Genomic DNA, 57061 nt, shown 5'->3' with positions numbered 1-57061 from the left:
ATCATGCCGCACAACATCGGGCTGGGCGCGACCCGCGACGCCGGTCTGGTCGAGCGGACCGGCGCGGTGACCGCCGCCGAGACCCGCGCCACCGGTGTTCCGTGGACCTTCGCGCCCTGCCTCTGCGTGGCGCGCGACGAGCGGTGGGGGCGGACGTACGAGTCGTTCGGCGAGGACCCGGCGCTGGTGGAGTCGCTGGAGACGGTGATCCAGGGGTTGCAGGGCCGGGCCGACGGCCGGGACCTGGACCGCTCCGACAAGGTGCTGGCCACGGCGAAGCACTTCGTCGGGGACGGCGGCACCACGTACGGCTCCTCGACCAGCGGCACCTACACCATCGACCAGGGCGTCACCGAGGTCAGCCGCCAGGAACTGGAGGCCGTGCACCTCTCGCCGTACTGGGACGCCGTCGACCGGGGCGTCGGTTCGGTCATGCCGTCGTTCTCCTCGCTCGACATCGCCGGGGACGGGCAGGGCCCGGTGAAGATGCACGCCCGCGCCGACATGATCAACGGGGTGCTCAAGGGGCGGATGGGCTTCGACGGGTTCGTGATCAGCGACTGGGACGCGCTGTACCAGCTCCCCGGTGACTTCGGCGCCCAGGTCCGGACCTCGGTCAACGCGGGCGTCGACATGATGATGGTGCCCTACAGCTACAAGGAGTTCGCCGGGACACTGACCGACGAGGCCGAGGCGGGGCGGGTGAGCGGGGCACGGCTCGACGACGCCGTCACGCGCATCCTGACCCAGAAGTTCGAACTGGGCCTGTTCGAGAAGCCGTACGCCGATACGGACGGCATCGCGGACATCGGTTCGGCGGCGCACCGGGCGGTGGCCCGGAAGGCGGCGGCCGAGTCGCAGGTGCTGCTGAAGAACGCGGGCGGCCTGCTCCCGCTGCGGAAGAACCAGAAGGTGTACGTCGCCGGGTCGAACGCCGACGACATCGGCAACCAGGCCGGGGGCTGGACCATCAGCTGGCAGGGGTCGTCCGGCGAGATCACGGACGGCACGACGATCCTCGAGGGGATGCGCGGGGCCGGGGGTGACGTGACGTACTCGAAGGACGCGTCGGCGCCGGTCGGCGGCTACGACGTGGGAGTGGTCGTGGTCGGGGAGACGCCGTACGCGGAAGGCATGGGGGACGTCGGCAACGGTCACGACCTGGAGCTGTCGGCAGCCGACCAGGCGGCCGTGGACAAGGTGTGCGCGGCCATGAAGTGCGCGGTGCTGGTGGTCTCCGGACGCCCGCAGCTGGTGGGCGACCGGCTCGGGGAGATCGACGCGCTGGTCGCCTCCTGGCTGCCGGGCACGGAGGGCGACGGGGTGGCCGACGTGCTGTACGGCAAGCGGGCGTTCACCGGGCAGTTGCCGGTGACCTGGCCGAAGTCCGAGGCGCAGTTGCCGATCAACGTCGGTGACGCGGCGTACGACCCGCAGTTCCCCTACGGGTGGGGCCTGAGCACCCTGACCCGCGTCCCGGCGGGCGGTGAGCCGACGCTGAAGGCGCTGGGTGTCGCCGCGCGGGCCGCCGAACGGGCCGGGGCCGACGCGGCGGGACGTGCGGTGGTCACCAAGGCGCGGCTGCTCGTGCAGCGGGAGGTGGGGGAGCGGATCACCTCGGCGGTGGCCGGGCCGTTCGCCGACGCGGACCACCTGGCGGTGAGCGGAAAGTACGGGGCGGCGGTCGCGAAACTGGCGACGGCGTACCGGGCCGCCTGAGGCGGGAGGGACACCGGCTGAGGTCGAAGCCGGTGTCCCTTCCGTTCCGTTTGGGGTGCTTTTTAAGGTACTTTCGAAATATGAGGATCGCATCGGTGCGTGTGCTCGTTCGCCTTCTGATCGCCCCGGTCGCCGCTTTGCTGGCGGTGTTGTCGGTGGGGATGATCGGTGCCTCCGAGGCGCGTGCTGCCACGGATGTGTCCGAGGTGGCCGAGGCGTTGCGCGAGAGTCCGGTGTATGTGGACCCCGCCGCCACCGACCAGTTCTCCAAGGCGGACGCGGACGCGCTGGCCGACAAGATCGAGGACGCGGACAAGCCGGTCTTCGTGGCGGTGCTGCCGGCCGACCAGCCGACGACGGACCTCTTCCAGAATCTCCGTACGGAGACAGGCGTGACCGGGCTGTACGGCATCCGGCTCGGCGACCGCTTCGACGCGCGGGCCGACAGCAGTGTGATGAGCCGGCAGGGCGTGGCCAACCTGGTGTCGGCCGTGCAGGGCGCCGGGGACACCAAGGCCCAGTTGAACGACTTCGTGGACGACGCGCTGCGGAACACGGGCGGGTCGGCGCCGAGCGGCTGGAGCGACGGCTCGAGCGACGGCGTGCCGGTGGGCGGACTGATCGCCACGGGTGCGGTGGTGGTCGTGGGCGGGGCCGGCGTGTACGCGCTGTCCCGGCGCAACCGGCGGCGGCACGAGGAGGAGCAGCGGGCCGCGCTGGAGAAGCTGCGGGTGGTGGTGGACGAGGACATCACGGCGTTCGGGGAGGAACTGGACCGGCTGGACTTCCGGCCGGGCGAGCCGGGCGCGGACGACGCGATGCGGGCGGACTACGAGCGGGCGCTGGACGCGTACGAGCGGTCGAAGGCGCTGATGGCCGGGGCGCGCCGCCCGGAGGACGTGCGGGCGGTGACGCAGGCGGTGGAGGACGGACGGTTCGCGCTGGCGCTGCTCGCGGCGCGGCGGGCGGGCGAGCCGCTGCCGGAGCGTCGGCCGCCGTGCTTCTTCGACCCCCGGCACGGCCCTTCAGTGGCGGACGTGGCGTGGACGCCGGTGGGCGGTGCCACGCGCGAGGTACCGGTGTGCGCGGCGGACCGGACCCGGCTGGCGGACGGGCGCGATCCGATGGTGCGGGAGGTCGACACGGACGGCGGCCGGCGCCCGTACTGGGAGGCGGGGCCGGCCTACGGTCCCTGGGCGGGCGGTTACTTCGGTGGCGGCATCCTGCCGGGGCTGCTGGTCGGCACGATGCTGGGCGGCATGATGGCCGGCCCCGCGTACGCGGCCGACTACGGCGCCGGGTACGGCGACTTCGGCGGCGGCCACGCGGGCGGTGACGTCTCCGGCGCCGACTTCGACTCCGACGACTTCGGAGGCGGCTTCGGTGGCGGTGGCGGGGACTTCGGGGGTGGCGGCAACTTCGGCGGGGGCGGGGACTTCGGCGGTGGCTTCTGAGCCGGCGGTCACCCGGCGGACGGGGCGGCTGAGGAGACGGTGAGTATCGGCCCGCCGGCGTCCCGCACTGGTCAGCGCGCTCGCTGACAAGCGGGGGACGGGGGAGCGGCGGCCGGGGAAGGGCGCGTCGGCCGAGTTCGGGACGGGGCGCGGCGGACGACGACGACGGCCGCGAGGCCGATCGCCAGCCCGACGGCGGTCGTCACACCGAAGTGCTCGCCGAACATCAGGGCGCCCCAGACGGCGGTGACCGGGGCCATCAGGAACATCAGGGTGTTGACCTCGGTGACCCCGGAGCGGCGCAGGATCAGCCAGTACAGGCCGTAGCCGCCGAAGGTCGGCAGCACCACCAGCCAGGCGGTCGCCAGCCAGAAGGAGGAGGTGGCGGGCGGCGTGGCGGTCCCGGTGGCCAGCCCCAGGACGGAGAACAGCACCGCGCTGGTCGCGCAGTGGATGGTCAGCGACGTGCGGGGCGGCACCGAGGTCCGCGCCCGGCCCTCCAGGAACGTCGCCGCCACCAGCGACAGCATGCCGAGGAGCGGGACCAGGTAGGCCCACCAGGCGACGTCCCCGCCCGCCGCTCCGGCGTCCGCCAGGGTGACCACCGTGACGCCGGTCAGACCGAGACCGAGGCCGAGCCACTGGCGGCGGGAGACGTACTGCCGCAGCAGTGGACCCGCGAGCGCGCCGGCCACGAGCGGCTGGACGCCGTCGATGAGGGCGGTCGTGCCGCTGGAGACGCCGAGCTGGATGGCGTAGTAGACGCTGAGCAGGTAGCCGCTCTGGGACAGGGCGCCGATCAGGATCTGGCGGCCGAGGTCGCGGATGCCGAGGGTCCGCCGGACCGATGTCCAGGACACGGCCAGCAGGACCACGGCCAGCGGCAGGAAGCGCCACATCAGCAGGGTCGCCGCGGGTGCCGTGCCCGCGCCGAGCTTGGCGCCGATGAAGCCGGAACTCCAGCAGACGACGAACGCGACCGGGAGGAGTACGGCGGTCATGTGGATCACCCCTAGTAGACAGTTCGGTTTACTGTCGTTCCCGGGTGCCCACTATACAGATCGGTATACGCTGGAGGTATGGAAGAGAAGCTGAAGCGTGTGCGGATGACGCCCGCCGCGCGGCGCGTACTGGACGCCGCCGAGCGGCTGTTCTACACGCACGGGATCCACGCCGTGGGGGTGGATCTGATCGCGGCCGAGGCGGGGGTGACGAAGAAGACGCTCTACGACCGGTTCGGGTCGAAGGAGCAGGTCGTCGTGGAGTATCTCGCCGGGCGGGACGAGCGGTGGCGGGCGTTCGTGGCCGCGCATCTGGCGCGGGCGGAGCCCGGGGCGGGGGTGCTCGCCGTGTTCGACGCCTCGCGGGAGTGGGCCGGGGAGTACGGGGCCAAGGGGTGCGCCATGGTCAACGCGCACGCCGAGATCAGTGACCCGGGGCATCCGGCGTACGCGGTCGTCGTCGCGCAGAAGGCGTGGATGCTGGAGCTGTTCACCCGGCTCGCGGGGGCGGAGGGGGCGGGTCGGGCGCTCATGCTGCTGCACGAGGGGGCGCTCGTGGCGCACGGGATGGGGGTGTTCCCGGACCCGTTCGGGGTCGCCCGTGAACAGGCCCGGGAGCTGCTCGGCGCCGGCGTCAGGCGTTCTTGATCGCCGAGATGTCGAAGACCAGCTTGATCTTGTCGGAGACCAGCACGCCGCCGGTCTCCAGCGCGGCGTTCCAGGTCAGGCCCCACTCCGAGCGCTTGATCTCGGCCTTGCCCTCGAAGCCGACCCGGTCGTTGCCGAACGGGTCCTTGGCGGCGCCGTTGAACTCCAGGTCGATGCTGAGCTGTTTGGTGGTGCCGAGGATCGTCAGGTCGCCGGTGATCCGGTAGTCGTCGCCGCCGAGGGACTCCGCCGAGGTGGAGCGGAAGGTCATCGTCGGATACTCGTCGGTCTTGAAGAAGTCGGCGCTCTTGAGGTGGCCGTCGCGGTCGGCGTTGCCGGTGTCGATGCTCTGCATCACCACGTCCAGGGTGGCGGTGGACTTGGCCGGGTCGGAGCCGTCCAGGTGCAGCGTGCCGGTGAAGTCGCGGAACTGTCCCTTGACGTTGGTCACCATGGCGTGCCGGGCCACGAAGCCGATCGTGGTGTGCGCCGGGTCCAGGGTGTAGTCACCGGTGAGGGCGGTCAGCTCGGGAGTGGTGCTCATGGCGGATCTCCTTTGGTTGAATGTTCAATGAAGTTCAACAGGAACGACCGTAGACCTATTCCGTACAAGGTTCAACATCATCCGCAAGGGTCGGTGGCGGAGCACTGGGACCGTATTCCCGTGCCGGGGCGGCGGGGCGCCGCACGGGCCGCCGGGTACGCCGGCTGGCGCACCCGGCGGCCCCGATGGGCGGACCCGGCGCGCGGGCGCCGGCCGGCCGGGGTGATGGTGTCGGGAGCCGAGATGTCGCCCGGGAGGCTCCCGTGACCCAGCCAGGCCCGCCTTCCCTCCGCAGGTCCCTCGACCGGTCCCGGGGCAAGCGATTCGCTGACGCGTTCGAGGGGGTGTCGGTGCGTGCCGCCGGTGACGACGGCTCCGGCCGGCCCGTGCTGCTCGTCACCGGCGCCTCGTCCGGGATCGGGGCCGCCGTCGCCCGGCGGTTCGCGCTGGGCGGCTGGCGGCTGCTGCTCAGCGGCCGGGACCGGGGGCGGCTGGCCGAGACGGCGGCCGGCACGGGCGGGCTGGCGCTGCCCGTCGACCTCGCGGAGGCCGACGGGCCCCGGGCGCTCGCCGCGTCGGCACTCGCGGCGGCCGGGCGGATCGACGTCCTGGTGGCCGGGGCCGGTGTCGGCTGGGCCGGGCCGTTCACCGCCATGCCGCCCGCCGCCCTGGAGCAGGTGCTGTCCGTCAACCTCGGTGCCACCCTCCGGCTGGTCCACGAGGTGCTGCCGGCCATGGTGGCGGCGGGCCGGGGGCGGGTGGTGCTGGTCGGCTCGGTCGCCGGGAGCGTCGGCGTACGGCAGGAGGCGGTGTACTCCGCCAGCAAGGCGGGGGTGGCCGCGTTCGCGGAGGCGCTGCGGCAGGAGCTGCGGGGCACGGGCGTGGGGGTGACCCATGTGGTGCCGGGGGTGGTCGAGACCGCGTTCTTCGAGCGGCGTGGTGCGCCTTACCGGCGCTCGTGGCCCCGGCCCGTCGCACCCGGGCGGGTCGCCGGCGCGGTCTGGGGCGCGGTGCGGGAAGGCCGGGACGACGTGCATGTGCCGGGCTGGCTCAGTGTGCCGGGGCGGGTGCGGGGGCTGGCGCCCGGGCTGTACCGCCGACTGCTGCACCGCTTCGGCTGACGGGGGCGGACGCGTCCTTTCCCGGCCGGCGCATACGTGATAGACGGCATGAACATGACCTTGTCGTCCCGTCGTGCCGTCCTGTTCGCCGCCGCCCTCGCCGCCCTCCTCACCCCGGCACCGCCCGCCCGCGCCCGCGCCGCGGCGGACCCGTACGACGTCCTGCGCCGGCGCTGGCTCGACCTCTCCCTCGGCACCGGCTACGACCCCGCCGCCGAGCCGTACGCCACCCGCCTCGCCCGGACCGGCGAGACGGCCCGCGCCCACCGGGCGGCGATGGCGCCGACGGCCGGCTCCCTGTGGCCCGGCGTCCCCTTCGACCCGTCCGCCGGGGTGACCACCAGCTACGGCCGGCTGTGGACGATGACCCAGGCGTACGCCCAGCCCGGCACCGGCTGCACCGGCGACGAGACCCTCCTCGCCGACCTGCTGCGCGGCCTCGACCACCTCGCCGCCACCGTCTACCACCCCGGCACCACCCCCTACGGCAACTGGTGGGACTGGCAGATCGGCAGCCCCCGCCTCCTCACCGACATCGCCGCCGTCCTCCACGACCACCTGGGCGCCGACCGGATCGCCGCCGCCTGCGCCGCCGTCGACCACTTCATCCCGGACACGGCGCTCACGGCGTACACCGGTACCTCCACCGGGGCCAACCGCGTCGACCTGTGCCGTTCGGTCGCCCTGCGCGGCGTCCTCGGCCGGGCCCCGCGGAAGATCGCCCTGGCCCGCGACGCCCTCTCCCCGGTCTTCCCGTACGTCACCGAGGGCGACGGGCTCTACGCCGACGGGTCGTTCGTGCAGCACACCTGGGTCGCGTACTCGGGGACGTACGGGCAGGTCGTGCTCGACGGGCTCGGGCGGCTGTTCGCGCTGCTGGCCGGGTCCGAGTGGGAGGTGACCGATCCCCGGCGGGGGACCATCCTCGGCAGCGTCGAGCACGCCTACGCGCCGCTGATCCTCGACGGACTGGTCATGGACTGCGTCAGCGGGCGGGCCGTCAGCCGGGGGCGGGCCAAGGGCGACGGGGGCGTGCTGCGCGGTGATCACTACCACGGGCAGCAGCTCATCGCCGCGATCGCGGTCCTGGCGAGCGCCGCGAGCGCGGCCGAACGGGAGCGCTGGTACGCGCGGATCAAGGGATGGATCGAGCGGGACGCCGTGTCTCCCGTCCTTACGGCTCCACAGTTCGGGGTGGCTGATCTGGCGCGGCTGCGGACCATCGCCGAGGCGCCGGTCGCGGCGGCTCCCGAGCCGGTCGGGCACCGGCTGTTCGCGGCGATGGACCGGGCCGTCCACCGCCGTCCCGGCTTCACCGCCGCCCTGTCCATGGCCAGTGACCGCATCGCCCACTACGAGTGCGGCAACGGAGAGAACCCGCGCGGCTGGCACACCGGCGCCGGATGGCTGGCCTGGTGGCCGGCCGGGCGGCACGGGGACCAGTACACCGACTGGTACTGGCCGACCGTGGACAGCTACCGGCTGCCCGGTACGACCGTCTCCACCCGCCGGCTGGCCGACCGGGCGGGCGGCGAGTGGGGCGAGCCCAAGCCCGACGTGCGCTGGGTCGGCGGGACGACGGACGGCGAGTACGCGGTGGTCGGGCAGCACCTGAAGGGGCTCGGGTCGACGCTGGAGGCGCGCAAGTGCTGGGTCTTCGCCGATGACGCCGTGGTGTGTCTGGGGGCCGGGATCGGCTGCGCGGACGGCGTGCCGGTCGAGACGGTCGTCGACAACCGGAATCTGGGGGAGGGCGGGGCGGCGGCCCTCACCCGGGGCGCCGACTGGGCGCACCTGGACGGACACGGCGGCTGGGTCGTGCTGGACGGCGCCGCGCTGCACACCCTGCGCGAGGACCGCGCCGGCGCCTGGTCCGACATCAACGCCGCCGGCTCCGCCGAGCGCCGCACCCGCCGCTGGCAGACCCTCTGGCTGGACCACGGCACCGACCCGGCCGACGCGACGTACGCCTACGCGGTGCTGCCGGGGGCGTCGCGGACGGCCGTCGTGCGCCGCGCCGCCGACCGGAGCCGGCTGTCGGTTCTCGCCAACGACCGGGACCGGCAGGCGGTGCGGGTGCCCGCGCTGGGCCTGACCGCCGCCGTCTTCTGGCGGGCCGCTGCCGTGGGGCCGCTCGGCGCGAGCGGCGGGGCGAGCGTGCTGGTCCGCCGCCGGGGCCGGACCGCCACGCTGCACATCAGCGAGCCGCCCCGCACCGGCCGACCGCTGGAGATCACCTGGGACCACCCGGTGGGCGCGCCGGTCCGGGCCGACGAGACGGTCGAGATCCTGGCCACGGGCCGCCGGCTGCGGCTGCGCGTCACTCCGGGGACGGTATGCGCCACCCATGAATGTGAGGTGACTCTCAGCTGACGGCTTTGTGCGACTTCTACAACGAGCGGACCCTCTGAGCAGTCGAAACGGCTGCATACCCCGATGGTTCTGTTCAGGTGTACCAGGAAAACCCGCCGGAGACTGTACGGAGTCGACGGCGTGCTTTCCTTGGTCGGCTTCGTAAGGTCACTACATGACCGTTTTGGATGAGGCGCCGGGTGAGTCGACGGGCGAGCCTGCGGACGCGCGCGGGCGGGTCGCCGAGCTGCACGAGATCCGTGCGCGGGCGCTGGCCGGACCGAGCGAGAAGGCCACGGCGGCGCAGCACGCCAAGGGCAAGCTGACCGCGCGGGAGCGGATCGAACTCCTGCTTGACCCCGGTACGTTCCGGGAGGTCGAGCAGCTGCGCCGGCACCGGGCCACCGGATTCGGCCTGGAGGCCAAGAAGCCGCACACCGACGGTGTGATCACCGGCTGGGGGACGGTCGAGGGCCGCACGGTCTTCGTCTACGCGCACGACTTCCGGATCTTCGGCGGCGCGCTCGGTGAGGCGCACGCCACCAAGATCCACAAGATCATGGACATGGCCATCGCGGCCGGAGCGCCGCTGGTGTCGTTGAACGACGGCGCGGGCGCCCGTATCCAGGAGGGCGTCTCCGCCCTCGCCGGGTACGGCGGCATCTTCCAGCGCAACACCAAGGCGTCCGGGGTCATCCCGCAGATCAGCGTGATGCTCGGCCCCTGCGCGGGCGGCGCGGCCTACAGCCCCGCCCTGACGGACTTCGTGTTCATGGTGCGCGAGACCTCGCAGATGTTCATCACCGGCCCGGACGTGGTCAAGGCGGTCACCGGCGAGGAGATCACCCAGAACGGCCTGGGCGGCGCGGACGTGCACGCCGAGACGAGCGGTGTCTGCCACTTCGCCTACGACGACGAGGAGACCTGCCTCGCCGAAGTCCGCTACCTCCTCTCGCTCCTGCCGCAGAACAACCGGGAGAACCCGCCCCGCACCGAGTCCTCGGACCCGGTCGACCGCCGCTCCGACGTCCTGCTGGACCTGGTCCCGGCCGACGGCAACCGCCCGTACGACATGGCCAAGGTGATCGAGGAGCTCGTCGACGACGGCGACTACCTCGAGGTCCACGAGCGCTGGGCCCGCAACATCATCTGCGCGCTGGCCCGCCTCGACGGCCAGGTCGTCGGCATCGTCGCCAACCAGCCGCAGGCCCTCGCCGGTGTCCTGGACATCGAGGCCAGCGAAAAAGCTGCACGCTTTGTCCAGATGTGTGACGCTTTTAACATCCCGATCGTCACCCTCCTGGACGTGCCCGGGTTCCTTCCGGGCGTCGACCAGGAGCACGGCGGGATCATCCGGCACGGAGCGAAGCTGCTCTACGCGTACTGCAACGCGACCGTGCCGCGGATCTCCCTGATCCTGCGCAAGGCGTACGGAGGTGCGTACATCGTCATGGACAGCCAGTCCATCGGAGCGGACCTCACCTACGCCTGGCCGACCAACGAGATCGCCGTGATGGGCGCGGAGGGCGCCGCGGGCGTCATCTTCCGGCGGCAGATCGCCGCGGCCGAGGACCCCGAGGCCATGCGGCAGAAGATGGTCAAGGAGTACAAGGCCGAGCTGATGCACCCGTACTACGCGGCCGAGCGCGGCCTGGTCGACGACGTGATCGACCCGGCCGAGACCCGTGAGGTGCTCATCAGCTCCCTGGCCATGCTTCAGACCAAGCACGCCGACCTGCCCTCGCGCAAGCACGGCAACCCCCCGCAGTGACCCCGAGGAGTCTGTCGTATGTCCATGCCTGACATCCGTGTCGAGAAGGGCCACGCCGAGCCCGAGGAAGTCGCCGCCATCACGGCGATCCTGATGGCCCGCGCCGCCGCCCGCCCCGCCGAGATCGCGCCGTCCCGGGGCGGCAGCGTCCGCGCGGGCTGGCGCCGCCTGGAGCGGGAACCGGGGTTCCGGGCGCCGCACAGCTGGCGGTAGGTCTCAGGAGGAGACGGTGACCGCGACGCCCGGGAAGTCCAGGGCGTCGCGGTCGTCCGGCAGTAGGCAGTCGTACAGCTTGAGCTGCTTGACCTTCGGTGGTGCGAAGTCCGGGGACGACAGCCAGGCGGCGATGTCGACGCCGTGCAGGGACAGGGCCAGTTCGGGCAGTGACGTGACCGCGTGCAGGTTCCTGGGCAGGCAGATGTCGCGAGTAACCACTTGGAGGCGCGGCAAGTGGGAGAAGTCGGTCGGAACGGTCAGGTCCGTGGTCGCGGTGACGTCCCACAGGATGAGGGACTGGAGGCGGGGACCTAGACGTAGACCCGCGAGGGAGGGCGTGCCGCGCAGGCCGAGGTGCAGCAGCCACAGGTGCTTCAGCTCGGCGAGCACGTCGAGGTGGTGCATGGTCATGTCGCCGCTCAGCGCCAGACACTCGAGCTTGGGCAGACGCCGCAGCACCCGCAGGTCGACCTCGCCGCGCAGGAGGTAGAGTCGCAGGTCGACCACGGACGGTACTTCGCCCACCTCTGTGAACCGGGTGAAGGGGTACTCGATACCCAGCCCGGTGACCGACGGCAGCCCGGTGACAACTCGCCACTGGGCGGAATGGGTGACATTGACGAGGTGATCGGCGAGCGGCAGCCGTGACAGCACCCGGTCGGCGTACGTCGCCGCGTCGAAGTAACCCCACGCGTCGATGAGCGCATCGACCACGCGGTGCCGGCCGTCCCCCGTGTACCCCGCCAGCAAACGCAGCGCCTCCTCCCCGCCGATCAGGGCGGCCGTCCGCACGGTGTACGCCGCCGACTTCTCCGACAGCCCCGCCCCCGACCGCGGCAGCCGCCGCAGCAGGCTCGGTCCCACCGCCGCCAGCGCGGCCGGGTCGGTCGCCCGGCGGGCGGGGAGCAGGGCGGCCACCGCCGTGTCCAGGCGCGCGGCGAGCTTCTCGGAGACCTCCGGCAGCGTCTCCTGGCAGGCCGCCGCCACCAGCCGCAGCGGGCGCGCGTTGCGGGGTTCGGTCTCCGCCCGGTCCAGGATGCCGCCGAGCAGTTCCTCCCGCTGCCGGGCGTTGGCGTGGCCCGCCGCCATGATGACCGTCTCCCGCCACAGGTCCAGGTGCGCCCGCCCGACCAGATTGCCCATCCGGTCCTCCTGCGCGGCCTCCTCGGCGGCGAGGTACTCCTGGAAGGTGCGGTGTACGAAGTCCAGCCGGCCCTGCGCGGGGGAGCGCAGCACCCCGGAGCGGTCCCGCAGCCGGCCCAGGACCTGCGCACCGTCGAGCGGTTCCAGGTGCCGCATCGCCCGGAGCTTGGCCGCGACGTGCACGGCGGCCTGCTCCAGGTCGATCTCGCTGCGGTTGTTGTCCGACAGCCGCCAGGCCAGGTCGCGCAGCAGGATCAGCTTGTCGCCGAGGCTCAGCGCGCTGTCCATCGCGCTCGGCACGTTGCGGTCGGCGTCCCGGTCGTGGACCAGGGTGTGCAGCGCGCTGCGGTACAGCTCCATCCGGTCCCGGGGCAGGTGCCGCCCCCGGTTCAGGTGCATCGCGCACAGCATCGCCGCCAGCAGCGGGGTGCCCGCCAGGGACTGGAGATGCGCCCGGTCCTTCAGGCTCGCCAGCAGCGACTGCTCGTACTGCGGGAGGTCCGCCACCGGGCACGGCAGTTCCTCGCCCAGTTCCCGCACCGCCTGGTGCCACTGCCGGACGAACGCCGTCAGGTCCGGCGGGGTCATCCGGTCCAGGTGCAGCGCGGTGAAGTCCTCGCGCCGCAGCCAGTCCGCGCCGGCCGCGGCGGGGCGGGAGGTGACGACGGCCCGCACCCCGGGGTACGCCGACAGCAGCCGGCGCAGCCAGTCCCGTACCGCCCGGCGCTCCCGGTCGAGCAGTTCGTCCACCCCGTCGATCAGCAGCAGCGCCCGGCCGCTGTCGAGCTGCCGCTCCACCCAGCCCCTGGGCATGACGCCGGTGAGGGGCGCCGCCACCCCGTCCAGCATCGCCTCCGGCGCGGGCAGCGGGCGGCCGCTGTACTCGCGCAGCTTGACGACGACCGGGGTGAGCCCGTTCCAGTCGGCCAGTTCGCCGGTGAAGGCGCCGCGGGCCGCCGTGACGGCCAGCCAGCGCAGCAGCGTCGTCTTGCCGGAACCGGCCTCGCCGCGCAGCAGGACCCGGGCGGAGCCCCGGAGCGCGGCCTCCACCCGCATCCCGGAGCCCTCGCCGCCCGGCGCCTCCTCCCAGTCGCTCATGTCGGCCCGCAGCCGGGGCAGCGAAGGGGCGGTGCGCCGCCACGCGGTGTCGTCGCCGGTGGCCCGCAGACTGACGTACGCCACTGACAGCCGGACCTGCGCCGCCGCGCGGTCGGAGGCGCGGCGGAACAGCTCGACCTCGTCGAGGCTCTCGCTGACCAGCTCCAGGTACCGGCGCCGGAACGCGGTGTCCTGGTCCGTGCCGTCGGGGGCGAACAGGGTGCGGTCGGGGAGCCGTTCCAGGATGCGGGCCACCTCGCCGCCCAGCGTGGAGGTGCGGACCAGCAGTTCGGCCGCCGCGCGTTCCTCGAAGACCGGCAGACCGCGCACGATCCGCACGTAGTACTCGACGCACTCGGTGAACAGCCGCTCGTACAGGCTGCTCTCCGCCTCGCCCAGACCGATCGGGGCGCGTACCGTGCCGGTGATCCGCCGGATCAGCTCGGCGGGCTGGGCGTCGGCGGCCAGCAGCGCCCGGTCCGAGAGGTCGGCCGCCGCGAACGTGTCGCAGACCGCGTCGATCACCGCCTGCCGCCCGGCCTCCGTGAGCGCCCTGAACTCGTGCTCCAGGAACGGCTCCAGCCGGTCGAACACCGCGTCGGCGATCTGCTCGAACTGCCGCTTCACGCTCCGCGAGAACTTCACCCCGGGCACCCGCACCCGGGCCAGCTCCTCGATCGGCAGTTCGCGTTCCTGCGCCCGCCGCTTCCCGCCCAGCCAGATCTGTGCCGCCGTGCTCGCCACGGTCGTCCCCAGCCGCAGCGCGGCCGCCTCTGCGCTCATCCCTGTCCCCCCACCACGACGTACGGCCCCCGTTCCTCCCACAGGAGGAACGGGGGCCGCAAGCGGTTCCGGCCGATCGCTAGCGCAGCCGCGCCATCAGCGCGTGCTCGACCAGCGTGATCAGCGCGCTCTTGGCGTCCGCCCGGTGCCGGGCGTCGGTGGTGATGATCGGGGTGTCCGGGCCGATCTGGAGCGCCTCGCGGACCTCGTCCGGGTTGTACGGCTGCTGCCCGTCGAACCCGTTCAGCGCGATCACGAACGGCAGTCCGCTGTTCTCGAAGTAGTCGACCGCCGGGAAGCAGTCGGCCAGCCGGCGGGTGTCGACCAGCACGATCGCGCCGATCGCGCCGCGCACCAGGTCGTCCCACATGAACCAGAAGCGGTCCTGGCCGGGCGTACCGAAGAGATACAGGATCAGGTCCTGGTCGAGGGTGATGCGGCCGAAGTCCATGGCGACCGTGGTGGTCGTCTTGTCCCCGGTGTGGGTGAGGTCGTCGATGCCCGCTGACGCGGATGTCATCACGGCCTCGGTGCGCAGCGGATTGATCTCCGAGACGGCGCCGACGAACGTGGTCTTACCCACGCCGAAACCGCCGGCCACCACGATCTTCGCGGACGTGGTGGAGCGGGAAGGCCCTCCGCTAGAGCTTGCGAAGTCCACTGAGCACCCTTTCGAGCAGTGTCACGTCTGGCTGGCCGCCGGCGCTTTCGTCGCCGCCGGGCTGATGGATGGCGACCAGTCCCGCCTCCGCCAAGTCGGCGACGAGAATCCTGGCCACACCGAGAGGGATGGTCAGCAGGGCCGAGATCTCGGCCACCGACTTGATCTCCCGGCAGAGCTGGCAGATCCGCTGATGCTCGGGCAACTGGCCCTGCATCTGGTGCGGCTGCGCGGTGGTGTGCACCAGTGCCTCGATGGCGAGCTGGTAGCGCGGGCGGGTCCGGCCGCCGGTCATGGCGTACGGACGCACCAGGGGGTTGTTCGACGCCCCGGCGGGCGCGGGCTCGGGGGTGCGGCGCTGCGGCTGGACGGGCTGGATGCGCGGGGCCGGCGGCTGGTCGTACGGCGACGGGCCGGGGCCCTGCGGCGCGTACGGCTGCCGGTGGCTGGGCGTGGAGGGGAAGCCGTACGGGTTCGCACCGTCGCCGTGGCCCTGTGCGGGGCCGTACGACCAGTTGCCCGATGACGGACCGCCTGGGGGTGTTGCCACTTTCTCCTCCTCCGACTGTGCCTGGCACCCATCACTGTGGAGCCGCGTCCCGAAACCTTACGGTGCCGGGAGGCCAAAACGCACCGTCTGCCCGTTAGTTGAGAAGGCTCCCTTGAAGCTCGGCGCGCAGGTCCGGCGTCAGGACCGTACCGGCCCGGTCGACCAGCAGGGCCATCTCGTACCCAATGAGACCGATGTCCGCTTCGGGGTGTGCGAGAACCGCGAGCGACGAACCGTCGGAGATGGACATGATGAAGAGGAATCCCCGCTCCATCTCCACAACCGTCTGGTTCACATGGCCGCCCTCGAAGATGCGCGAGGCACCGGCGGTCAGCGAGGTCAGACCGGAGGCGACGGCGGCGAGCTGGTCGGCCCGATCGCGCGGGAAACCTTCGGACATCGCCAGAAGCAGTCCGTCGGCGGAGACCACCACCGTGTGGGACACCCCCGGGGTGTTGTCCACGAAGTTGGTGATCAACCAGTTCAGGTTCTGTGCCGCCTGGCTCATCGGGCTCACACTAACGCTCCTGGTCGTAGGTGCTGTCAGGACCACTGTGGTGAGACCCAGTGGCCTGGCCGTTGTTCGTTTCACTGCCCGCGTTGCGGCCTCGTTCGACACCGCGACGCAGGTTGCTCAGCCTGCCCCGGACGTCCTCCGGAGCGCGGGAGACCTGGGGGCCGCCCTGGGGGGTGGACTCGGCGGTGCCCTCGACCAGGTTGGCCTTGGGCACCCGCCGGGGCAGACCGGAGGGGGTCACTCCGCCCGCCTTCGGCTTCTTCAGCTGGGACGCCTGCTGCCAGCGCTCGTCGTTGGCCGACCGCCAGTCGCTCTCGCCCTGGCGCTCGCCGCCGAAGCTGTCGTCGCCGCCGAACACGGAAGCGGAACCCGGAGCCGACGGCTCCGGTGCCGCGCGGTGCGCGCCGCCCCCGGCGGAACCGCGGCGCGGCAGTCCGGCCTCGGTCAGGTCGTGGACGGCGGACGGCGCCGGTCCCGGCCGGTCGAAGCCTACGCGGTCGGTCTCGCTCGGGTCGGCGGCCGGTGCGGACTGGGGCGGGGCCGCCTCCTGCGCAGGGTACTGGGCGGGGTAGCCGTTCTGGTAGCCGTCCGGCTGCGGCCAGTCGTCCTGCTGACCCGCCCCCGGGTACCCGGCCGCCTGGTCCTGCGCCGCCTGCGGGTAGCCGGTGTCCGTCGCGTAGTACTGCTCGTCGTACGCCGGCTGCTGGGGGGCGTCGTACGTGCTCCGGCCCTGGTCGGCGTACGGCTGCTGCTGGTCGTAGCCCTGCGGGTAGCCCTGGTCGTAGCCCTGCTCGTAGGCGGGCTGACCGGTGAACGGGTCCTGCTGCTGCGGCTCGGCGCCGGGCTGGGCCTGGGACTCCAGCGCGGCGCGCCGCTCCTCGCGCATCAGGGAGCGGCCGACCGGGTCCAGCTCGCGGATGTCGTCGGGGACGTCCGCGTACCTGGTGTCGTCGAAGCCCAGTTCGGCGGCGGTGCGCAGGGGCTGCTGCTGCGGGGCGAAGTTCTCGCCCTGGAACTGCTGCTCGGGGATGATCCCCGAGACGGTGAAGTCGTCGCGCCGCTGCGGACTGTCGCCGCCGCCACCGTGCGTGATGGCGTCCGGGAGCATGACCAGTGAGGTGGTGCCGGCCTGCTCGCCGGAGGGGCGCAGCTGGACCCGGATGCCGTGCCGGTCGGACAGCCGGCCGACCACGAACAGGCCCATCCGCTGGGAGATCGCGGCGTCCACGGTGGGCGGGTTGGCCAGCTTGTGGTTGATGTCCGCGAAGTCCTCGGCGGTCAGGCCGATGCCCTTGTCGTGGATCTCGACCATCACCCGGCCGTCCGGCAGCCGGGTCGCGGTGACCCGGACCTTGGTCTGCGGCGAGGAGAACGTGGTGGCGTTCTCCAGCAGCTCGGCGAGCAGGTGCACCAGGTCGGTGACCGCGCGGCCGTGGATCTCGGCCTCCGGGACGCCGGACAGCTCGATGCGCTCGTACTGCTCCACCTCGGAGGAGGCGGCCCGCAGCACGTCGACCAGCGGGACCGGCTGGTCCCAGCGGCGGCCGGGCTCCTCGCCGGCCAGCACCAGCAGGTTCTCGCCGTTGCGGCGCATCCGGGTGGCCAGGTGGTCCAGCCGGAACAGGCTCTCCAGCTGGTCGGGGTCGGCCTCGTTGTTCTCCAGGTCGGTGATCAGGCTCAGCTGGCCCTCGATCAGCGACTGGTTGCGGCGCGAGAGGTTGGTGAAGATCGCGTTGATGTTGCCGCGCAGCAGGGCCTGCTCGGAGGCGAGCCGGACCGCCTCGCGGTGCACCTGGTCGAAGGCGCGGGCCACCTCGCCGATCTCGTCGGTGGTGGTGATCGGGATCGGGGAGACCCGGGTGTCGACCCGGCCGGGGTCGGTGCGGGAGAGCTGGTCGACCAGCATCGGCAGCCGCTGCTCGGCGATGCCGAAGGCGGCGTTGCGCAGGCTGCGCATGTTGCGGCTCATCTGGCGGGCCACCATGCCGGCCAGGATGAACGCGGCGAGCAGCGCGATCACCACGATGGCGCCGGTGATGTAGGCGTCCTGCTCGGCGTCGTCGGCGATGCCGGACGCCTCGGTCACGGCCTTGTCGGCCATGTCCGACTCGATGGTGCGGTACGCGTCGAACTTGAGGGTGGTCACCGCCCACCAGTTGGCCGGCGTGATGCCCTGCTGGGCCAGCGACGCCCGGTCACTGGCGTCGGTGGAGTCCAGCTGGGCCAGCTCGGAGACCATCGTGGTCGGGTTGGACGGCGGCGGCACGTAGTCCGGGTCCTTGGCCGCGGCCTCCTTGGCCAGCGCCGCGCCGTCCGCCTTGACCTGGGCCTCCAGGTCGTCCAGCTTCTTGGCGTCCGCCTCGGTGCCGCCGCCGATGTACTCCTCTACGGCGATGCCCTCCAGGTAGGCGTAGGAGGACAGGGCGACGCGCTGGCTGGCCAGATGGCTGGGCTCCGGACCCGGCTTGGTCAGCATGTGCATGCCGATGGAGCGCTCCAGCGACAGCGACGCCTTGGTCAGCGAGATGGCGTAGACGGTCCGGCCGTAGGAGGTGATGTTGCCGGTGCCCAGACCGAGTTCGTTGGCGAACTCCATCAGCGGATGGGCGACGCCGACGTACCCCTCCTCGGTCTCCACGCCCTTGAGCTTGGTGGTGTAGGCGGTGGTGCGCAGCGTCTGGAGCTTGGGCTCGACGTCCCGGAACTGCGTCAGCCGGCGCTCCAGGCCGACCTTGGCGGGCATGCTCTGCGCCGCCGCGTCGAAGTCGTCGGCGGCCGCGTCGGTGGCGGCCCGGGCCTTGGCGACGCTCGCGTCGTCGTCCTTGCCCTGGAGCAGCGGGGCGGCGGAGACGTCCCGCTCGTTGTAGAGGGCGTTGGCGTAGGTCAGGGACGCCTGGACCAGCTTCGCGGTGTTCTCGGCGTCCTCGGCGTCCTGCCAGGTGTCGATCGAGCCCTTCACCTGGAAGCCGCCCATGACCAGGCCGACCAGCACGGGTATGAGAAGGATGGCGTTGAGGCGGGTCGCCACCCGCCAGTTGCGCGGCGACATGCGCCCGCCGCTGGGGGCGGGGGCGGCCTTGGGTTCCGGACCGGGCACGGGGGCGGGCGCCGCTGTACGCGGCGGCGGGGTGAAGTTGCCCCGGGCCGACGACGGCTCGGGACTGTTCTTGCTTCGCCTCACTCGACCAACAACCTCTCGGCGGTCGGCACCTGTGTCGTGCCGCAGTGTCTCAGAGCCCGGTACGTCACCTACTCATCACGTACGCATTACTGATGAGTATGTCTTTGACCATCGAGCAGTTCTGGCATTCCAGCACGACGACCAGCGCTCTTCCAAACAGTGTGACGAGCGGATTACATGTGATGTAAGCCCCAGATAAAACGGTCATAAAGAGCGAGGGGCGCCAAATGCCGGGACCTTCGTGCGCACAGCGAGACCAGATGTGCGCTGCGCGTGGCGGTACCACCCGATTCCTCTGCCGAAACGTTATGAACACCGGAGCCGGCGGTGTCAAAGGACACAGCCGGCTCCGCAGGGCCTACGACAACTGTCGTACACCGTTGTCGACTTGATCGTTACCGCAGCCGGGCCATCAGCGCGTGCTCGACCAGCGTGATCAGCGCGCTCTTGGCGTCCGCCCGGTGCCGGGCGTCGGTGGTGATGATCGGGGTGTCCGGGCCGATCTGGAGCGCCTCGCGGACCTCGTCCGGGTTGTACGGCTGCTGCCCGTCGAAGCCGTTGAGCGCCACGACGAAGGGCAGACCGCTGTTCTCGAAGTAGTCGACGGCGGGGAAGCAGTCGGCGAGCCTCCTCGTGTCGACCAGCACGACCGCGCCGATCGCGCCGCGCACCAGGTCGTCCCACATGAACCAGAAGCGGTCCTGGCCCGGGGTGCCGAACAGGTACAGGATCAGGTCCTGGTCGAGGGTGATGCGGCCGAAGTCCATGGCGACCGTGGTGGTCGTCTTGTCCCCGGTGTGGGTGAGGTCGTCGATGCCCGCGCTGGCGGACGTCATGACGGCCTCGGTGCGCAGCGGGTTGATCTCCGAGACGGCGCCGACGAACGTGGTCTTGCCCACGCCGAAGCCGCCGGCCACCACGATCTTGGCGGAAGTCGTCGCGCGACCCCCGTCAGAGCTTGCGAAGTCCACTGAGCACCCTTTCGAGCAGTGTCACGTCCGGCGCGCCGCCGTTGTTCTCGTCGCCGCCCGGCTGATGGATGGCGACCAGGCCGGCTTCCGCGAGGTCCGCGACCAGGATCCTGGCCACGCCCAGCGGCATCGCCAGCAGGGCCGACACCTCGGCCACCGACTTCACCTCGCGGCACAGGTGGCAGATGCGCTGGTGCTCCGGGAGCAGCCCCATCAGCGCTGCCGGGTCGGCCGTCGTGCTGATCAGCGCCTCGATGGCGAGCTGATAGCGGGGCCGGGTCCGGCCGCCGGTCATCGCGTACGGACGTACCAACGGCTGGTCGCCCTCGTCCTCGTACGGCTCCGCGTACGGATCATGAGAGGCGGTGGGCGGGGTCATGGGTCCTCCGGGCGGGGCGGCATGTCGGTAAGTCAAGCCGTCTGATGTGGCCGGTGGGGGGATTGTGGCGGCCGGACGGTGATTTGGTGAGACGGGTGGTGCCGGGGCCGATCAGTGGAGCAGACTTCCTTGTAGTTCGGCGCGCAGGTCGGGTGTGAGCACCGCACCCGCGCGGTCGACGAGCAGCGCCATCTCGTAGCCGACCAGGCCGATGTCGCACTCCGGGTGGGCGAGCACCGCCAGGGACGAGCCGTCCGAGACGGACATGAGGAAGAGGAACCCGCGTTCCATCTCCACCACCGTCTGCGCCACGTTGCCGCCCTCGAAGATCCGGGACGCCCCGGCCGTGAGTGAGGTCAGCCCCGAGGCGACGGCCGCGAGCTGGTCGGCGCGGTCGCGCGGGAAGCCTTCGGACATCGCCAGAAGGAGTCCGTCGGCGGAGACGACGACGGTGTGGGACACCCCGGGGGTGTTGTCCACGAAATTCGTGATCAACCAGTTGAGGTTCTGTGCCGCCTGGCTCATCGGGCTCAACTAACGCTCCTGCTGGTGAGTGGGCCTCGGGAAGTTGCCGGTCTGGCCGCTTCCCGCCTGACGGCCCTGTGCGATACCCCGACGGAGATTGGTCAGCCGGCCGCGTACCTCGTCGGGTGCGCGCGAGACCTGCGGACCGCTCTGGTGGGACTGCTGCTGAGCTGTGCCCGGCACGAGGTTCGCGCGGGGCACCCGGCGCGGCAGGCCGGAGGTGGTGATGCCGCCCGCGGCCGGCTGCCGGACGCGCTCGGCCTGCCGGACGAGTTCGTCGTTCGGCGAGCTGCGCCAGGAAGAGGTCGCGGGACGCTGGGGTGCGGCGGGCTGCGGTGCCGCGGGAGTCTGCTGCTCGGGGACCTGCTGTTCGGGAACCTGCTGCTCAGCGGCCTGCGCCTGCCGTTCGCCGCGGAACCAGTTGGTCTCCAGCGTGTCGAACAGCGGCGTACGGCCGTCCCCGGGACCGGCCGGGGGCAGCGCCTCGGGCTCCTGCCGCACCGGCCGCTGCGGCCGCTGGAGGTGGGTCCCGCCGAAGCCGTTCCCACGCCCCGCCGGCCGCTCGAACTGACCGGTGGCCGCCGGGTCCTGGCGGTCGTACTGGTCCTGGCGGTCGTACGGGGCGGCGGGCGCCGCTTCAGGCCGGTCGTACTGGCCGGTGCCGTTCAGGTCCGGGCGGTCGAACCGGCCGGTGGCGGCCGGGTCGCGGGGCTCGAAACCCTGCGCCCCGAACGGGTCCTCGGACGGCTGGCCCGGCCGCTCGTACCGGCCGGTGGCCGCCGGGTCCTGGCGGTCGTACTGGTCCTGGCGGTCGTACTGACCGCTCTGGGCCGGGGCCGGCCGCTCGTACTGGCCGGTGGCGGCGGGGTCGGGGCGGTCGTACTGGCCGGTGTCCGGGCGGTCGTACTGGCTGGTGCCGTTCAGGCCGGGCCGCTCGAACTGGCCGGTGGCGGCCGGGTCCTGGTGGCCCGGGAGGCTGTGCCGCCCGGTGCTGGAGCCGTCCTCGTACGCCTGCGGGGCGAACCGGCTCTGGTCGGCCCGGTCGGCGGCGCCGGCCGGGGCGCCGAAGACGTCGGAGCGGACGAACGGGCCGTTGTCCCGCGCCCCGTCCTGGCCGCCGCCCTGCGGCGGGTAACCGCCGGGACGGGCGAACTGGTCGGCGGGCGCCGGACCGTTCTGCTCCGGCGCGGCGTACCGGCCGGAGTGCCGGGTCTCGCCGGTGCCCGGCGCGGGCGCGTCGAAGTCCGGGCGCGGGAACTCGGCCGTGGCGGGCCCCGGCTGCTCGTCGAACCGGCCGATCACCGGCATCTCGGCGGTCGTCGCCGGACCCTGCCGGTCGTCGACGCGCGGGACCAGGGAGGTACGGGCGACGTCCGGCTCCTCGTGGCCGCGCGGGGCGTCCAGCGCGGCGCGGTCCACCGACGGCTGCGCGTTCTCGTCGCTCCAGCTGGGCACCCGGGGCTGCGGGTTGCCGCCGGGCAGCTCGGCCCGGGGACCGCCGCGCGGCGGGAGCTGCGGACGCCGGCCACGCTCGTCGCCGCCGGAGCCGCCCTTGCGGCGCCCGCGCTGCGGCGCGGCCGCCGCGGTGTTGCCGAAGGCGTCCTGGCCGCCCTGCGGCGGCTGCGGCGCGTTCAGGCCCGCGGCCTGCAGACCCTGCGGGGCGCCCGGCGCCTGGCCGGCCCCCGCGCCCGCCGGCACCGGCCGGCCCTGCGGGGACTGGGGAGACTGCGGCAGCGGTGCCACCGGGGACTGCGGTCCGCGCGCACCGCCCGGTGCGCCCGGCTGTCCGCCGTCCCGGCCGGGCAGCGCGGCGCGCGGCCCCTGACCGGGCGCGAGCCGGGGACCGCCGGGGGCACCCGCGCCGAGCGCGCCGCCGCCCTGGCCGCCGCCCGCCCGCCGGGCCGCCGCGGCACCGGCCGCGGCCTGCGCGGCGGCGGGACCGCCGGTACCGGGCTGACCGGGCTTGCCCTGCGGCTTGCGGCCGCCCTGGGCGACATCGACCGGCAGCATGACCAGCGCGGTCGTGCCACCGGAGTCGGACGGCCGCAGCTGGATGCGGATGCCGTGCCGCTGCGAAAGGCGGCCGACCACGAACAGGCCCATGCGGCGGGAGACGGAGACGTCCACGGTGGGCGGCGAGGCGAGCCGCTCGTTGATCGCGGCGAGGTCCTCGGGCGAGAGGCCGATACCGGTGTCGTGGATCTCGATCAGCACCCGGCCGTCGGGCAGCGCGTGACCGGTGACCTTGACCTTGGTCTGCGGGGAGGAGAACGAGGTGGCGTTCTCCAGCAGCTCGGCGAGCAGGTGCACGAGGTCGTTGACGACCCGGCCGGCCACTTCGGTGGTCGGCACCGAGGCCAGCTCGATCCGCTCGTACTGCTCCACCTCGGAGGCGGCGGCGCGAAGCACGTCGACCAGCGGCACCGGCCGGGTCCACCGGCGGCCCGGCTCCTCACCGGCGAGGACCAGCAGGTTCTCACCGTTGCGGCGCATACGGGTGGCGAGGTGGTCCAGCTTGAACAGCGAGGAGAGCTGGTCCGGGTCGGCCTCGCGGGACTCCAGCTCGGAGATGAGCGAGAGCTGGCGCTGGATGAGGCCCTGGGAGCGGCGCGAGAGGTTGGTGAACATCGCGTTGACGTTGCCCCGCAGCAGGGCCTGCTCGGCGGCCAGCCGGACCGCCTCGCGGTGCACGTCGTCGAAGGCCGCGGCCACCTTGCCGATCTCGTCCCGGGAGTGCACACCGACCGACTCCACGGAGGTGTCCACGTCCTGCGGGTCGGACTCGGAGAGCTGCTTGACCAGCTCGGGCAGCCGGTCCGAGGCGACCTTGGTGGCGGTCTCCTCGAGTCGGCGCAGCGAACGGATCATGGAGCGGGCCACCACGAACGCGCCGACCAGCGAGACACCGAGCACGATCAGGATCAGCGCACCGGACAGGATCGCCTCGCGCTCCGACTCGCTGCGCAGCTCACGCGCCTGCTGCTCCATGTCTTCCAGCAGCGTGTGCTCGATCTTGGTCATCTGCTGGATCTTGGTGGAGCTGCTGTCCAGCCAGTCCTGGTAGGACTGCTTCTCCATCTCCTCGATGGCGCCGTCGTTGGCGAGCACCCGGCCGGCGTACTTGTCGGCCGCCTCGATCGTCGCGTTGCCCTCTTCGATGGGCTGGAGCAGCTCGGTGGAACCGCTGCCGTAGATGCTGGCGAAGCTGCGCAGGTCGTAGTCCTGGCTGTCCAGCGCCGCCTGCGCGTACAGCCGGTCGTTCTCGGAGAGGTCACCGGCCGTGGTGTTGCTGGTGGGCAGCGCCGCCGCGATGACGGCCCGCTGCACCGACGCGTACTCCTTGGCGGACGAGAACGCCGACAGCGCGCGGGTGCGCTGGATCATCTCGGGGTTGCTGGTCGCCTCCGCCATGTCCTGGGAGAGGTCCAGGAGGTGGTTGATCAGACGGTGGTAGGCGTCGACGGTCTGGGTCGAGTTGCCCGCGTCCTGGTAGGCGGAGTTGCGGATCTTGCTGAGGCCGTTGAGCTCGCTGGCCAGACCGACCACGGTGTCGCGGACGCCCTGGAGGTTGCCGTCCTTGCTGGCGGCGTCGATCTCCTCCGAGCCGTCGATGAAGTTCGCCAGCGCCCGGTCGGTCTTCTCCCGGTCGCCCTTCACCGCGGTCGCGCTGGAGGAGGAGTTGTGCGCCAGCGGACCCGCCGACTTGTCCCGCTCCTCCTGGAGGGCCGCGGCCAGCTCGGTGGCCCGCGCGGTCATCTCCGTCAGCAGCTTCATGTTGTCGAGCTGCTGGATGTTGTCCATGGAGTCGCTGATGCGCAGGGCGCCCAGCGAGGTGGCCGCGACCACGGGAAGCGCCAGCAGGGACACCAGACGGGTGGAGATCCGCCAGTTGCGCAGGGCTATTCGCGAACCCGGACCGCTCGGGCCCTTCGGCGGCTTCACGGCCGGCGCCTGGGTCTCCGGGCCGGGACCTCCCGGGGCACCCGGAGCCGCCGGGCCGCCGCGCCCGGAGCGCTCGCCGCCGGCGCCCGACGCGGCCGGGCCCGAGGCTGCCTTCTGGGCGTGCTGGGCGTGCTGGGGCGAGGAACTGCCTGTCATGGGGCCAGTCCCACCCTGCGCCTCGGGCTCCGCCGAAGCGCTGCCATCCCTCTTGAAACGTCCCTGCACTAGCGTCGCAACCTCTGGACCAGGCACCCCGCCGGGTGAACGGCGAGGCACGGTGTCGGCGTCTTGGGAGCGCCCTGAATACGCCCCCTGATGGTCGTGAGTAACCGGCGCCGGCTCCCCCTCGTGCCGCCACGCGGCGCTTCGCTGCGCCCCCTGTGTGCCGGCTCGATCCTGCGGCGGTCCGTGGAATTCCAGCACAGTGCAGGATCTCCAACAAGGGCAATGAGACAGCCCGCGACCGGCGTGACAGCTTGTGAGGGCCGGGTCACCGGACGTAGAGAGTGGCCGACGGCAAAACGGGCGTATGGCCACGAGTCATCGGTCCCCGGTAGGTGTCCCAGTCGCCATGATCAGGAGCGGAATGGTCGCTTCAAGGGGGAAATATCCGTTTAGTGGAGGCGGGGGGCAGGTCTGCTTTGACCGCTTTGCCCCTTGCTCAGTGAGCAAACTCACACCGTCCTCATGAGTCCTCCACGTCTTCGGCGGGGAATGGCGTGCATAGCCTGGCGCTTTACAGAGAACGCAAATCCGACAACCCGCGCCCCCGCCGAGGCCCTTCGGGGCCCGTCCGGCGCCCGTACCCGACGAGGCTCGTACCACCGTGAAGACGACGATGATGTTCCACAAGATCGCCAATCCGCGCCGCACGACGCTGGTCCACCTGAAGGACGCCGGCGAACTGACGGCCCCGGAGCTTCCGGAGCACCCCGTCGAGCTCCCCGCCCAGACCGCCAACCCCCGGCGCACCATCCTCATGGAGATCCCCGTCTCGGCCACTCCCGCCGAGTAGGGCACCGCCGCCGGTCGCGGGCAAGCCGGTCACGTTCGAGCCGGTCGCGGGCAAGCCGGTCACGGGTAATGGGCGAAGCCCCCCGCCCCTGCCGCGTTAGCCTGGAGCGTCAGACTCCAGCCGCATCAGTCAAGGGGCCAAGCAACCCGTGCGCATCGCCAGGTTCTCCATCGACGGCAACGTCGCCTTCGGCGCGGTCGAGGGCGACCAGCCGGACCAGCTCGTCCTCGACATCATCAAGGGCATCCCGTTCGCGGACTTCGAGCTGTCCGGCACCAAGGTCCCGCTGAGCAAGGTCCGGCTGCTGCCGCCGGTGCTCCCCAACAAGGTCGTCGCCTTCGGCCGCAACTACGCCGAGCACGCCCGGGAGCTGGGCAACGAGGTGCCCGACGCGCCGTTCGCCTTCTTCAAGCCGTCCACCTCGGTCATCGGCTCCGGCGACCAGATCCAGTACCCCTCCTTCTCGCAGGAGCTGCACCACGAGGCCGAGCTGGCCGTGGTCATCGGCCGGATGTGCCGCGAAGTCCCGCGCGAACGGGTCGCGGACGTGATCCTCGGCTACACCTGCGCCAACGACGTCACCGCCCGCGACGTCCAGCGCCGCGAGAAGCAGTGGGCCCGGGCCAAGGGCTTCGACACCTCCTGCCCGCTGGGCCCCTGGGTGGAGACGGACATCGACCTGGCCCGCGCCGCCGACCTGACGATCCAGCTCACCGTCAACGGACAGCAGCGCCAGCTCGGCCGCACCAGCGAGATGATCCACTCCATCGAGGACCTGGTCGTCAACGTCTCCGAGGCGATGACCCTGCTGCCCGGCGACGTGATCCTCACCGGCACCCCGGCCGGGGTCGGCCCCCTCAACGTCGGCGACGAGGTCGCCGTCACCATCGAAGGCATCGGCACTCTCACCAACAAGGTTGTCAAGCGTGGCTAGCGCAGCGTCCCCCGTACGCGTCCGTTTCTGTCCCTCGCCCACCGGTAACCCGCACGTGGGCCTGGTCCGCACCGCCCTGTTCAACTGGGCCTTCGCGCGCCACCACCAGGGCACTCTGGTCTTCCGCATCGAGGACACCGACGCGGCCCGCGACAGCGAGGAGTCCTACAACCAGTTGCTGGACTCCATGCGCTGGCTCGGCTTCGACTGGGACGAGGGCCCCGAGGTCGGCGGCCCGCACGCCCCGTACCGCCAGTCGCAGCGCATGGACCTGTACCAGGAGGTCGCGCGAAAGCTCCTGGACGCCGGTCACGCCTACCGCTGCTACTGCTCCCAGGAGGAGCTGGACACCCGCCGCGAGGCCGCCCGCGCGGCCGGCAAGCCGTCCGGCTACGACGGCCACTGCCGCGAGCTGAGCGCCGAGCGGGTCGAGGCGTACGAGGCCGAGGGCCGGGCGCCCATCGTCCGCTTCCGGATGCCCGACGAGACGATCACCTTCACCGACCTGGTCCGCGGCGAGCTGACCTTCACCCCGGAGAACGTCCCGGACTACGGCATCGTGCGCGCCAACGGCGCCCCGCTGTACACCCTGGTCAACCCGGTCGACGACGCGGCGATGGAGATCACCCACGTCCTGCGCGGCGAGGACCTGCTCTCCTCCACCCCGCGCCAGATCGCCCTCTACAAGGCGCTGATCGAGCTGGGCGTCGCCAAGGAGATCCCGGCCTTCGGCCACCTGCCGTACGTGATGGGCGAGGGCAACAAGAAGCTCTCCAAGCGCGACCCGCAGTCCAGCCTGAACCTCTACCGGGAGCGCGGCTTCCTCCCCGAGGGCCTGCTCAACTACCTCTCCCTGCTCGGCTGGTCGCTCTCCGCCGACCAGGACATCTTCTCGGTCGACGAGATGGTCGCGGCCTTCGACGTCAAGGACGTCAACCCCAACCCGGCCCGCTTCGACCTCAAGAAGTGCGAGGCGATCAACGGCGACCACATCCGCCTGCTCGAGGTGAAGGACTTCACCGAGCGCTGCCGCCCCTGGCTGAAGGCCCCCGTCGCCCCCTGGGCCCCGGAGGACTTCGACGAGACCAAGTGGCAGGCGATCGCCCCGCACGCGCAGACCCGCCTGAAGGTGCTCTCCGAGATCACCGACAACGTCGACTTCCTCTTCCTTGCGGAGCCAGCCTTCGACGAGGCGTCCTGGACCAAGGCGATGAAGGAGGGCTCCGACGCCCTGCTGCGCACCGCCCGGGAGAAGCTGGACGCGGCGGACTGGACGTCTCCCGAGTCCCTCAAGGAGGCCGTCCTGGCCGCCGGCGAGGCCCACGGACTCAAGCTCGGCAAGGCCCAGGCCCCGGTCCGGGTCGCCGTCACCGGCCGCACGGTCGGCCTGCCGCTCTTCGAGTCCCTGGAGGTCCTGGGCAAGGAGAAGGCGCTGACCAGGATCGACGCGGCGCTGGCTCGGCTGGCGGCCTGACCGTCCGCGGTATGCCCCGGATGGCCCCGGCGGTAGCGTCGGGGCCATGACGATCAAAGCCGTGGTCTGGGACGTCGACGACACCCTCTTCGACTACACCACCGCCGACCGCGAGGGCATCCGCTCGCATCTCGCGGCCGAGCGACTGCTCGACCGGTACGGGACCGCCGAGCAGGCGCTCGCGCTCTGGCGACGGATCACCGACATCCAGTGGGCCCGGTTCGCGGCCGGCGAGGTCGACTTCGGCACCCAGCGGCGCGACCGCACCCGGGTCTTCCTGAACCGCCCGGAGCTGACCGACGCCGAGGCCGACGCCTGGTTCGACCGCTATCTGACGCACTACGAGGCGGCCTGGTCCCTCTTCCCGGACGTGCTGCCGGTCCTCGACGCCCTCGCCGACAGCCACCGGCACGCCGTGCTGTCCAACTCCAGCCTCACCGTCCAGGACCGCAAACTCCGCGTCCTCGGCGTCCACGACCGCTTCGAGGCCATCCTGTGCGCCGCCGAACTGGGCGTCTCCAAGCCCGCCGCCGGCGCCTTCCTGGCCGCCTGCGAGGCCCTCACCCTGCCCCCGCACGAGGTGGCGTACGTCGGTGACCACCCGGAGATCGACGGCCGGGGCGCCGCCGACGCGGGGTTGCTGTCGGTGTGGATCGACCGGGGCGGTGTCTACGCGACCGTGGACCCGCCGGCCGGCCCGCGCCGCATCGCCTCACTCGCCGAACTGCCCGCGGTCCTCGGCGGTGATACCCGTTTTGGAGCCCAGTCCACCTTCAGGTAATGTTCTTCCTGCGCCGCCGGGAAGCGGGCCGAAAGGCCGGAACCGGAGGCGCGAAACTAGAACAAGATCCCCGGTTGAGGGGCTTGCGTTCCAGTGGCCTATGGTGTAATTGGCAGCACGACTGATTCTGGTTCAGTTAGTCTAGGTTCGAGTCCTGGTAGGCCAGCTCGCAGATGTTTTGAAGCCAGCACGGCATCTGCAACGCCCCCGTTGTGTAGCGGCCTAGCACGCCGCCCTCTCAAGGCGGTAGCGCCGGTTCGAATCCGGTCGGGGGTACGGAGATCACTTCACTGAGATCTCGCTAGGGCCCCCGTTGTGTAGCGGCCTAGCACGCCGCCCTCTCAAGGCGGTAGCGCCGGTTCGAATCCGGTCGGGGGTACTGTCTGGTCTAAACCACATTGGTCTATGGTGTAATTGGCAGCACGACTGATTCTGGTTCAGTTAGTCTAGGTTCGAGTCCTGGTAGACCAGCTTGGCCCCCGTTGTGTAGCGGCCTAGCACGCCGCCCTCTCAAGGCGGTAGCGCCGGTTCGAATCCGGTCGGGGGTACAGGACGATGGCTCTTCGCCTCAGCGGAAACGCTTGAGGTGGGGGGTCATTTTCGTTGTGTTGCGGGTGCCGGTTCGATGTGGTTGCTCGCGCCCGCGCGGCGGAGCCGCATCTGTCACAGCCCCGCGCCCCTGACGGGGCGCTGTACTCAAGGTCGGCCGCGGCGTTGAGGCCGACCCCGGGAACGTCAGCTGGAGCGGCGCAGGGCCTCCGAGAGGCGGGCGGCGGCGTCGATGATGGCCTGGGCGTGCATCCGGCCCGGGTGCCGGGACAGCCGCTCGATGGGACCGGAGACCGATACGGCGGCCACCACGCGGTTGGACGGGCCGCGCACCGGAGCCGACACCGAGGCGACGCCCGGCTCGCGCTCGCCGATGGACTGGGCCCAGCCCCGGCGGCGTACGCCGGACAGTGCCGTCGCCGTGAAGCGGGCGCCCTGGAGCCCGCGGTGCAGCCGCTCCGGCTCCTCCCAGGCCATCAGGATCTGCGCGGACGAACCGGCCTTCATGGTGAGCGTGGAACCGACCGGGACCGTGTCCCTGAGGCCGGACAGCCGCTCCGCCGCGGCCACGCAGATCCGCATGTCGCCCTGGCGGCGGTAGAGCTGAGCGCTCTCGCCCGTGACGTCACGGAGGTGGGTGAGCACCGGGCCCGCGGTGGCCAGCAGGCGGTCCTCGCCGGCCGCCGCGGCCAGCTCGGCCAGGCGCGGGCCGAGGATGAAACGGCCCTGCATGTCACGCGCCACCATGCGGTGGTGCTCCAGCGCCACGGCCAGGCGGTGGGCCGTGGGTCGTGCCAGTCCGGTCGCACCGACCAACCCCGCGAGGGTGGCCGGACCGGACTCCAGAGCGCTCAGCACGAGGGCCGCCTTGTCCAGAACGCCGACGCCACTACTGTTGTCCATGCAACGATACTCCCGTCTCACTCTGTGAAACGCAAGTTCAATTTTCGGTGGAACGCGCCACTCTGGAAGGCACGAAGTCACAACGGCCCGTGACGTAAGGGCCTGGTGGCGGTTGCCCGGAAACCGGGGCGCGGGCGCCGCTTCCTTCAAGATCTCTAGTTGGGCCGGCGAGCCGTTGCCGGCCGGAGGGAAAGCGATGGGTAGGACACTCGCGGAGAAGGTCTGGGACGACCATGTCGTCCGGCGCGCCGAAGGCGAGCCCGACCTCCTCTTCATCGATCTGCACCTGCTGCACGAGGTGACCAGCCCACAGGCCTTCGACGGCCTGCGCAAGAGCGGCCGGACCGTGCGGCGGCTCGACCTGACCATCGCCACCGAGGACCACAACACCCCGACCCTCGACATCGACAAGCCCATCGCGGACCCGGTCTCCCGGGTCCAGCTGGAGACGCTGCGGGCGAACTGCGCGGAGTTCGGCGTGCGGCTGCACTCGCTGGGCGACGTCGAGCAGGGCGTCGTGCACGTCGTCGGACCCCAGCTGGGCCTGACCCAGCCGGGCACGACCGTGGTGTGCGGCGACTCGCACACCTCGACGCACGGCGCCTTCGGCGCGCTGGCGTTCGGCATCGGCACCTCCCAGGTGGAGCACGTGCTGGCCACCCAGACGCTGCCGATGGCCCGGCCGAAGACCATGGCGATCACGGTCAACGGCGAGCTGCCCGACGGCGTCACCGCCAAGGACCTCATCCTGGCGGTCATCGCCAGGATCGGCACCGGCGGCGGCCAGGGCTACATCCTGGAGTACCGCGGCGAGGCCATCGAGAAGCTCTCGATGGAAGCCCGGATGACCATCTGCAACATGTCGATCGAGGCCGGCGCCCGCGCGGGCATGATCGCCCCCGACGAGACCACGTTCGCCTACCTCCAGGGCCGTCCGCACGCCCCCGAGGGCGCGGACTGGGACGCGGCGGTCGAGTACTGGAAGACGCTGCGGACGGACCCGGACGCCGAGTTCGACGCCGAGGTCGTCATCGAGGCCGCCGAGCTGTCCCCGTTCGTCACCTGGGGCACCAACCCGGGGCAGGGTGCGCCGCTTTCGGCCGCGGTCCCCGACCCGGCTTCGTACGAAGACGCCTCGGAGCGCTTCGCCGCCGAAAAGGCCCTGGAGTACATGGGGTTGGCGGCCGGGCAGCCGCTGCGGTCCATCAAGGTGGACACCGTCTTCGTAGGTTCCTGCACCAACGGCCGGATCGAGGACCTGCGGGCCGCCGCCGAGATCGTCAAGGGCCGCAAAGTCGCCGACGGCGTACGCATGCTGGTCGTCCCGGGCTCCGCGCGGGTCGGGCTCCAGGCCGTCTCCGAGGGTCTGGACGTGGTCTTCAAGGAGGCCGGCGCCGAATGGCGGCACGCGGGCTGCTCCATGTGCCTGGGCATGAACCCGGACCAGCTCGCCCCCGGTGAGCGCTCCGCCTCCACCTCCAACCGCAACTTCGAGGGCCGGCAGGGCAAGGGCGGGCGGACCCACCTGGTTTCCCCGCAGGTCGCCGCCGCGACGGCCGTCACGGGGCACCTGTCCTCCCCGGCCGACCTCGCCGCCGCCGACGCCCTCACGCCCGCTGGAGTCTGATCAGTCATGGAAGCATTCACCACGCACACCGGCCGGGCCGTCCCGCTGCGCCGCAGCAACGTCGACACCGACCAGATCATCCCCGCCCACTGGCTCAAGAAGGTGACCCGGGACGGGTTCGAGGACGGGCTGTTCGAGGCCTGGCGCAAGGACGAGACCTTCGTCCTCAACCAGCCAGAGCGGGCCGGCGCCACCGTGCTGGTGGCCGGCCCCGACTTCGGCACCGGCTCGTCCCGCGAGCACGCGGTGTGGGCGCTGCAGAACTACGGCTTCAAGGCCGTGATCTCCTCCCGCTTCGCCGACATCTTCCGCGGCAACTCGCTCAAGAACGGCCTGCTCACCGTGGTCCTCGACCAGAAGATCGTGGACGCGCTGCAGGACCTCACCGACCGTGACCCCAAGGCCGAGGTCACGGTCGACCTGGAAGCCCGCGAGGTGCGCGCCGAGGGCATCACCGCCGCCTTCGAGCTGGACGAGAACTCCCGCTGGCGGCTGCTGAACGGCCTGGACGACATCTCCATCACGCTCCAGAACGAGGACGACATCGCCACCTACGAGGCGAAGCGCCCGTCGTTCAAGCCGCAGACCGTCCAGGTCTGAGCCGAGGGCGACTTTCGGCCACCCCGCAACACCCCCCGTACCCCCGATCGGACCGATCGGGGGTACGGCTGTGTCCGGGCCCGGACGGCCTCCCCCGGGGCGGCAACTTCCCACGTTACGCAGGTGGTTGACGGGGTAAGCGAGTCAGGGGACCGCCGCTGCGGCGGATGCCCGGGGAGGCGTCCGACGCGGCAGTTGCCCCCTGCGCAGGCGACAACTCGCCCCAGATGGCACAATCTGTGCATGGAACACGACGGCCAACTCCAGCTCTATGCGGCGGTCGCGTCCCGGCTCAAGGAAGCGCACACAACAGTGCGCGCACTGCAAGTCCCGGAGGGCGTACGGATGGCGCTGACCCGGAAGCTGCTGGTCATTACGGCCGCGGCCAAGCACGATCCCGCCGGTGCGGCAAGGCGTCTGGAGCGTTTCACCGAGGATCTCGACGAAGGTCGGTTCCCCGACGGGCAACGCTGAACAGGCCGGGACAGTCGAGTCCGTTGCGGCACAAGGGTGATTAGCCCGTTTCGTGTTTGATTTGCGGTATATATCTGCCTAACGTGCGAAAAAGCTTGAACATTCTCGTTCTGGCGATGTCTCCGAAGGGGAAGACGTGAACAAGGCGCAGCTCGTAGAAGCGATTGCCGACAAGATGGGTGGGCGGCAGCAGGCCGCCGACGCCGTCGACGCGGTCCTGGACGCCATCGTCCGCGCGGTCGTCGCGGGCGACCGGGTCTCGGTCACCGGATTCGGTTCCTTCGAGAAGGTCGACCGGCCGGCCCGCTACGCCCGTAACCCCCAGACGGGCGAGCGGGTTCGGGTCAAGAAGACCTCCGTGCCGCGCTTCCGCGCCGGTCAGGGCTTCAAGGACCTGGTGAGCGGCTCGAAGAAGCTGCCGAAGAACGACATCGCGGTCAAGAAGGCGCCCAAGGGCAGCCTGTCCGGCCCGCCGCCCACCATCTCCAAGGCCGCCGGCAAGAAGGCCGCCGCCAAGAAGACCACGGCCGCGGGCAAGAAGGCCGCCGCCAAGAAGACCACTACGGCCGCCGCGAAGAAGACGGCCACGGCGACGAAGAAGGCCACCACGGCGAAGACCGCCACCGCCAAGAAGGCCCCGGCGAAGAAGTCGACCGGGGGCACGGCGAAGAAGACCGCCGCCAAGAAGGCGCCGGCGAAGAAGGCCACGGCCAAGAAGGCGCCGGCCAAGAAGTCGACCGCGCGCAAGACCACCGCCAAGAAGGCCACCGCACGCAAGAAGTAACCGGCGGCGGCACCCAGGGGCACTCACACGCCGGGCCGGACTCCCTCGGGAGTCCGGCCCGCGGCCTGTTCCGGGCCCCGTGCGCTCAGAACGTCTGGAGGGTGACCAGCGTGATCCGCCGCTCGGCGCCCGACCCCTCGACCACGATCCGCACCCGCTGCCCGGGCCGCAGCAGCCGCAGACCGCCCGCGTCGAACGCCGCCGCGTCGAACGGCACCGCGGTGCCGTCGTCCAGCAGTACCTGTCCGCTGCGACTGGCCGGGTCGTATGTGTAAGCGGTCGCCTGCATGACGGCAGCCTACTGCTCGGCGATCAGCAGCCGGGCGGCGGCCGCGGCCGTGCGCGGACCCACCCCCAGCGCCAGCGCGGCGCGCAGATCCGCGCCGGTGTCGACGTCCTGCCGTACCGAATCCACCGCGGTGAGCCGGAGTTCCACCGCGCCCGACGTCCGGTGCGCCCGGCGGGAATCCGGGCCGAATACCGGGCGCAGTCCGACACCCGGGGCGGCGGCCAGCAGGGTCGTGCCGATTCCGGCCGCGTCCGGCAGAAAAGAACGCGGGAATTGCGCGGCCGCGTTCAGTACCCGGGTCAATTCGGCCGGCCGGAGAGCCGGGAGATCGGCGTTCAGCGCCGCCACCACAGTGCCGGGACGGGCCGCCCGTACGGCGGTCGCCGCGTGCGCCAGGGCCGCGTTCAGGCCGCCGCCCGGCTCGTCGGCGACGATGCCCGCGCCGAGTGCGGCCAGCTCCCGACCCGCCCGGGGATCGTCCGTGACGACTGCCACATCCGCCACCGCCGGGCAGGCCAGCGCCGCCGCCACGGTGTCCAGGGCGAACGCCAGCGCGAGGTCCGGCCGTACCGCGTCGTCCGCCGTGTCCGACAGCCTGCTCTTGGCCCGGGCCAAGGGCTTCACCGGCACGACCAGGGTCCATTGCACAGGTGATCCGTCCCTCTCTTGTCGCGCTCATTGTCACCCGGGGGCGGTAACCCCCGAGGGGCCGGGGCGTACCGTGTCCTCGACAGACCGGCGGCCCGGGGCGACACTTGTGCGGCTCCCCTGCCCCGCCCAGGCCCTAGAGGAAGGTGTCCGCGTGCCCCGCCGCAGAATCGGCTTCTGGTACCGCTTGGCCGCGGTGATCTGCAAACCGCCGCTGGTGCTACTGCTCAAGCGGGACTGGCGGGGAATGGAGAACATTCCGGCCGCGGGCGGATTCATCACCGCCGTGAACCACAATTCGTACATCGATCCCCTCGGCTACGCGCATTTCCAGTACAACACCGGACGCGTGCCGCGATTCCTGGCCAAGAGCGGCCTTTTCAAGAAGGGATTCGTCGGCGCCGCCATGCGCGGTACCGGGCAGATCCCCGTCTACCGGGAGAGCACCGACGCGCTCAGCGCCTTCCGGGCCGCGATCGACGCCGTGGAGCGGGGCGAGTGCGTCGCCTTCTATCCCGAGGGCACCCTCACCCGGGACCCCGACGGCTGGCCCATGACCGGCAAGACCGGCGCCGCGCGCGTCGCCCTCCAGACCAAGTGCCCGGTGATCCCGGTCGCCCAGTGGGGCTGCAACGAACTGCTGCCCGCGTACGCCAAGAAGCCGCGGCTCCTCCCGCGCAAGACCAGCCGGGTGCTGGCCGGCCCGCCGGTCGACCTCTCCCGCTTCTACGGCAAGGACATGACCGCGGACGTGCTGAAGGAGGCCACCGAGGTCATCATGGCCGCGGTCACCCGGCAGCTGGAGGAGATCCGCGGCGAGCAGGCGCCGAGGACGCCCTACGACCCGCGCCGCGAGCGGATCGAGCAGCGGCGCCGGACCCGGACGCAGACCGCGCGGGCCCGGACGCACGGCGAACAGGCAGAAGGGCAGGGCACGTGAGCAAGCCCGTCAAGGCGGCCGTCTTCGGCACCGGGTCGTGGGGAACGGCGTTCGGCGTGATCCTCGCCGACGCCGGCTGCGACGTCACCCTGTGGGCCCGGCGCCCCGGCCTGGCCGACGCCGTCAACTCCACCCGCACCAACCCGGACTACCTGCCGGGCGTGGAACTCCCCGCGAACCTGCGGGCCACCACCGACGCCGCCGAGGCCGCGGCCGGCGCCGACTTCACCGTGCTGGCGATCCCGTCCCAGACGGCCCGCGCCAACCTCGCCCAGTGGCGCCCGCTGCTCGCCCCGGACACCGTGCTGGTCTCCCTGATGAAGGGCGTCGAACTCGGCTCCGCGATGCGGATGAGCGAGGTGATCGAGGACGTCGCCAAGGTGGGCGCCGACCGGGTCGCCGTGGTCACCGGACCCAACCTGGCCCGCGAGATCGCCGCCCGGATGCCCGCCGCCGCCGTCGTGGCCTGCACCGACGAGGCCGTCGCCCAGCGCATCCAGGCCGCCTGCCACACGCCGTACTTCCGCCCGTACACCAACACCGACGTCATCGGCTGCGAGCTGGGCGGCGCGGTGAAGAACGTGATCGGGCTGGCCGTCGGCATCGCGGACGGCATGGGCCTCGGCGACAACGCCAAGGGCTCGCTGATCACCCGCGGGCTCGCCGAGACCACCCGGCTCGGCGTCGCGCTCGGCGCCGACCCGCTGACCTTCTCCGGACTCGCGGGCCTGGGCGACCTGGTGGCGACCTGCTCCTCGCCGCTGTCCCGCAACCACACCTTCGGCACCAACCTCGGCAAGGGCATGACCCTGGACGAGACCATCGCGGTCACCCAGCAGACCGCCGAGGGCGTCAAGTCCTGCGAGTCGGTGCTGGACCTGGCCCGCCGGCAGCGCGTCGACATGCCGATCACCGAGACGGTCTTCGAGATCGTGCACGAGGGCAAGCCCCCGGTGGTCGCCGTCAAGGAGCTGATGTCGCGCAGCGCGAAGCCCGAGCGACGCTGAGCCACCCTCGCTCATTTGCCCGGGGCGGACGCTGTGACGCGGCCTGGGGGCCGGGTACTCTCAACGCGATATGAGCACCGAGAACCTCCCCCAGAGCCCCGAGCAGCCGCCTCGCAAGCCGCGGGTCGCCGTCGTGTTCGGCGGGCGCAGCTCCGAACACGGGATCTCCGTGGTCACCGCCGGCGCCGTCCTCGCCGCCATCGACCGGACCAAGTACGAGGTCCTGCCGATCGGCATCACCACCGACGGCCGCTGGGCGCTCACCGCCGACGAACCCGAACGCATGGCGATCACCGACCGGCGCACGCCCACCGTGGACCAGCTCGCCGACTCGGTGGAGGGCGCGGTGGTGCTCTCCGTCGACCCGGCCAACCGCGAGGTCGTCTACAGCGAACCGGGCTCGGTGCCCAAGGCGCTCGGCGAGGTCGACGTCGTCTTCCCCGTCCTGCACGGCCCCTACGGGGAGGACGGCACCCTCCAGGGGCTGCTTGAGCTGTCCGGCGTGCCGTACGTCGGCTCGGGCGTGCTCGCCTCGGCGGTCGGCCAGGACAAGGACTACATGAAGCGGGTGTTCACCTCCTTCGGGCTCAAGGTCGGCCCGTACGTGGTGATCCGGCCGCGCGAGTGGGAGCGGGACGCGTCCGCCGCCCGCAAGAAGATCGTCGACTTCGCCGGCGAGCACGGCTGGCCGCTGTTCGTGAAGCCCGCGCGCGCGGGCTCGTCGATCGGCATCACCAAGGTGGACGGCCTCGAAGGGCTCGACGAGGCGATCGCCGAGGCCCGCCGGCACGACCCGAAGATCCTGGTCGAGGCCGCGCTCACCGGCCGCGAGATCGAGTGCGGGGTGCTGGAGTTCGAGGACGGCCCGCGGGCCTCCGTACCGGCCGAGATCCCGCCGCCGAGCGCGCACGCGTACTACGACTTCGAGGCCAAGTACATCGACTCCACCCCGGGGCTGGTGCCCGCGCCGCTCACCCCCGAGGAGACGGCCGAGGTGCGGCGGCTCGCGGTGGAGGCGTTCGAGGCGGCGTCCTGCGAGGGGCTGGTGCGCGCGGACTTCTTCCTCACCGAGGACGGCGAGTTCGTGATCAACGAGATCAACACGCTGCCCGGGTTCACACCCATCTCGATGTACCCGCAGATGTGGCAGGCCAGCGGAATCGGTTATCCCGAGCTGGTGGACCGGCTGGTGCGGGCGGCGCTGAACCGGTCGACCGGGCTTCGCTGAGCGGCCCGGCCGGCGCTACAGGGCGATCCCTTCGGGGATCGCCTTCTTCACGGCCGGGGCCAGATCGATCAGCACGCTGGAACTGTCCCGGCCCGCGGGGACGGTGACCTCGACGTACGCCTCCCGGTTGGCGGTGGTGAACCGGTACGCGCCGTCGTCCTGCTTCTCCATCAGCCAGTCCACGCCGTTCACCCCGCCGGCCACCGCGTCCGGATCCCCGCCCTCGGCCACCTTCGGGTCGATCATCTTCGGCGGCCGGGTCACCCCGCAGCGCAGTATGATCAGCGGGTTTCCCCAGCCCGCCGTCAGCTTCGAGGCGGGCTCGGGATCCTCGCGGCTCAGGCCGTCCACCTTCGACGGCACGGCCTCGTCCAGGTCCGCGCAGAGCGCGGCCACCTTCGCGTCCGGGCTGGGCACCGCCGCCGAGGTGCCGCCGTCCGTCGTGGAGCAGCCCGCGACGGCGGTCAGCAGGACGAGCAGGGGCGGGCCGAGCAGCCGGTGACGGAAGGAGTTCACCGGCCCAGGGTAGACGGGGCCTACAGATGGACGACCGGGCAGGTCAGGGTGCGGGTGATGCCGTCCACTTGCTGGACTTTGGCGACCACCATGCGACCCAGGTCGTCGACGGTGTCGGCCTGGGCGCGCACGATCACGTCGTACGGTCCGGTCACGTCCTCGGCCTGGATCACCCCCGGCAGTTTGCCGATCGTCTCGGCGACGGACGACGCCTTGCCGACCTCCGTCTGGATCAGGATGTACGCCTGTACCACGGAACCTCCAGGGCGGCCACGAGGATCATGTGGGGAAAAGGAACGCCACGGTATCGCGTGGGCCCGCGCCGCGGGGAGACCCGCGGGGCAGGGGTCTCGCGCGCCGGGACACCCCGGACGCCGACCCCGCCGCTCGGGCCCGGCGCCCGACCCTGGTACACACAGACGAAGCGCGACCGGGCACGGACCGGGACGGAAGGGGAGTAGGGCCATGAAGGGCACTGTTGGTGAGCTCGGGGAGTTCGGGCTCATCAGGGAGCTCACCTCCCGTCTCACCACCACCCCGGCGGTCCGGATCGGCCCCGGCGACGACGCCGCCGTGGTCGCCGCACCCGACCGGCGGGTGGTGGCCACCACCGACATACTCGTGGAGGGCCGGCACTTCCGCCGCGACTGGTCCACCGCCTACGACGTCGGCCGCAAGGCCGCCGCCCAGAACCTGGCGGACATCGCGGCGATGGGCGCCGTGCCGACCGCGCTGCTGCTCGGCCTGGTGGTCCCCGCCGAACTGCCGGTGACCTGGCCGACCGAGCTGATGGACGGGCTGCGCGACGAGTGCCAGGTGGCCGGTGCCGCGGTGGTCGGCGGCGACGTGGTGCGCGGCGACACCATCATGGTGTCCATCACCGCCCTCGGTGACCTGCGCGGCCAGGAACCGGTGACCCGGGCCGGCGCCCGCCCCGGCGACCTGGTCGCGGTGACCGGCTGGCTCGGCTGGTCCGCCGCCGGGTTCGCCGTACTGTCCCGGGGTTTCCGCTCGCCGCGCGCCTTCGTCGAGGCGCACCGGCGCCCGGAGCCGCCGTACCACGCCGGGCCGGCCGCCGCCGGGCTCGGCGCGAGCGCGATGTGCGACGTCAGTGACGGGCTGATCGCCGACCTCGGGCACATCGCGGAGGCCAGCAAGGTCCGGATCGACATCCGCTCCGGACAGATCGACATCCCGTCCCAGATGAACGACATCGGCCAGGCCGTCGGCGTCGACCCGCTCCAGTGGGTGCTGACCGGGGGAGAGGACCACGCGATCGTGGCGACCTTCGGGCCGGACGTGAAGCTGCCCGCCCGCTGGAAGGTCATCGGCGAGGTGCTGCATCCGTCGGCGCTGCCGCAGGTGACGGTCGACGGGGCGCCCTGGACCAGTACGGGCGGCTGGGACCACTTCGGAGGGGAGATCGAGTCGTGAGGGTGCCCCCCAGGGTTTTGACGGTCGCGGGGTCCGACTCCGGCGGCGGCGCCGGCATCCAGGCCGACCTGAAGACGATGCTGGCGCTCGGCACCCACGGGATGAGCGTGATCACCGCGGTGACCGCGCAGAACTCGCTGGGGGTGCAGGGCGCCTGGGAGCTGCCCGCCGAGGCGGTCCGGGCGCAGTACCGCAGTGTCGTCGACGACATCGGCGTCCAGGCGGTCAAGACCGGCATGCTGGCCTCGGCGGAACTGGTCGAGACGGTCGCCGAGCTGATCGCCGGGACCGACGCGCCCGCCGTGGTCGACCCGGTCGGCGTCTCCAAGCACGGCGACCCGTTGCTGGCCGCGTCCGCCCTGGGCTCGGTACGCACCAAGCTGCTGCCGGTCGCGACCGTCGCCACCCCGAACCTGGACGAGGTGGCGCAGCTCACCGGAGTCCGGGTGGAGTCGGCGGACGGAATGCGCCGGGCGGCGGCGGCGCTGCTGGAGTTCGGACCGCGCTGGGCGCTGATCAAGGGCGGTCATCTGCCGGGCGAGGCCGTGGACCTGCTCACCGACGGTGCCGCGGAGCACTGGCTGCGGGCGGCGCGGCACGACAACCGGCACACCCACGGCACGGGCTGCACCCTGGCCTCGGCGATCGCCTCATACCTGGCGCACGGCCGGCCGGTGCCGGAGGCGGTGGCGGCGGCCAAGGAGTACGTCACCGGGGCGATCGCGGCCGGGTTCGAGCTCGGCGGGGGGATCGGGCCGGTGGATCACGGCTGGCGGCTACGGCGCGGCTGAGTCCGCACGGCAAGAAGCCGGCCCACCCTGAGGTGGACCGGCTTGTTGCTGCGAACCGACAGTGGCCGCGCGCTGTTGCTGAGCGTCAGCGCGAGACCTTGCCGGCCTTGATGCACGAGGTGCAAGCGTTCACGCGCTTCGGCGTCCCGCCCACCACGGTACGCACACGCTGGATGTTGGGGTTCCAGCGGCGGGACGTACGGCGGTGCGAGTGCGAGATGTTGTTGCCGAAGCCCGGCCCCTTGCCGCAGACGTCGCAGTTGGCAGCCACGGGTCACTCCAAAGACTTCAGATGCACTTACGGTTGATCCCGGCATGCCGGGATCAAGGTCTCGGCGCTCTTGCGAGCGGCCGTGATCTGAGTGGCGGTGCCAGGGGGAATGGCCCGATCGGGATCGGGCAACCGGAGCAGCATACAACGACTGCGTCCGTACAACGAAACTACCACGGCAGCTCACGGCCCTGTTCCCGGCCCGGTCCCCGGCCCTGCTCAGGCCCTGTTCCAGCGGGTACTGCCCCGGGGTCTACGCTGCGTGCCACGTCCAGCAGGTCAGGGAGGCGCAGGTGCCGCAGGAGTTCTTCGACGCGGTGGCGGTGCGCACCTGGTGCGGCCTGGCGCTCGGCGCGCTGGGGCGGGCCCGCGAGGAGATCGACGCGATCAACGTGTACCCGGTCGCCGACGGGGACACCGGCACCAACCTGTATCTGACGCTGGAGTCGGCCGCGGCGGCGGTGGAGGCGGTGTTCTCGGCCCATGAGGCGGGGGACACCGGTGCCGGCCCCTCGCTCGGTGAGGCGGTCCGGGCGATGGCGCACGGCGCGCTGATCGGCGCCCGGGGCAACTCCGGGACGATCCTGGCGCAACTGCTGCGCGGCATGGCCCAGGTACTGGCGCGGGACGGCGGGGACGGTGGAGACACCGCGGATGTTGTGGACGGTGCGGACGGTGGGCATGCCGGGGGGCCCGGGCTGCGGCGCGCGCTGCGCCGCGCGGCCGACTCCGCGCGGCAGGCCGTCGCCCACCCCGTCGAGGGCACCGTGCTGACCGTCGCCGCGGCCGCCGCCGACGCGGCGGACCGCGCGGCGGGCGGCTGCGCCGCCGTCGCCCGCGCGGCGCACGAGGGCGCCCGGACGGCGCTGGCCGCGACCCCGGGACAACTGCCCGCGCTCAAGCGCGCCGGTGTGGTGGACGCGGGCGGGCACGGCCTGGTGAAGGTGCTCGCGGCGCTGGTGGAGACGCTCACGGGGGAGCCGCCCGCGGCGGACCGGACCGAACGGACCGAACCGGCCGAACGGTCTGCTTTCCGGTACGCGCGCGTGCCGGAACCGGCGGACGACGGGCCGGCCGCGGCGCACGAGTGCCCGCCGGACGCGGGCGGCCCCGCCTTCGAGGTGATCTACCTCCTGGAGGCCGACGACGCGGCCGTCGCCCGGCTGCGGCAGCGGCTGGACGCACTCGGCGACTCCCTGGTGGTGGTCGGCGGCGACGGCCTGTGGAACGTCCATGTGCACGTCGACGACGCGGGGGCCGCCGTGGAGGCGGGCGTCGAGGCGGGCCGGCCGTACCGGATCCGGATCACCCACTTCGGACAGGGCGACGCGCACACCACCGGAGCCGGCCGGCCGGCCCGGGAGCGGGTCCAGCGGGCCGTGGTGGCGGTGGTGCCCGGCGAAGGGCTGGCCGGGCTCTGCGCGGAGGCCGGCGCGACGGCCGTGCTGGCCCGCCCCGGGGAGCCGCCCGCCAGCGGCGAGCTGGCCGAGGCGGTCCGCCGCGCGCACGCGCACGAGGTGGTGCTGCTGCCGAACGACGCCGAACTGCGGCACACCGCCGCCGCGGCCGCCGACCAGGCCCGGGCGGCGGGCGTGCGGGTCGCCCTCATCCCGACCCGCTCCGCGGTCCAGGGCCTCGCCGCGCTCGCCGTGCACGAGCCCGGGCGGCGCTTCGACGAGGACGTGGTGGCGATGACCTCGGCGGCCGGCGCCACCCGGTACGCCGAGGTCGCCGTCGCCGAACGCCAGTCGTGGACCACGGCCGGCATCTGCCAGGCCGGCGACGTCCTCGGCCTGGTCGACGGCGACGTGGCGGTGATCGGCTCCGACGTCACCGCCACCGCGACGACCGTGCTGGACCGGATGCTCGCGGCCGGCGGCGAACTGGTCACCCTGGTCCTCGGCGACGACGCCCCAGACGACGTCGCCGAGCACCTGGCGGCCCGGGTCAGGGAGGCGTATCTGGCCGTGGACACCGTGGTCTACCGGGGCGGACGGCAGGGCTCGCTGCTGCTGATCGGCGTCGAGTAGCGGGTTCGGCCCGGGCCGCGCGCGGCCATTGTCAGTGCCGTGGTGTGCAATGGATCTCGTGCCCGCACTGCGAGAACCCCTGCATCAGCCGCTGAAGTCGGTGCTCGGCCCCGCCACCGCGAAGGTGATGGCCGAGCACCTCGGCCTGCACACCGTCGGTGACCTGCTCCACCACTACCCGCGCAGATACGAGGAGCGCGGGCAGCTCACCCACCTCGCCGACCTGCCGATGGACGAGCACGTCACGGTGGTCGCCCAGGTCGCCGACGCCCGGCTGCACACCTTCGCCTCGGCCAAGGCCCCGCGCGGCAAGGGCCAGCGCCTGGAGGTGACCATCACCGACGGCAGCGGCCGGCTCACCCTGGTCTTCTTCGGCAACGGCGTCCACAAACCCCACAAGGACCTGCTGCCGGGCACCCGCGCGATGTTCGCCGGCAAGGTCTCCGTCTTCAACCGACGGCTGCAACTGGCCCATCCGGCCTACGAGTTGCTGCGCGGCGACGCCGAGGAGACGGTGGAGAGCTGGGCCGGCGCCCTCATCCCGCTCTACCCCGCCACCGCCAAGCTGGAGTCCTGGAAGCTGGCCAAGGCGATCCAGACGGTGCTGCCCGCCGCCGAAGAAGCCGTCGACCCGCTCCCCGAGTCGCTGCGCGCGGGACGCGGGCTGCTCTCCCTCCCCGAGGCCCTGCTCAAGATCCACCGCCCGCACACCCAGGCCGACGTCGCCGCCGCCCGCGCCCGGCTGAAGTGGGACGAGGCGTTCGTCCTCCAGGTCGCCCTGGCCCGCCGCCGGCACGCCGAGACCCAACTGCCCGCGGTCCCGCGCCGGCCCCGGCCGGACGGCCTGCTGACCGCCTTCGACGACCGCCTCCCCTTCACCCTCACCGAGGGCCAGCGGAAGGTCTCCCGCGAGATCTTCGACGACCTGGCCACCGAGCATCCGATGCACCGGCTGCTGCAGGGAGAGGTCGGCTCGGGCAAGACGATGGTCGCCCTGCGCGCCATGCTCGCCGTGGTCGACGCCGGCGGCCAGGCCGCGATGCTCGCGCCCACCGAGGTCCTCGCCCAGCAGCACCACCGGTCGGTCGTCGAGATGATGGGCGAGCTGGCCGAGGGCGGCATGCTCGGCGGCTCCGAGCACGCCACCAAGGTGGTGCTGCTCACCGGCTCGATGGGCACCGCCGCCCGCCGCCGGGCCATGCTCGACCTGGCCACCGGCGAGGCCGGCATCGTCATCGGCACCCACGCGCTGATCGAGGACAAGGTCCAGTTCCACGACCTCGGCCTGGTCGTCGTCGACGAACAGCACCGGTTCGGCGTGGAGCAGCGCGACGCCCTGCGCGGCAAGGGCAAGCAGCCGCCCCACCTGCTCGTCATGACCGCCACGCCCATCCCGCGCACGGTCGCCATGACCGTCTTCGGCGACCTGGAGACCTCCGTCCTGGACCAGCTTCCGGCCGGCCGCTCCCCGATCGCCAGCCATGTCGTGCCGGCCGCCGACAAACCGCACTTCCTGGCCCGCGCCTGGGAGCGGGTGCGCGAGGAGGTGGAGAACGGCCACCAGGCGTACGTGGTCTGCCCCCGCATCGGCGACGAGGACGAGACACCGAAGAAGAAGGGCGGGCCGGCCGGGGACGAGGGCGACAAGCGGCCCCCGCTCGCCGTCCTCGACGTCGCCGACCAGCTCGCCAAGGGCCCGCTGAGCGGCCTCCGGGTCGAGGTCCTGCACGGCCGGATGCCGCCCGACGACAAGGACGCGGTCATGCGCCGCTACGCCGCCGGGGAGACCGACGTCCTGGTCGCCACCACCGTCATCGAGGTCGGCGTCAACGTCCCCAACGCCACCGCCGTGGTGATCATGGACGCGGACCGCTTCGGCGTCTCCCAGCTGCACCAGTTGCGCGGCCGGGTCGGCCGCGGCTCGGCCCCCGGCCTGTGCCTGCTGGTCTCCGAGACGCCGGAGGCCGGCGCCGCCCGCCAGCGGCTCAACGCCGTCGCCGCCACCCTGGACGGCTTCGAGCTCTCCCGCATCGACCTCGAACAGCGCCGTGAGGGCGACGTCCTGGGCCAGGCCCAGTCCGGCGCCCGTACCTCGCTCAAGGTCCTCGCCGTCATCGAGGACGAGGAGATCATCGCGGAGGCGAGAGCGGAGGCGACGACGGTGGTGGCGGCGGACCCGGAGCTGACGGCACTCCCGGGGCTCCGGACAGCCCTGGACGCCCTCTTGGACGAGGAGAGGGAACAGTACTTGGAAAAGGGCTGAGGTAGATGCCCCAGGGGCGCGGGGAACTGCGCCACCAGCCACACTGAACCGGTAGCCGCTCACTGAGAAGGACCACAGATGACCCGCGTGATCGCCGGCACAGCCGGCGGACGCCGCCTCGCAGTGCCGCCAGGCAACAGCACCCGCCCCACCTCCGACCGCGCCCGTGAGGGCCTCCTCTCCACCTGGCAGTCCCTCCTCGGCGGCCCCCTGGACGGCGAACGCGTCCTCGACCTGTACGCCGGCTCCGGCGCGGTGGGCCTGGAAGCCCTCTCCCGGGGAGCGGGCCACGTCCTCCTCGTGGAGGCAGACGCACGCGCCGCCCGCACCGTCCGGGAGAACGTGCGGACCCTCCGTCTCCCCGGTGCCGAGGTCCGGGCGGGCAAGGCCCAGCAGATCATCCAGACCCCGCCGGACGACCCCTACGACCTGGTCTTCCTGGACCCGCCGTACGCCGTCACCGACGACGATCTTCGGGAGATCCTGCTCACACTCCGCACTCAGGGCTGGCTCGCGGACGATGCCCTCGTCACCGTGGAGCGCAGCACCAGAGGCGGGGAGTTCCGGTGGCCGGAGGGTTTCGACGCGATCCGGGCCCGTCGTTACGGCGAGGGAACGTTTTGGTACGGTCGCGCCGCCTCTACGTGCGAAGACGCACGATGACCGGACTCGAGAGCGAGGGATCTCAAGTGCGCCGCGCCGTCTGTCCCGGGTCGTTCGACCCGATCACCAATGGCCATCTGGACATCATCTCCCGTGCCTCCAGGCTGTACGACGAGGTCTACGTCGCGGTGATGATCAACCAGTCGAAGCAGGGCCTGTTCGCCGTCGAGGAGCGCATCGACCTCATCGGCCGGGTCACCGCCGAGTACGGCAACGTCCGCGTCGAGTCCTTCCACGGCCTCCTCGTCGACTTCTGCAAGGAGCGCGAGATCCCGGCCATCGTCAAGGGCCTGCGCGCGGTCAGCGACTTCGACTACGAACTCCAGATGGCCCAGATGAACAACGGCCTCTCGGGCGTGGAGACCCTCTTCATGCCCACCAACCCGACCTACAGCTTCCTGTCCTCCTCGCTGGTCAAGGAGGTCGCCACCTGGGGCGGCGACGTCTCCCACCTGGTGCCCCCGATGGTCCACGACGCGCTCACCGAGCGGCTGCGCGGGGACTGAGCGCCGGGCGGTGTCCGGCGCCCGCCCCGGAGCCGTACAGTCGTCCCGTCCGTCTCCAACACAGCTGTAGAGAGTGGCGAGCACACGGTGGACGTGCAGAAGAAGCTGGACGAGATCGTCTCGACGGTCTCCGGCGCCCGATCCATGCCCATGTCGGCCTCCTGCGTGGTCAACCGCGCGGACCTGCTCTCCCTGCTGGAAGAGGTGCGGGCCGCGCTGCCCGGCTCCCTCGCCCAGGCCCAGGAGCTGATCGGCGACCGCGAGCAGATGGTGGAGCAGGCCCGCCAGGAGGCGACGCGGATCATCGAGACCGCGCACGCCGAGCGCGGCTCGCTGATCTCCGACATGGAGGTCGTGCGCCGCTCCCAGGCCGAGGCCGACCGCATCCTCACCGAGGCCCGCCGGGAGGCCGAGGAGATCCGCGCCGAGGCCGACGACTACGTCGACTCCAAGCTCGCCAACTTCGAGGTCGTCCTCACCAAGACGCTCGGCTCGGTCGGCCGCGGCCGCGAGAAACTGCTCGGCACCGGCCCCGGCATCGACGAGAACGGCTACGAGGACGAGGACGCCCCCGAGCGCAGCCACGACCCGGAGACCCTGCGCCGCGACGCCGACGCCTACGTCGACGTCAAGCTGGGCGCCTTCGAGGCGGTGCTGGCCAAGACCCTGGAGGCGGTCGGCCGCGGCCGGCAGAAACTGCACGGCCGGATCGCCTCCGACGACCTGGGCGCCCTCGCCGACGACACCACCACCCGGCAGCACTCCAGCGACGCCGACTACCTCGCCGACCTGGCCGCCCTCGCCGACAGCGACGCCGCCGCCGAGCAGTCCCGGCAGCGGGACTGCGCCGAGCAGCAGCAACAGCAGCAGCCGCAGCCGGCGGCGGCCCAGGCGGCACCGGCCGACCAGACCGGGTACGGCTACGCCCAGCAGCAGCCCGACCCGTACGGCGGCTACCCGCAGCAGACCTACGCCGGCCAGCAGGACACGTACGGCTACCAGCAGGCCGATCCCTATGCCTACCAGGGCTACGACGCCCAGCAGCAGGGATACGACGGCCAGCAGGCGGCCTACGACCCGCAGCAGCCGGCGTACGACGCGCAGCAGCAGGTCCAGGCCCTCGACGAGACCAGCCTCTTCGACACCAGCATGATCAGCGCGGAGCAGCTGCGAGCCTACGAACAGGGCCGGGGGCTGTAGTTTCCACTGGCTCCGGCACCGGATTGGGCCGTGCGGGAAAGCTCCAGTATCCTGGCTCTTCGGTCGTGTGCAACCGCACGATCAGCGCTGCCCGCAGTACGAAGTACGACGCTCGAAGACCGAAAGTTGGAATGGCCCTGAACGCCCACCTCGACCACCGCAACCCCCTCGTGTTCGACACACACGAGCTGGGCCGGCGGCCCGGTGCGCAGCAGCGCCTGACCCGCACGGTCGACGCTCCCCAGGACCTCGGTATCAAGGGAGTCATCGGAGTGCCGGAAGGCGCCCCGGTGGAGCTGGCGCTCCGGCTGGAGTCGGTCATGGAAGGGGTGCTCGTCACAGGCACCGCCCGTGCCGCGGCCGAGGGAGAGTGCGTAAGGTGTCTGGAGCCGGTCGGGCTTGAGCTCGAAGCGGACTTCCAGGAGATGTTCTCGTACCCTGACGCCGACGACCGGGGCCGTGTGAAAGCGGAACCGGCCGACGACGCCGAGGAAGACGAGGACCGGCTCTTTCTCGAGGACGGCCTGTTCGACCTCGAACCCGTGCTGCGCGATGCGGTGGTGCTCGCACTGCCGATGCAGCCGGTGTGCCGGGAGGACTGTCCGGGACTGTGCGTCGAGTGCGGCGTACGCCTGGCGGACGACCCGGACCACCACCATGACGCCGTCGACATCCGTTGGGCGGCACTGCAGGGACTCGCCGGTTCACTCGGAGACGGCGAGAAGGACGAGATGAGCGGCGCCGAAGCAGGCGTCGACGAGAAGCAGGAGAAGTAGCCGTGGCTGTTCCGAAGCGGAAGATGTCGCGCAGCAACACGCGCCACCGCCGGTCGCAGTGGAAGGCTGCGGTCCCCACCCTGGTTGCGTGCGAGCGCTGCCACGAGCCCAAGCAGCAGCACATCGCGTGCCCGTCGTGCGGCACTTATAACAAGCGCCAGGTCCTCGAGGTCTGAGCGGCTGGTGAGAGGCACTGTGTCCACGCCGAAGAAAAACTCTGCGGAGCACCAGGCCTCGTCCCACACGCTTCTGGAAGGGCGGCTCGGGTACAAGCTCGAGTCCGCCCTTCTGGTGCGCGCGCTGACCCACCGTTCCTACGCGTACGAGAACGGCGGTCTGCCGACGAACGAGCGGCTGGAGTTCCTCGGGGACTCCGTGCTCGGTCTCGTCGTCACCGACACGCTGTACCGCATTCACCCCGACCTGCCCGAAGGCCAGCTGGCCAAGTTGCGGGCCGCGGTGGTCAACTCGCGTGCGCTGGCGGAGGTCGGTCGCGGGCTGGAACTGGGCTCCTTCATCCGGCTCGGCCGCGGTGAAGAGGGCACGGGCGGCCGGGACAAGGCATCCATCCTCGCCGACACCCTCGAAGCGGTGATCGGCGCCGTCTATCTCGACCAGGGCCTGGACGCGGCGGCGGAGCTGGTGCACCGCCTGTTCGATCCCCTGATCGAAAAATCCTCCAACCTCGGTGCCGGCCTGGACTGGAAGACCAGTCTCCAGGAGCTGACCGCGACCGAAGGGCTCGGGGTCCCCGAGTACCTGGTCACGGAGACCGGCCCCGACCACGAGAAGACCTTCACTGCTGCCGCCCGCGTCGGAGGCGTCTCGTACGGCACCGGCACCGGCCGCAGCAAGAAGGAAGCGGAGCAGCAGGCCGCGGAATCCGCCTGGCGGTCCATCCGGACCGCGGCGGACGAGCGCGCCGCGGCGGCCGAGGCCGCCCCGGAGTCCGAGGCCGCCGCGGAGACCGCCGACATACCGTCGGCCTCCGCCTGATCCGCTTCATCCCGCTCTCAGCAGAGTGGCGCACCGAGCGCCCGCCCCTGCCCGGGGCGGGCGCTCGTCGTCGTCACACCGTCCCGCAGTGGGGGAACACATGCCCGAGTTGCCCGAAGTAGAGGTCGTCCGGCGCGGTCTGGAGCGGTGGGTCGCCCACCGGAGCGTCGCCGACGCCGAGGTCCTGCACCCCCGCGCGGTACGCCGGCACCTGGCCGGTGCCGACGACTTCGCCCAGCGGCTCAAGGACCACCGGATCGGGGTGCCGAGCCGGCGCGGCAAGTACCTGTGGCTGCCGCTGGCGGACAGCGGGCAGGCGGTCCTCGCCCACCTCGGGATGAGCGGCCAGCTGCTGGTCCAGCCGCACGAGGCGCCGGTCGAGAAGCACCTGCGGGTCCGGGTCCGCTTCGCCGACACCCTCGGCACCGAGCTGCGCTTCGTCGACCAGCGCACCTTCGGCGGGCTGTCGCTGCACGACACCTCGCCCGACGGGCTGCCCGACGTGATCGCGCACATCGCCCGCGACCCGCTCGACCCGCTCTTCGACGACGAGGCGTTCCACCAGTCCCTGCGCCGCAAGCGCACCACCATCAAACGGGCCCTGCTCGACCAGTCCCTGATCAGCGGCGTCGGCAACATCTACGCGGACGAGGCGCTGTGGCGCGCCCGCCTGCACTACGAGCGCCCCACCGCCACCCTCACCCGCCCGCGCACCCAGGAGCTCCTCGGCCATGTACGGGACGTGCTGAACGAGGCCCTCTCGGTCGGCGGCACCAGCTTCGACAGCCTGTACGTCAACGTCAACGGGGAGTCGGGCTACTTCGACCGGTCGCTGGACGCGTACGGCCGCGAGGGACTGCCCTGCGGCCGCTGTGCCACGCCGATGCGCCGCCGGCCGTGGATGAACCGGTCCAGCTACTTCTGCCCGAAGTGCCAGCGCCCGCCGCGCGTCACGCTCTAGCCGGCCGCCCGGTGCCGGTCCGCTCGGCGTCGTAGCGCTCGCGGGCCGCCAGCACCTCGTCCATGCTGCCTTCGAGGTACTCGATGAGGGCGAGCAGCCGCCGGGCCGTCTCCCGGCCGAGCGGGGTCAGCTCGTAGTCGACGCGGGGCGGGTTGGTCGGCTGGGCGTCGCGGTGCACCAGGCCGTCGCGCTCCAGCGCGTGCAGCGTCTGGGAGAGCATCTTCTCGCTGACGCCGTCCACCCGGCGGCGCAGTTCGTTGAAGCGGAACGAGTGCTCGTACAGGGCGCCGAGCGTGAGCGCGCCCCAGCGTCCGGTGACATGCTCCAGCGTGCCTCGCGAGGGGCAGTCCCGGGAGAACACGTCGTACGGAAGGCCCCGCTCTTCCGTGCACTCCTGCGTGGTCGACATGTCTTCAGCGTACGTGAGCACAGCGCGGTCCCGCAGGCCGCGCCGACCGGCGGAAAGCCCGCGCCGGGCCGGTTTCCCGTGGCGCTCCGGGAGCTCTGCGGGAGTTCTGCGGGAGCTGTCCAGCGGCTCTCTAGTAGCCGAAGTCCTGGGTCCACCAAGGGCCGCCGGAGCCGAAGTGCACGCCGACGCCCAGGGTCTTGAAGTCGCAGTTCAGGATGTTGGCCCGGTGGCCCTCGCTGTTCATCCAGGCGTCCATCACCGCCGCCGCGTCCGCCTGGCCGCGGGCTATGTTCTCGCCGCCGAGGTTGCTTATCCCGGCCGCCTCGGCCCGGTCCCAGGGGGTCGCGCCGCTGGGGTCGGTGTGGTCGAAGAAGTCCTGCGCGGCCATGGCCTCGCTGAAGTCCTCGGCCAGTGCGGTCAGCGCGCTGTCGGCGGCGACCGGGGTGCAGCCGACCTTGGCCCGCTCCTCGTTGACGAGCGTGAGCACCTGGGCCTCGGCGGCGGCCGCCTCGGAGACCGGGACGGACCCGCCGGCCGGCTCCTCGGTCTGCGCCGGCTCCTCGGTGGCCGTGCGCGACGGGGTGGGCTTCGTCGTCTTGCTGGGGGCCGCCGTCGGCTTCGTCTGCTTCGACGGGGTCTTCGCGGGCGTGGCGGAGGCCGACGCGGACGGCTTCTTCGACGCGGACGCGGACGCGGAGGGTGCGGTGGGTGACGCCGAGCCGCCGGTGCCGGCGGACTCGCCGCGGGCACCGCCGCTGCCGACGGTGCCCGAGGTGCCGCCCTGTCCGCCGGGGGTGTTGGCCGGCGAGTCCGCCGCCTGCACCTTGTCGCTGCCGCCCGGACCGCCGCCGATCCGCAGGCCGTCCAGACCGGGCACCGCGCCCGTGGCCACCGCGACCGCGCCGAGCGCGACGGCGGCCGACACCCCCAGCAGGCCGGTACGGACCGGGACGGAGGCCGCCTTCTTCCGGCGGCGCCGGGACGCCGGACGCGGGGGCGGGGCCCCGGCGCCGTCAGGACCGGCCGAGCCGCCGGGCCCCGCCGAAGGGGCGGCGCCGCCGGTGCCGTCCGTGCCGAACAGATAGGCCTCGCTCCTGGCCCGGGCCTCGGCGTACGCCTCGGGGTTCAGATAGGGCGCGGTCCCCCTGGTGGAACCACTGCCGGCGCCGCCCGGCTGAGCGGCTCCTCCGGCGCGGCCGGCGGCGGAGCGTCGGTGGCGTCCCATGTACTGGCCTTCCTCGTCCTCGCGGTCGACTCGTCGCGTGGTCGCCGTCTCTCGATGCCAACGTCTCTTGATCAACACGAAACCCACACGATCGAGTGAGTTTCGTATGAGATTCATTGGGTCGGGACGGTACCGCATGGCGCTGGGGGAGGAAGTGCCCGCAGGGACATCGGCCCGTTAGGTTGCACTCATGAGCGAGGATGTACGGCTGGCCGCCTGGGTGCGCGGACATGTGCAGGGCGTGGGATTCCGCTGGTTCACCCGGGCGCGGGCACTGGAGCTGGGCGAGCTGAGTGGTTTTGCTCTCAATCTGGGCGACGGGCGGGTGCAGGTGGTCGCGGAGGGGCCCAAGGAGCGGTGCGTGGCACTGCTCGACTGGCTGCACGGCGACGACACGCCCGGCCGCGTGGACGGTGTCACCGAGATCTGGGACACACCTCGCGGCGGCTACGACGGCTTCGCCATCCGCTGACCCGGGGTCGCCGGCGGTCCGGCGAAGGGCCGTCCGGCCCGCCCGCCGGGCACCGCCCGGGACGGAAACGAGCAGGTGGTTGCCGAGAATCGCTTGCCATAACGGGTCCCGCAGGGCAGGATCGGCGCCACGCCCCGAGGGGCCCGCAGGAGTCGCAGCGCCGCCGTTTCCCGGCCGCGCGCCCCGGGCCGTGCGCCAGTACGGGGCGTGATCGTGTTGACCGTCAAACATTTTGGTGAGACTCTGAAAGCCCCGCGCACCTTAGCTGTTTGGCATGGTTGAACGGCAGCAAAAACTCCAAAGTGCCAAGCACCGCGGGTGCGAATCCCTCACGACCCACACCGCATCGGTCGGTCACTCATTGTGGAGGACCATCCATCATGGCAAAGGCGCTTCTCGGTTACGTCGGCGGCTCCGACCCTCGACTCCTCGCCGAGATGCGACGGCTCCAGCAGCGCGTCCAGGACCTGGAATCCGAGCTCGGACGAATCCAGGCGGAGAACGACGCGCTCGCGGCTGCCGCTTCTCACGACAGGATCATGGAGAGCGTTGACGCACACCAGGCGGAGCCTGCGCTGACCTGATCACTGCATCGCTCCACGCACAGCACCAGCGCAGTGGAACAGCACCAGCAGTGGTCGGGCCGCCTGTACAGCCGCTCGGTTGCTCAGAGTTGCAAGGGACGCTTCGGCGTCCCTTCTTTCTTGCCTCCCCCGCGGACCCCTCAGCTTCTTTAACGTCTGATGTGCCCTGCACGTTCAATGGCGAAACCGCGGGGGTCCAAGCGTTCATGGAGTGAGACCGCACCGGGAGGTAAAGTCCGGCGGCGTGCACCTGAAGGCCCTGACCCTGCGCGGGTTCAAGTCGTTCGCCTCGGCGACCACGCTCCGGTTCGAGCCGGGGATCACCTGCGTCGTCGGACCGAACGGCTCGGGCAAGTCCAACGTCGTGGACGCGCTCAGCTGGGTCATGGGCGAGCAGGGCGCCAAGTCGCTGCGCGGCGGCAAGATGGAGGACGTCATCTTCGCCGGCACCACCGGCCGCCCGCCGCTGGGCCGCGCCGAGGTGTCGCTGACCATCGACAACTCCGACGGCGCGCTGCCCATCGAGTACGCCGAGGTCACCATTACGCGGATCATGTTCCGCAACGGCGGCAGCGAGTACCAGATCAACGGCGACACCTGCCGCCTCCTCGACATCCAGGAACTGCTCTCCGACTCCGGCATCGGCCGCGAGATGCACGTCATCGTCGGCCAGGGCCAGCTCGACTCCGTGCTGCACGCCGACCCGATGGGCCGCCGCGCCTTCATCGAGGAGGCGGCCGGCGTCCTCAAGCACCGCAAGCGCAAGGAGAAGGCGCTGCGCAAGCTGGAGGCGATGAAGGCCAACCTGGCCCGCGTCCAGGACCTCACCGACGAGCTGCGCCGCCAGCTCAAGCCGCTGGGCCGGCAGGCGGCGGTGGCCCGCCGGGCCGCCGTCATCCAGGCCGACCTGCGCGACGCCCGGCTCCGGCTGCTCGCCGACGACCTGGTACGGCTGCGCGAGGCGCTGGCCGCCGAGATCGCCGACGAGGCCGCGCTGAAGGAACGCAAGGAGGCCGCCGAACGGGACCTGGGCCAGGCCCTGCGGCGCGAGGCGGACCTGGAGGACGAGGTGCGCCGGCTCGCCCCGCGGCTCCAGCGCGCCCAGCAGACCTGGTACGAGCTGTCCCAGCTGGCCGAACGGGTGCGCGGCACGATCTCGCTGGCCGAGGCCCGGGTGAAGAGCGCCACCGCCGCGCCCGAGGAGGAGCGCCGCGGCCGGGACCCCGAGGACCTGGAGCGCGAGGCCGCCCGGGTCCGGGAGCAGGAAGCCGAACTGGAGGCCGCCCTGGAAGCGGCCCAGCGCGCCCTGGAGGACACCGCCGGGCACCGCGCGGAGCTGGAACGCGAGCTGGCGGAAGAGGAACGCCGCCTGAAGGACGCCGCCCGCGCCATCGCCGACCGCCGCGAGGGCCTGGCCCGGCTCAGCGGCCAGGCCGGCGCCGCCCGCTCCCGGGCCGCCGCCGCCCAGTCGGAGATAGAGCGCCTGACCGCCGCCCGCGACGAGTCCCAGGACCGCGCCGGCGCCGCCCAGGAGGAGTACGAGGCGCTGAAGGCCGAGGTCGACGGCCTGGACGCCGACGACCACGAACTCGCCGAACGGCACCAGACGGCCAAGCGGCAGCTCGCCGACGCCGAGACCGCGCTGACCACCGCCCGCGAGGCGGCCACCGCGGTCGACCGGGCCCGGGCCGCCACCCGGGCCCGGCACGACGCCCTCGCCCTGGGCCTGCGCCGCAAGGACGGCACCGGCGCGCTGCTCGCCGCCCGGGACCGGCTGACCGGACTGCTCGGCCCCGCCGCCGAACTGCTGACCATCACCCCGGGCTACGAGGTCCCGCTCGCCGCCGCGCTCGGCGCCGCCGCCGACGCCCTCGCCGTGACCTCCCCGTCCGCCGCCGCCGACGCCATCCGCCTGCTGCGCAAACAGGACGCCGGCCGGGCCGCGCTGCTGATCGACGGCGCCGGTGACGACGTACCGCCCGCACCGCGCGGGGACGGGCCGCCGGCCGCCGCCGATCTGGTGCGCGCTCCGGCCGGGCTGCTGCCCGCCCTGCGGCGGCTGCTGCGCGGCATCGTCGTCGTGGAGACCCTGGAGGACGCCGAGGAACTGGTCTACGCGCGGCCGGAGCTGACCGCCGTCACCGCCGAGGGCGACCTGCTCGGCGCGCACCTCGCGCACGGCGGGTCGGCCGGCGCGCCCAGCCTCATCGAAGTACAGGCGTCCGTCGACGAGGCCGCCGCGGAGCTGACGGAGCTGGACACGCGGTGCGCGGAGCTGGCGAGCGCCCAGCAGGCCGCCGGGGAGCGGCGCCGGGAGTGCGCGGCGCTGGTGGAGCAGCTGGGGGAGCGGCGCCGGGCCGCCGACCGGGAGAAGTCGGCCGTCGCCCAGCAGCTCGGGCGGCTCGCCGGGCAGGCCCGGGGCGCGGCCGGCGAGGCGGAGCGGGCCGCCGCCGCGGCCGACCGGGCGCGGGAGGCGCTGGACAAGGCGCTGCTGGACGCCGAGGAACTGGCCGAGCGGCTGGCCGTCGCCGAGGAGATGCCGTTGGACGAGGAGCCCGACACCGCCCGGCGGGACCGGCTGGCCGCCGACGGGGCCAACGCCCGGCAGACCGAGATGGAGGCCCGCCTCCAGGCCCGTACCCACGAGGAACGGGTCAAGGGGCTGGCCGGACGGGCCGACTCGCTGGACCGGGCCGCCCGGGCCGAACGGGAGGCACGCGCGCGTGCCGAGCAGCGGCGGGCCCGGCTGCGCCACGAGGCGTCGGTCGCCGGGGCGGTCGCCGCCGGCGCCCGGCAGCTACTGGCGCACGTCGAGGTCTCCGTGACCCGCGCGGCGCAGGAGCGCACCGCCGCCGAGGCCGCCAAGGCACTGCGGGAACAGGAGCTGGCCGCCGCCCGCGGCGCGGGGCGTGATCTCAAGGCCGAGCTCGACAAACTCACGGATTCAGTTCACCGCGGCGAGGTACTCGGCGCCGAGAAACGGCTGCGGATCGAGCAGCTGGAGACCAAGGCGCTGGAGGAACTCGGTGTGGAACCGACAGCACTGGTGGACGAGTACGGACCGCACCAGACGGTGCCGCCCTCGCCCCCCGCCCAGGGCGAGGAGCTTCCGGACGACCCGGACCACCCGCGCAACCGGCCCCGGCCGTTCCAGCGCGCCGAGCAGGAGAAGCGGCTGAAGGCCGCCGAGCGGGCCTACCAGCAGCTCGGCAAGGTCAATCCGCTGGCGCTGGAGGAGTTCGCGGCGCTGGAGGAGCGGCACCAGTTCCTCAGTGAGCAACTGGAGGACCTGAAGAAGACCCGTGCCGATCTGCTCCAGGTCGTCCGGGAGGTCGACGAGCGCGTCGAGCAGGTCTTCACCGAGGCGTTCCGGGACACCGCCCGCGAGTTCGAGGGCGTGTTCGGCCGGCTGTTCCCCGGCGGGGAGGGGCGGCTGCTGCTGACCGATCCCGACAACATGCTCACCACGGGCGTGGACGTCGAGGCCCGGCCGCCCGGCAAGAAGGTCAAGCGGCTGTCGCTGCTGTCCGGCGGGGAGCGGTCGCTGACCGCCGTCGCGCTGCTGGTGTCGATCTTCAAGGCGCGGCCGAGTCCGTTCTATGTGATGGACGAGGTCGAGGCGGCGCTGGACGACACCAACCTGCAACGGCTGATCCGGATCATGCAGGAGCTCCAGGAGGCGTCCCAGCTGATCGTGATCACGCACCAGAAGCGGACGATGGAGGTCGCGGACGCGCTGTACGGCGTGTCCATGCAGGGCGATGGCGTGTCGAAGGTCATCAGCCAGCGGTTGCGTTAGCACATCGCCAACTTCAAGTCTTGAACTCAGCCAACCACCGTTTCCGGCGATCTTCTTCACCTGTTGCGCAGCCATCCCTGCACCATCCCTGCATCATCCGGCACAGAACGTCTCGTAGCTCACACCTTTCGCCCTATTGACTTCGAAACTTGAAGGCATAGTCTCTGCAACGTTGCTTTTACCTTCAGGAACCTTGAGATGGTCCTCGAAGGGTGAACCACCCCGGCGGCGTTGCCGGTGGCCCGAGGAGTACACGTGACCAGCACTGCTGAGGCACCCAAGTCAGGAGCCAGAACGGCTCACCCCGATCATCTCGGGCACGTCATCTTCATCGCG

The 57061-nt window shown here is 72.0% G+C and carries 51 protein-coding genes and 5 tRNA genes (1 of these 56 cut by a window edge); 37 read left to right on the top strand and 19 right to left on the bottom strand.

Annotated elements, in window-relative coordinates:
• Together AB0G32_RS29025 and AB0G32_RS29020 are read left to right on the top strand one after the other, a co-directional pair.
• Positions 1–1719: the 3' portion of a glycoside hydrolase family 3 N-terminal domain-containing protein gene (locus AB0G32_RS29025; RefSeq protein WP_361169546.1), read on the top strand. Its footprint begins 1302 nt before the window's first position; only the last 1719 of its 3021 coding nucleotides appear in the window; its start codon lies off the left edge, out of view; it ends in the stop codon at positions 1717–1719.
• 80 nt (positions 1720–1799) lie between these two features.
• Positions 1800–3173, top strand: coding sequence for a hypothetical protein (locus tag AB0G32_RS29020; protein WP_361169543.1), 1374 nt, complete (start codon positions 1800–1802; stop codon positions 3171–3173).
• A 71-nt stretch (positions 3174–3244) separates the two neighbouring features.
• Here AB0G32_RS29020 and AB0G32_RS29015 read toward each other — a convergent pair whose 3' ends face one another.
• Positions 3245–4174: a DMT family transporter gene (locus AB0G32_RS29015; protein ID WP_361169540.1), complete on the bottom strand. Its 930-nt coding sequence runs from the start codon at positions 4172–4174 to the stop codon at positions 3245–3247.
• 78 nt (positions 4175–4252) lie between these two features.
• Between AB0G32_RS29015 and AB0G32_RS29010 the strand changes: the two genes are divergently transcribed.
• A complete protein-coding gene (locus AB0G32_RS29010) occupies positions 4253–4822 on the top strand; it encodes a helix-turn-helix domain-containing protein (RefSeq protein ID WP_361169537.1) in 570 nt (189 codons plus the stop codon).
• On the opposite strand, the gene AB0G32_RS29005 is transcribed toward AB0G32_RS29010, so the two are convergent.
• The gene (locus tag AB0G32_RS29005) at positions 4809–5366 is read right to left on the bottom strand and encodes a YceI family protein (protein ID WP_361169534.1); all 558 of its coding nucleotides are present in this window, start codon (positions 5364–5366) and stop codon (positions 4809–4811) included. The two genes, AB0G32_RS29010 and AB0G32_RS29005, sit on opposite strands and share 14 nt — an antisense overlap.
• A gap of 350 nt (positions 5367–5716) precedes the next feature.
• On the opposite strand from AB0G32_RS29005, the gene AB0G32_RS29000 reads away from it, so the two are divergent.
• The 4 genes from AB0G32_RS29000 (at position 5717) to AB0G32_RS28985 (ending at position 10823) form a co-directional block, all read left to right on the top strand.
• The gene (locus AB0G32_RS29000; RefSeq protein ID WP_361169531.1) at positions 5717–6487 is read left to right on the top strand and encodes an SDR family NAD(P)-dependent oxidoreductase; all 771 of its coding nucleotides are present in this window, start codon (positions 5717–5719) and stop codon (positions 6485–6487) included.
• A 48-nt stretch (positions 6488–6535) separates the two neighbouring features.
• Positions 6536–8860: a polysaccharide lyase 8 family protein gene (locus tag AB0G32_RS28995; protein WP_361169528.1), complete on the top strand. Its 2325-nt coding sequence runs from the start codon at positions 6536–6538 to the stop codon at positions 8858–8860.
• A 154-nt stretch (positions 8861–9014) separates the two neighbouring features.
• Positions 9015–10610, top strand: a complete 1596-nt coding sequence (locus AB0G32_RS28990; RefSeq protein ID WP_361169525.1) for an acyl-CoA carboxylase subunit beta — start codon at positions 9015–9017, stop codon at positions 10608–10610.
• An 18-nt stretch (positions 10611–10628) separates the two neighbouring features.
• Positions 10629–10823 (top strand): acyl-CoA carboxylase subunit epsilon, encoded by a 195-nt coding sequence (locus AB0G32_RS28985; protein WP_361169522.1) that lies wholly within the window; start codon positions 10629–10631, stop codon positions 10821–10823.
• A 3-nt stretch (positions 10824–10826) separates the two neighbouring features.
• Here AB0G32_RS28985 and AB0G32_RS28980 read toward each other — a convergent pair whose 3' ends face one another.
• The 9 genes from AB0G32_RS28980 to AB0G32_RS28940 all read right to left on the bottom strand — a co-directional run bounded on the left by AB0G32_RS28980 (position 10827) and on the right by AB0G32_RS28940 (position 24801).
• A complete protein-coding gene (locus tag AB0G32_RS28980; RefSeq protein WP_361169519.1) occupies positions 10827–13850 on the bottom strand; it encodes an NACHT domain-containing protein in 3024 nt (1007 codons plus the stop codon).
• A 79-nt stretch (positions 13851–13929) separates the two neighbouring features.
• Entirely contained in the window at positions 13930–14511 is a 582-nt protein-coding gene (locus tag AB0G32_RS28975) for an ATP/GTP-binding protein (RefSeq protein ID WP_009314218.1), read from the bottom strand.
• Positions 14492–15061: a DUF742 domain-containing protein gene (locus tag AB0G32_RS28970; RefSeq protein ID WP_361169516.1), complete on the bottom strand. Its 570-nt coding sequence runs from the start codon at positions 15059–15061 to the stop codon at positions 14492–14494. The genes AB0G32_RS28975 and AB0G32_RS28970 overlap by 20 nt, the downstream gene beginning before the upstream one ends.
• 94 nt (positions 15062–15155) lie before the next feature.
• The gene (locus AB0G32_RS28965; protein WP_189419756.1) at positions 15156–15569 is read right to left on the bottom strand and encodes a roadblock/LC7 domain-containing protein; all 414 of its coding nucleotides are present in this window, start codon (positions 15567–15569) and stop codon (positions 15156–15158) included.
• 10 nt (positions 15570–15579) lie between these two features.
• A complete protein-coding gene (locus AB0G32_RS28960; RefSeq protein ID WP_361169512.1) occupies positions 15580–18759 on the bottom strand; it encodes a nitrate- and nitrite sensing domain-containing protein in 3180 nt (1059 codons plus the stop codon).
• A 395-nt stretch (positions 18760–19154) separates the two neighbouring features.
• A complete protein-coding gene (locus AB0G32_RS28955; protein ID WP_215170007.1) occupies positions 19155–19730 on the bottom strand; it encodes an ATP/GTP-binding protein in 576 nt (191 codons plus the stop codon).
• On the bottom strand, positions 19711–20109 hold the full coding sequence (locus AB0G32_RS28950) for a DUF742 domain-containing protein (RefSeq protein WP_003973454.1): 399 nt from the start codon (positions 20107–20109) through the stop codon (positions 19711–19713). The genes AB0G32_RS28955 and AB0G32_RS28950 overlap by 20 nt, the downstream gene beginning before the upstream one ends.
• A gap of 111 nt (positions 20110–20220) precedes the next feature.
• Positions 20221–20634, bottom strand: coding sequence for a roadblock/LC7 domain-containing protein (locus tag AB0G32_RS28945; protein ID WP_003973453.1), 414 nt, complete (start codon positions 20632–20634; stop codon positions 20221–20223).
• A 9-nt stretch (positions 20635–20643) separates the two neighbouring features.
• Entirely contained in the window at positions 20644–24801 is a 4158-nt protein-coding gene (locus tag AB0G32_RS28940) for a nitrate- and nitrite sensing domain-containing protein (protein ID WP_361169508.1), read from the bottom strand.
• Positions 24802–25402: 601 nt separating this feature from the next.
• On the opposite strand from AB0G32_RS28940, the gene AB0G32_RS28935 reads away from it, so the two are divergent.
• The 9 genes from AB0G32_RS28935 to AB0G32_RS28895 all read left to right on the top strand — a co-directional run bounded on the left by AB0G32_RS28935 (position 25403) and on the right by AB0G32_RS28895 (position 29328).
• A complete protein-coding gene (locus AB0G32_RS28935; protein WP_361169505.1) occupies positions 25403–25591 on the top strand; it encodes a hypothetical protein in 189 nt (62 codons plus the stop codon).
• A gap of 148 nt (positions 25592–25739) precedes the next feature.
• Complete coding sequence (locus tag AB0G32_RS28930) at positions 25740–26525, top strand: fumarylacetoacetate hydrolase family protein (RefSeq protein ID WP_361169502.1); 786 nt, start codon at positions 25740–25742, stop codon at positions 26523–26525.
• Positions 26518–27999, top strand: coding sequence for a glutamate--tRNA ligase (gltX, locus tag AB0G32_RS28925; protein ID WP_361169499.1), 1482 nt, complete (start codon positions 26518–26520; stop codon positions 27997–27999). Before AB0G32_RS28930 ends, gltX begins: the two co-directional genes overlap by 8 nt.
• A gap of 46 nt (positions 28000–28045) precedes the next feature.
• Positions 28046–28780, top strand: coding sequence for an HAD family hydrolase (locus AB0G32_RS28920; RefSeq protein ID WP_361169496.1), 735 nt, complete (start codon positions 28046–28048; stop codon positions 28778–28780).
• Between the two features lie 94 nt (positions 28781–28874).
• Positions 28875–28946, top strand: a tRNA-Gln gene (locus AB0G32_RS28915).
• Positions 28947–28983: 37 nt separating this feature from the next.
• A tRNA-Glu gene (locus tag AB0G32_RS28910) sits at positions 28984–29056 on the top strand.
• Between the two features lie 30 nt (positions 29057–29086).
• A tRNA-Glu gene (locus AB0G32_RS28905) sits at positions 29087–29159 on the top strand.
• 20 nt (positions 29160–29179) lie between these two features.
• Positions 29180–29251: transfer RNA gene (locus AB0G32_RS28900), tRNA-Gln, on the top strand.
• A gap of 4 nt (positions 29252–29255) precedes the next feature.
• Positions 29256–29328: transfer RNA gene (locus tag AB0G32_RS28895), tRNA-Glu, on the top strand.
• 187 nt (positions 29329–29515) lie between these two features.
• Here the strand turns inward: AB0G32_RS28895 and ndgR are convergent.
• Positions 29516–30232 carry an IclR family transcriptional regulator NdgR gene (ndgR, locus tag AB0G32_RS28890; RefSeq protein ID WP_361169493.1) on the bottom strand — a complete coding sequence of 239 codons (717 nt, stop codon included), beginning with the start codon at positions 30230–30232 and terminating at the stop codon, positions 29516–29518.
• Between the two features lie 196 nt (positions 30233–30428).
• Between ndgR and leuC the strand changes: the two genes are divergently transcribed.
• The 4 genes from leuC (at position 30429) to AB0G32_RS28870 (ending at position 33717) form a co-directional block, all read left to right on the top strand.
• Positions 30429–31859: a 3-isopropylmalate dehydratase large subunit gene (gene leuC, locus AB0G32_RS28885; RefSeq protein ID WP_361169490.1), complete on the top strand. Its 1431-nt coding sequence runs from the start codon at positions 30429–30431 to the stop codon at positions 31857–31859.
• A 6-nt stretch (positions 31860–31865) separates the two neighbouring features.
• Positions 31866–32459, top strand: coding sequence for a 3-isopropylmalate dehydratase small subunit (leuD, locus tag AB0G32_RS28880; RefSeq protein WP_361169487.1), 594 nt, complete (start codon positions 31866–31868; stop codon positions 32457–32459).
• Positions 32460–32702: 243 nt separating this feature from the next.
• Entirely contained in the window at positions 32703–32933 is a 231-nt protein-coding gene (locus AB0G32_RS28875; protein ID WP_361169484.1) for a hypothetical protein, read from the top strand.
• A gap of 136 nt (positions 32934–33069) precedes the next feature.
• The gene (locus AB0G32_RS28870) at positions 33070–33717 is read left to right on the top strand and encodes an HU family DNA-binding protein (RefSeq protein ID WP_361169481.1); all 648 of its coding nucleotides are present in this window, start codon (positions 33070–33072) and stop codon (positions 33715–33717) included.
• A gap of 85 nt (positions 33718–33802) precedes the next feature.
• Here AB0G32_RS28870 and AB0G32_RS28865 read toward each other — a convergent pair whose 3' ends face one another.
• Positions 33803–34006 carry a hypothetical protein gene (locus AB0G32_RS28865; RefSeq protein ID WP_361169478.1) on the bottom strand — a complete coding sequence of 68 codons (204 nt, stop codon included), beginning with the start codon at positions 34004–34006 and terminating at the stop codon, positions 33803–33805.
• Between the two features lie 9 nt (positions 34007–34015).
• The gene (gene cofC / locus AB0G32_RS28860; RefSeq protein WP_361169475.1) at positions 34016–34654 is read right to left on the bottom strand and encodes a 2-phospho-L-lactate guanylyltransferase; all 639 of its coding nucleotides are present in this window, start codon (positions 34652–34654) and stop codon (positions 34016–34018) included.
• Between the two features lie 154 nt (positions 34655–34808).
• Here cofC and AB0G32_RS28855 point away from each other — a divergent pair, with 154 nt between their 5' ends.
• The 3 genes from AB0G32_RS28855 (at position 34809) to AB0G32_RS28845 (ending at position 37829) form a co-directional block, all read left to right on the top strand.
• Positions 34809–35594: a lysophospholipid acyltransferase family protein gene (locus tag AB0G32_RS28855; RefSeq protein ID WP_361169472.1), complete on the top strand. Its 786-nt coding sequence runs from the start codon at positions 34809–34811 to the stop codon at positions 35592–35594.
• A complete protein-coding gene (locus AB0G32_RS28850) occupies positions 35591–36601 on the top strand; it encodes an NAD(P)H-dependent glycerol-3-phosphate dehydrogenase (RefSeq protein WP_361169469.1) in 1011 nt (336 codons plus the stop codon). Before AB0G32_RS28855 ends, AB0G32_RS28850 begins: the two co-directional genes overlap by 4 nt.
• A gap of 70 nt (positions 36602–36671) precedes the next feature.
• Positions 36672–37829, top strand: a complete 1158-nt coding sequence (locus tag AB0G32_RS28845; protein WP_361169467.1) for a D-alanine--D-alanine ligase family protein — start codon at positions 36672–36674, stop codon at positions 37827–37829.
• Positions 37830–37844: 15 nt separating this feature from the next.
• Here AB0G32_RS28845 and AB0G32_RS28840 read toward each other — a convergent pair whose 3' ends face one another.
• Both AB0G32_RS28840 and AB0G32_RS28835 read right to left on the bottom strand, forming a co-directional pair.
• Positions 37845–38345 (bottom strand): DUF3515 domain-containing protein, encoded by a 501-nt coding sequence (locus tag AB0G32_RS28840; protein ID WP_361169464.1) that lies wholly within the window; start codon positions 38343–38345, stop codon positions 37845–37847.
• A gap of 20 nt (positions 38346–38365) precedes the next feature.
• Complete coding sequence (locus AB0G32_RS28835; RefSeq protein ID WP_361169461.1) at positions 38366–38599, bottom strand: Lrp/AsnC ligand binding domain-containing protein; 234 nt, start codon at positions 38597–38599, stop codon at positions 38366–38368.
• 211 nt (positions 38600–38810) lie between these two features.
• Between AB0G32_RS28835 and AB0G32_RS28830 the strand changes: the two genes are divergently transcribed.
• Entirely contained in the window at positions 38811–39779 is a 969-nt protein-coding gene (locus tag AB0G32_RS28830) for a thiamine-phosphate kinase (protein WP_361169458.1), read from the top strand.
• Between the two features lie 2 nt (positions 39780–39781).
• Positions 39782–40570 carry a bifunctional hydroxymethylpyrimidine kinase/phosphomethylpyrimidine kinase gene (thiD, locus tag AB0G32_RS28825; protein WP_361169597.1) on the top strand — a complete coding sequence of 263 codons (789 nt, stop codon included), beginning with the start codon at positions 39782–39784 and terminating at the stop codon, positions 40568–40570.
• Positions 40571–40655: 85 nt separating this feature from the next.
• Here the strand turns inward: thiD and rpmB are convergent, their stop codons facing one another.
• Positions 40656–40841: a 50S ribosomal protein L28 gene (gene rpmB, locus AB0G32_RS28820; RefSeq protein WP_003993230.1), complete on the bottom strand. Its 186-nt coding sequence runs from the start codon at positions 40839–40841 to the stop codon at positions 40656–40658.
• Between the two features lie 293 nt (positions 40842–41134).
• Here rpmB and AB0G32_RS28815 point away from each other — a divergent pair, with 293 nt between their 5' ends.
• The 9 genes from AB0G32_RS28815 to mutM all read left to right on the top strand — a co-directional run bounded on the left by AB0G32_RS28815 (position 41135) and on the right by mutM (position 50236).
• Positions 41135–42871 (top strand): DAK2 domain-containing protein, encoded by a 1737-nt coding sequence (locus AB0G32_RS28815; protein WP_361169455.1) that lies wholly within the window; start codon positions 41135–41137, stop codon positions 42869–42871.
• 49 nt (positions 42872–42920) lie between these two features.
• Positions 42921–45134, top strand: a complete 2214-nt coding sequence (gene recG / locus AB0G32_RS28810) for an ATP-dependent DNA helicase RecG (protein ID WP_361169452.1) — start codon at positions 42921–42923, stop codon at positions 45132–45134.
• A 78-nt stretch (positions 45135–45212) separates the two neighbouring features.
• Positions 45213–45797: a 16S rRNA (guanine(966)-N(2))-methyltransferase RsmD gene (gene rsmD, locus AB0G32_RS28805; RefSeq protein ID WP_361169449.1), complete on the top strand. Its 585-nt coding sequence runs from the start codon at positions 45213–45215 to the stop codon at positions 45795–45797.
• 26 nt (positions 45798–45823) lie between these two features.
• Positions 45824–46303: a pantetheine-phosphate adenylyltransferase gene (gene coaD, locus AB0G32_RS28800; RefSeq protein WP_361169594.1), complete on the top strand. Its 480-nt coding sequence runs from the start codon at positions 45824–45826 to the stop codon at positions 46301–46303.
• A gap of 87 nt (positions 46304–46390) precedes the next feature.
• A complete protein-coding gene (locus tag AB0G32_RS28795; protein WP_361169446.1) occupies positions 46391–47503 on the top strand; it encodes an ATP synthase F0 subunit B in 1113 nt (370 codons plus the stop codon).
• Positions 47504–47634: 131 nt separating this feature from the next.
• On the top strand, positions 47635–48279 hold the full coding sequence (locus AB0G32_RS28790; RefSeq protein WP_361169443.1) for a YceD family protein: 645 nt from the start codon (positions 47635–47637) through the stop codon (positions 48277–48279).
• A gap of 2 nt (positions 48280–48281) precedes the next feature.
• The gene (gene rpmF, locus AB0G32_RS28785) at positions 48282–48455 is read left to right on the top strand and encodes a 50S ribosomal protein L32 (RefSeq protein WP_003951102.1); all 174 of its coding nucleotides are present in this window, start codon (positions 48282–48284) and stop codon (positions 48453–48455) included.
• Positions 48456–48474: 19 nt separating this feature from the next.
• On the top strand, positions 48475–49275 hold the full coding sequence (gene rnc / locus AB0G32_RS28780) for a ribonuclease III (RefSeq protein WP_361169440.1): 801 nt from the start codon (positions 48475–48477) through the stop codon (positions 49273–49275).
• A 100-nt stretch (positions 49276–49375) separates the two neighbouring features.
• On the top strand, positions 49376–50236 hold the full coding sequence (gene mutM, locus AB0G32_RS28775) for a bifunctional DNA-formamidopyrimidine glycosylase/DNA-(apurinic or apyrimidinic site) lyase (protein ID WP_361169437.1): 861 nt from the start codon (positions 49376–49378) through the stop codon (positions 50234–50236).
• On the opposite strand, the gene AB0G32_RS28770 is transcribed toward mutM, so the two are convergent.
• Both AB0G32_RS28770 and AB0G32_RS28765 read right to left on the bottom strand, forming a co-directional pair.
• Entirely contained in the window at positions 50226–50645 is a 420-nt protein-coding gene (locus AB0G32_RS28770) for a helix-turn-helix domain-containing protein (protein WP_361169434.1), read from the bottom strand. The two genes, mutM and AB0G32_RS28770, sit on opposite strands and share 11 nt — an antisense overlap.
• Before the next feature lie 130 nt (positions 50646–50775).
• On the bottom strand, positions 50776–51870 hold the full coding sequence (locus AB0G32_RS28765; protein ID WP_361169431.1) for a CAP domain-containing protein: 1095 nt from the start codon (positions 51868–51870) through the stop codon (positions 50776–50778).
• Positions 51871–52060: 190 nt separating this feature from the next.
• Here AB0G32_RS28765 and AB0G32_RS28760 point away from each other — a divergent pair, with 190 nt between their 5' ends.
• The 3 genes from AB0G32_RS28760 (at position 52061) to smc (ending at position 56725) form a co-directional block, all read left to right on the top strand.
• Positions 52061–52342: an acylphosphatase gene (locus AB0G32_RS28760; protein WP_361169428.1), complete on the top strand. Its 282-nt coding sequence runs from the start codon at positions 52061–52063 to the stop codon at positions 52340–52342.
• Positions 52343–52722: 380 nt separating this feature from the next.
• On the top strand, positions 52723–52926 hold the full coding sequence (locus AB0G32_RS28755) for a hypothetical protein (protein WP_228898360.1): 204 nt from the start codon (positions 52723–52725) through the stop codon (positions 52924–52926).
• A 244-nt stretch (positions 52927–53170) separates the two neighbouring features.
• Positions 53171–56725 (top strand): chromosome segregation protein SMC, encoded by a 3555-nt coding sequence (gene smc, locus AB0G32_RS28750; RefSeq protein WP_361169425.1) that lies wholly within the window; start codon positions 53171–53173, stop codon positions 56723–56725.
• Positions 56726–57061 lie beyond the last annotated feature (336 nt).

Origin of the sequence: Streptomyces sp. NPDC023723 (genome assembly GCF_040639815.1) — a bacterium.
In the GTDB taxonomy this organism is placed as follows: domain Bacteria; phylum Actinomycetota; class Actinomycetes; order Streptomycetales; family Streptomycetaceae; genus Streptomyces.
The sequence above is the reverse complement of the archived record's forward strand: the minus strand, read 5'-3'. Positions and strand labels throughout refer to the sequence as shown.

What these genes read in the sequence shown, in the direction of transcription:
- leuC (WP_361169490.1), top strand. Translation starts at nt 30,429, where the DNA reads ATGGGTAGGACACTCGCGGAGAAGGTCTGGGACGACCATGTCGTCCGG.
- AB0G32_RS28760 (WP_361169428.1), top strand. Translation starts at nt 52,061, where the DNA reads ATGAGCGAGGATGTACGGCTGGCCGCCTGGGTGCGCGGACATGTGCAG.
- AB0G32_RS28995 (WP_361169528.1), top strand. Translation starts at nt 6,536, where the DNA reads ATGAACATGACCTTGTCGTCCCGTCGTGCCGTCCTGTTCGCCGCCGCC.
- AB0G32_RS29015 (WP_361169540.1), bottom strand. Translation starts at nt 4,174, where the DNA reads ATGACCGCCGTACTCCTCCCGGTCGCGTTCGTCGTCTGCTGGAGTTCC.
- AB0G32_RS28770 (WP_361169434.1), bottom strand. Translation starts at nt 50,645, where the DNA reads ATGTCGACCACGCAGGAGTGCACGGAAGAGCGGGGCCTTCCGTACGAC.
- rsmD (WP_361169449.1), top strand. Translation starts at nt 45,213, where the DNA reads ATGACCCGCGTGATCGCCGGCACAGCCGGCGGACGCCGCCTCGCAGTG.
- AB0G32_RS28845 (WP_361169467.1), top strand. Translation starts at nt 36,672, where the DNA reads ATGAGCACCGAGAACCTCCCCCAGAGCCCCGAGCAGCCGCCTCGCAAG.
- mutM (WP_361169437.1), top strand. Translation starts at nt 49,376, where the DNA reads ATGCCCGAGTTGCCCGAAGTAGAGGTCGTCCGGCGCGGTCTGGAGCGG.
- leuD (WP_361169487.1), top strand. Translation starts at nt 31,866, where the DNA reads ATGGAAGCATTCACCACGCACACCGGCCGGGCCGTCCCGCTGCGCCGC.
- AB0G32_RS28790 (WP_361169443.1), top strand. Translation starts at nt 47,635, where the DNA reads ATGGCCCTGAACGCCCACCTCGACCACCGCAACCCCCTCGTGTTCGAC.
- AB0G32_RS28980 (WP_361169519.1), bottom strand. Translation starts at nt 13,850, where the DNA reads ATGAGCGCAGAGGCGGCCGCGCTGCGGCTGGGGACGACCGTGGCGAGC.
- AB0G32_RS28875 (WP_361169484.1), top strand. Translation starts at nt 32,703, where the DNA reads ATGGAACACGACGGCCAACTCCAGCTCTATGCGGCGGTCGCGTCCCGG.
- AB0G32_RS28920 (WP_361169496.1), top strand. Translation starts at nt 28,046, where the DNA reads ATGACGATCAAAGCCGTGGTCTGGGACGTCGACGACACCCTCTTCGAC.
- AB0G32_RS28945 (WP_003973453.1), bottom strand. Translation starts at nt 20,634, where the DNA reads ATGAGCCAGGCGGCACAGAACCTCAACTGGTTGATCACGAATTTCGTG.
- AB0G32_RS28950 (WP_003973454.1), bottom strand. Translation starts at nt 20,109, where the DNA reads ATGACCCCGCCCACCGCCTCTCATGATCCGTACGCGGAGCCGTACGAG.
- AB0G32_RS28965 (WP_189419756.1), bottom strand. Translation starts at nt 15,569, where the DNA reads ATGAGCCAGGCGGCACAGAACCTGAACTGGTTGATCACCAACTTCGTG.
- AB0G32_RS28755 (WP_228898360.1), top strand. Translation starts at nt 52,723, where the DNA reads ATGGCAAAGGCGCTTCTCGGTTACGTCGGCGGCTCCGACCCTCGACTC.
- AB0G32_RS29010 (WP_361169537.1), top strand. Translation starts at nt 4,253, where the DNA reads ATGGAAGAGAAGCTGAAGCGTGTGCGGATGACGCCCGCCGCGCGGCGC.
- AB0G32_RS29020 (WP_361169543.1), top strand. Translation starts at nt 1,800, where the DNA reads ATGAGGATCGCATCGGTGCGTGTGCTCGTTCGCCTTCTGATCGCCCCG.
- AB0G32_RS29005 (WP_361169534.1), bottom strand. Translation starts at nt 5,366, where the DNA reads ATGAGCACCACTCCCGAGCTGACCGCCCTCACCGGTGACTACACCCTG.
- recG (WP_361169452.1), top strand. Translation starts at nt 42,921, where the DNA reads ATGGATCTCGTGCCCGCACTGCGAGAACCCCTGCATCAGCCGCTGAAG.
- AB0G32_RS28985 (WP_361169522.1), top strand. Translation starts at nt 10,629, where the DNA reads ATGTCCATGCCTGACATCCGTGTCGAGAAGGGCCACGCCGAGCCCGAG.
- AB0G32_RS28990 (WP_361169525.1), top strand. Translation starts at nt 9,015, where the DNA reads ATGACCGTTTTGGATGAGGCGCCGGGTGAGTCGACGGGCGAGCCTGCG.
- AB0G32_RS28765 (WP_361169431.1), bottom strand. Translation starts at nt 51,870, where the DNA reads ATGGGACGCCACCGACGCTCCGCCGCCGGCCGCGCCGGAGGAGCCGCT.
- ndgR (WP_361169493.1), bottom strand. Translation starts at nt 30,232, where the DNA reads ATGGACAACAGTAGTGGCGTCGGCGTTCTGGACAAGGCGGCCCTCGTG.
- AB0G32_RS28830 (WP_361169458.1), top strand. Translation starts at nt 38,811, where the DNA reads ATGAAGGGCACTGTTGGTGAGCTCGGGGAGTTCGGGCTCATCAGGGAG.
- AB0G32_RS28865 (WP_361169478.1), bottom strand. Translation starts at nt 34,006, where the DNA reads ATGCAGGCGACCGCTTACACATACGACCCGGCCAGTCGCAGCGGACAG.